The organism is Bradyrhizobium sp. 63_E2_N1_3, from assembly GCF_052076005.1.
Taxonomy (GTDB): Bacteria; Pseudomonadota; Alphaproteobacteria; order Rhizobiales; family Xanthobacteraceae; genus Bradyrhizobium; species Bradyrhizobium barranii.
This window is the reverse complement of the sequence record NZ_CP197235.1, coordinates 8,149,746-8,206,870: the sequence shown is the minus strand read 5'-3', so window position 1 is coordinate 8,206,870 and position 57,125 is coordinate 8,149,746. Positions and strand designations below refer to the sequence as shown.

Sequence of the window (57,125 nt, the reverse complement as noted above, 5' to 3'; positions counted from 1 at the left end):
CATGAAGCGCTCGGCGACCACGTCGCGCGCCTGAACGCGCGCGGTGTCACCCATATCTCCGGCACGCCATCGCACTGGCGCAAGCTCTTGATGAGCGGCTCGGCTGCACAGTTCGCGCCGGGATACGTCCGTCTGTCCGGCGAGATCGCCGACCAGGCGGTGCTCGACGGCCTGAAGGCCGCGTTCCCGAATTCCTCCGTCGGTCACGCCTATGCCTCGACCGAGGCGGGCGTCGGCTTTGCCGTCAATGACGGGCTGGAGGGCTTTCCGGCCGATTATCTCGGCAACCGCAACGGCGTCGAGATGAAGGTCGTCGACGGCTCGCTGCGCATCCGCTCGACGCGCACGGCGCATGCTTACATCGGCCGCAATGCGGCCGCGTTGACCGATGACGACGGGTTCGTCGACAGCGGCGACATCGTCGAGCTGCGCGGTGACCGCTATTATTTCGTCGGCCGCCGCGGCGGCATCATCAATATCGGCGGGTTGAAGGTTCACCCCGAGGAGATCGAGGCGGTCATCAATCGTCATTCCGACGTGCGGATGTCGCGGGCGAAATCGCGCCGCAGCCCGATCACCGGCGGCATCGTCGTCGCGGACGTGATCCTTGCCGACGGCACCGATCAGGCGCGGGTGAAGGAGATCCGGGACCAGATCCTGGATCAATGCCGCGCGCAGCTCGCGTCCCACAAGGTGCCGGCGGTGATCCGCTTCGTCGATGCACTCGACGTCACCCCGGCCGGAAAACTGGCGCGCACCGATGCATAATGTCCTCGTCACCGGCGGCAGCCGCGGCATCGGCCTTGCGATCGGCAAGCGGCTGGCTGATGCCGGTTATAATGTGATTGCGGCGGCACGGCGCGAGAGCGAAGAGCTCAGGGCGGCGATCGGCCCCTCCGAAGGGCGCCTGCATTTCCGCGCCTGCGACCTCGCCGTGATCGACGCGATCCCGGCGTTCGCAAAGCTTATCCGCGACGAGTTCGGCCCGATCTACGGCCTCGTCAACAATGCCGGCCTCGGCACCGAAGGCCTGCTCGCCACCATGCACAATTCCGAGATCGAGGCGCTGGTGCAGCTCAACGTGCTGTCGCCGATCATTCTCACCAAATATGTCGCGCGCCAGATGATGGCGGACGGTGCCGGCCGCATCATCAACATCTCCTCGATCATCGCGACCACGGGCTACAACGGCCTGTCCGTCTACGGCGCGACCAAGGCCGCCGCCACCGGCTTCACCCGCTCGCTCGCGCGCGAGGTCGGCAAGCTCGGCATCACCGTGAACGCGATCGCGCCTGGTTTCATCGACACCGAGCTGACCCACAATCTCTCCGACGAAGGACGCAAGCGCATCGCCGGCCGCAGCGCGCTACGTCGCCTGCCGGAGACCGACGATGTCGCGCGCATGGTGGAATATCTGCTCGGCGAGGGCGGCCGCAACGTCACCGGCACCGTGTTCACGATCGATGCGGGGAACACGGCGTAAGCGGAACTCCGCCGCCACGATTGAGTTGATCCGACGCAATGACATCGAGCCGGATTTGGTCGTAAGATGCCCCGCAATCGATTGGCTTACGTCAATCGATCTGCCCTAATCGAGAGGGAGCAGTCGATGGCCACTTCAAACATGACCGCTTCAAATCAAGCCCGGATCGAGGAGCCTCGCGCGAAGCCGGACGATGTCCATTGCCCCCCGATGACGCATCAGAATTCCGGCGGACACGGTCATGAAATGTATCCGCAGCAATTCGTGCGCCTGGTCGGCTGCCACGATCTCTCTCTCGACGCCCTGCGCAAGCGCGAGGACGAAAAGCTCCACTAGGCGTTCACTTCGGCAGGTCAATCCGCTCGCGTGAAAATTCCGGCGGCCCTTCGGTCAGGCGGCGTATGCGGCGTTCGCGTTCGTCCGTTGGCAATGCGGGGTCGAGCAGCCGCTCGATCTCGTGCACGGCCAGCGCCTCGATCCTGGTGGCGTCGGATGCGACCGGCTGGGCCGACGAGAATGCCGGGGGCGCGACCTTCAGGCCCAGTTCGACCAGCTTGCAGATCGCAGCCGAACGCGACAAGTGATGAGCTTCAGCCCAGGCGTCGACGGCTGCGGTCAGTGCTTCCGGCATCTTCACCGCGCTGAGCGGATCGAGCCGCGTGCGTCGGCGCACTGGAGCCGTCGAGTCCTTGTTGCCGAAGTCGGGCACTTCGATCATCCCATGTAATCTCTGGATATGCCCCGACCATAGCCGCTCTTCCGGCCGGCTCTTTGACGCCGATCAATGACGGACTGCGGCATTTGCAGCGTGCGCGATCTTGTTGTCCGGGTGCATTTCGGCCAATGATCGGGAATCGAAAGAGGGGACGCCGGGCGGCGAACCCGGATCGATCCTGCCTCGTATCTTCCTCGGACGCGCTTCCCAACCATCCGGCATCACTCGATGACATCAGGCGAATCCTTCTACGGCAGCATTCCCGTCTTTCGCGGCTTCACCAGCCTGATGGACCCCGCGCTCTATTCGCGATTGCCTGACGACTGGAGCATCGGCGTTGCCGACATCGTCGATTCCACCAAGGCGATTGCGGCGCAGCGCTACAAGGCGGTCAACATGGCCGGTGCCGCCGTGATCGCGGCGGTGACCAACGCGCTCGAGGGACGCGAATTCCCCTTCGTGTTCGGCGGCGACGGCGCGAGCTTTGCGGTCGCGCCTTCCGATGTCGAACGTGCCCGCGAGGCGCTGGCCGCGACCGCAACCTGGGTGCGGGAAGACCTCGATCTGAAGATGCGCGTCGCGCTGGTGCCGGTGGGTGCAATTCGCGCGCAGGGGCTCGACGTGCGCGTCGCACGCTTCGGTCCGTCGGCCAATTTGTCCTATGCGATGTTTTCCGGCGGAGGGCTCGCCTGGGCCGACGCCGCCATGAAGCGCGGCGAGTTCGCGGTCGCCGAGGCACCCGCCGGCACGCAGCCCGATCTTTCCGGCCTGTCCTGCCGCTTCGAGGTGATGCCGTCCGCGCGCGGCCTGATCCTGTCGGTGCTGGTGATGCCGGCGCGCGGTGTCGATCCGCACGCCTTCCGCAAGGTGATCGAGGACATCATCCATCTCGTCGAGCGCAGCCCTGATGGCGGCCGCCCGGTGCCGCCGCAGGGGCCGCCGCTGAAATGGCCGCCGCAGGGGCTGGAATTCGAAGCCCGCACCAAACGCGGCGGTCCGCTGGTCGCGCGCCGCGCCCGCGTGCTGGCCTACACGCTGTTCGTCTATCTGATCATGCGTTTCGACCTCAACGTCGGCGGTTTCGTGCCAAACGTCTACAAGCGCCAGGTGGTCGAGAATTCTGACTTCCGCAAATATGACGACGGCCTGCGCATGATCCTCGACTGCACCCCGCAGCTCGAGCGCGCGTTGAGCGACCGTCTCGCGGCTGCGGCACGCGACGGCGTCGTGCGCTACGGCCTCTACCCGCAGGACGCCGCGATGATGACCTGTTTCACGCCATCGGCCCTGCGCAGCGACCACGTCCATTTCATCGACGGCGCGCGCGGCGGCTACGCGTCGGCGGCAACGGCGTTGAAGGCGATGATGGCAGGCGCGAGCTAGCGTCCCGCGCGCGTCCAGGTCTCGCCGCCGCAGAGCGCGCCGACGCAACCTTCGACCCGCAGCGAATCCGCACCAGTCACGGAGACGTTGCTCGCATAGGTGCTGCCGTCATCGGCATTGTAGATCTGGCCCGACCATTTGTTCGGCCCTGAGGGCTCCATGCCGCTGAACAGCGGCAGCCCGATCATCGCGCGTTTGGCGAGCGCTGGATTGGGATTCTTGCTGTCGATCGCAGGCTGGCCGGTCGCGGTGTCATAGGGCTCGCGCAGCCAGACGATATGGCCGCAGATGCCGCCGCCGCACTTGCTGATCTTGACGCGCGCATCGCCGGCCTGCGTCAGCCAGGTCCCATCGGCGCTCTGCGCGTGGGCGGCGGTCGCACCAAACAGTGCAGTCAGGATGATGGAAAGGATGGCGAATCTGCCGAACATGGAAAGTGCCCCCGAAAATGGAGGCGCCTCCATAGCAGTCCGGCAGGATAGTGCAACGCTGGATGGAATCACATTCCCGCGCTTATTTGCCTGCGCTCATTTGCCCCAGCGTGCGAAGGCGACCGAGGCCGCGGTCGAAAGCCCGAACACGACCATGGCGCCGCCGACCAGTGCGAACAAGGTCCAGGCCGGCGCCTGCGCCGTCATGAGACCGACGCCGCCGATCGCGACGATCAGCAGCCGCGCCGTGGAGGCCAGCACCGGACCGCCGACGCGCGCTGCGCCTTGCGAGGAAAAATACAGCGACACGCCCATGCCGAAGAACACGAAGGCCGGACCGGCCCAGTGGAAATAGCTGTGCGCCGCCGCGGTGACGCCGGGATCCCCGGTGAAGAGCGATACCCACAACGCCGGATCAAGCGCGATGACGAGGCCGATCAGGCCGACGGTCAATCCCGAGGCCGCGGCCGCGGTCCAGGCGACACGCCGCGCGCGTTTCACATGCCCGGCGCCCATCGCCATGCCGACCATCGGCACCGAGGCGATGCCGAAGGCGAAGGTGATCGGGATCAGCAGGAATTCCAGCCGTGACCCGATGCCGTAGCCGGCCAGCATCTCGGTGCCGAAGGTCGCGAGGATTTTTGTGAAGATCAGAATCGTGAGCACGGTCTGGAGCGGCGACAGGCAGGCGACCGCGCCGACCTTGAGGATGTCCAGGAACATCGCGCGTTCGAAATGGAAGGTGCGGACCTTCAGCGGCAGCCGGCTGCGGCCGGACAGGAGATACCAGAGGAAGAAGATCGCCGCGCAGGTGAAGGCGATCAACTGGCCGGCAGCGACACCCGGCATGCCGAATTGCTTCAAGCCGAATAGGCCGAGCCCCAGCGTGCCGCCGAGCGCGATCTGGAGCGCGCTCGCCCCGATCAGAATCATCGAAGGCAGGCGCATGTCGCCGGTGCCGCGGATCACCGAGGCCAGCGTGTTGACGAGCCAGATCGCGACCGCGCCGGAGAACAGCATTTGCGAATAGCCGCTGGCTTCCTCGAGCACGCGCTCGCGTCCGCCGAGCAGCGTGAAGAAGCTGCGGCCGAAGGCGAGCATCATCACCGTGAAGAACAGTCCGCCGCAGAGGCCGATGATGGCGGCGTGCAGCGCCAGCGTCGCGGCGCGGTCACGATCGCCTGCGCCGAGCGCGCGGCTGATCGCGGACGAAACGCCGCCGCCCATCGCGCCCGCGCTCATCATCTGCGTCAGCATCGCGAACGGAAACACCAGCGCGATCGCCGCCAGCGGAATGGTGCCGAGCCGGCCGATATAGGAGGTCTCGGCAATCGCAACCAGCGTGCTGCCGACCATCGCGATCATGTTGGGGATCGCGAGCCGCAGCAGTGTCGGCAGGATCGGCGCCGTCAACAGGCTCGCAATGGGGGAAGCGACCGGTGCACGTGGCGGCGCGGCGTCTGCGGAGGCGTCGATCGTCATGTTCACCGGGCGGAATATTGGATGACGATCGACATCTTATCGGGCGCAGCATCTTCGCGCCAGTCCTCCCCTCACGCAGGGCTCACCAGGGCAGGCCGCATAGGTCGATGGTGCCCAGCGTCGGCGCGCGGACGATGTTGAAGACGTAGGGCGCCATGTAGTCGAAGCGGATCCGACCCTCCGGCTGCTCGCAATAGACCTCGCCCTTGAAGGGGAGCCAGCTGCGGGCCTCGTAGAACGCAAAATTGTTCGATTCGGAGAACAGCAGCCCGAAACGGACCGCCTCGTTGGCGCGCATGGTGTGGATGGCTGCGTCGATCGCCATGGTCGCGTAGCCGCGGCCGCGCCGGTCCTCGCGGGTGCAGACCCCGCCGATGCCGCCGATGTGAACCTTCTGTCCATTCCAGGTGACGGTACGGAAGTAGATGCCGACGTGGCAGACGAGGCCGTCCTCGGGCGTCTCGATCAGCACGCGAAGGTCGGCATTGGCCCATTTAACGTGGCTCCACGACGGCTTCTCGGCGGCGTCGCGTCCCCAGACCGCACTGAGCAGGGGCTGTGCGATCCGCCACGAAGCGTCGCCGTTCAGGATGTCGATCTCGATGCTCATTGCTTTCTCTTTTGCATCTCCGCGCCATGGTGCGTTCGTTCCGCCATAAGCGCCTCAAAGGCAATGATATTTTACGGCCTGTCGAAGCGCGCCCCACATGCGTCGATTTTATGCAATCCGGCCAATCGGCCGCATCACGCAATTTCGCAAATTGGCGGTATTTAACGGCGGTGGAACCTTCTATAAGAGTCCCCGTTAAGCCAGTTCCCCATCAGTCGCGGACAACAACCCATGACCTTTACGCTGCCCCCACTCCCTTACGCCTATGACGCCCTCGGCCAGTTCATGTCGAAGGAGACGCTGGAATTCCACCACGACAAGCATCATCAGGCCTACGTCACCAACGGCAACAACGCGCTTAAGGGCACCGAATGGGAAGGCAAGTCCCTTGAGGAGATCGTCAAGGGCTCGTTCGGCAAGAACCCGGCCGTGTTCAACAATGCCGGCCAGCACTACAACCACATCCACTTCTGGAGCTGGATGAAGCCCAATGGCGGCGGCACCAAGCTGCCGGGCAAGCTCGAGAAGAAGATCAACGAGGACCTCGGTGGCTTCGAGAAGTTCAAGACGGACTTCCAGGCGGCCGGCGTTGGCCAGTTCGGCTCCGGCTGGGCCTGGCTCCAGGTCAAGAACGGCAAGCTCGAGATCGCCAAGACCCCGAACGGCGAGAATCCGCTGGTGCACGGCGCCACCCCGATCCTCGGCGTGGACGTCTGGGAGCACTCCTACTACATCGACTATCGCAACCGCCGTCCGGACTATCTGAAGGCGTTCGTCGAGAACCTCGTGAACTGGGAATACGTCGAGTCCCTGTTCGACAAGGCCTGAGCCATCACACTTTCCGGGTGCGGCGTCGCCGCTCCGGGATGACGAACTCGAAAAGGCGGTCGCATGCGCGACCGCCTTTTTGCTGTGCGGAATTCGACTGCTGCTTCGCATGGCCCTGCGCGAGGTGCGCATCGCTTCCCGCCATCGTACTGTTTGCATCGCATGGGCGGCGCCCTTAATCAGGATGGGCATCACCCTCGAGCCCACCGAGCCCGTTGTCAGAGCCTTCCCCGAACAATCCGGCGCCTGCCGAGGACGCGGAGTCCGAGCCGCGGCCGGGGCGTGTGCGCGAGCCGATCGGCTGGTCGACCATCATCATCGCGGTGCTGGTGGCGGTGAGCGCGGGCCTGGTCTGGCGGCGTGATGGCACGGACGGTGTCCTGGAGATTCTCACGCACGACCTCTCGCTGTTCGGCGGCATCCTGCCGCGCGTGCTGGCCGGCTGCCTGCTCGGGGCCTTCATCTCCGAAATCCTGCCGCACGAAAAAGTCTCGCGCTCGCTCGGGCCGAAATCCGGCCTGATGGGCCTTTTGATCGGCACCGCCTTCGGTGCGATCCTGCCGGGCGGACCCTTCACCGCCTATCCTGTGGCGAGCGCGCTGCTCGCCGTCGGCGCCGATTTCGGCGCCACCATCGCCATGGTCGTGAGCTGGACCCTGATCGGCTACGGCCGCGCGGTGGCCTGGGAAATCCCGATCATGGGCACCGACTTCACGCTGTGGCGGATCCTGATCTCGCTGCCGCTGCCGGTGCTCGCCGGCGCGCTCGGCCGCTTCGTCTATGTTCGGATCTATCCGCAGCCGGCCGCGAAGGACGACGAGAATTGAGCGCCGCGCTTCTGATCGACATCCTGTTGTGGGGCTCGGTGTTCGGCGTCGGCCTGATCGCCTTTCGCCGCGGCCCACCGGTGTTCAAGGCCTCGCTCCGCGAAGGCTCCATGGACTTCATCAACATCGTGCCGCGCATCGCGCTCGGGGTGATCGGCTCCGGCTACATCGCCGCCATCATCCCGCAGGAGGTGATCACCGGCTGGCTCGGGCCGGACAGTGGCTGGCTCGGGGTTGCGACCGCCGTGGTCGCCGGCGCCGCCACGCCCGGCGGACCCGTGATCGGCTTCTCCATCGGCACGGTGGCGCTGAAGTCGGGCGGTGGGGTACCGCAGGTGGTTGCCTATGTCGTCGCCTGGGCCTTATTTGCCTTCCAGCGGGTGATTTTATGGGAAATCCCGTTCATGCCGGCCCGGTTCGTCTGGTTCCGCTGCGCCGTCTCGGTGCCGTTCCCGTTCGTCGCCGCAGCCATCGCGATGGTGATCGGCAAGCCTTGAGCCGGCCGTGGACAGGGGTAATGTTATAATATAACGTCGCTGGCATGGTTCCCGCCGCGTCCCACGCTCATCACCACGACCACGTTCATGGCCAGTCCCATGACCATTCTCATGGCGACGGGCATTCGCATGGACACGATCATACCCACGCCCATGTCCATGATGCGGCCTCGCCCCATCCGGCCCAGGACGCGCCCTGGTCGATCCTGCGCATGACCATGGCCGGCCGCCTCGCGGCCGCGCTTGCCGTCTGTGCCGTGCTCTGGGGCGTGGTCTTCCTGGCGATGAGGTGACCATGGCGGCCGTGCACTTCCATAATGTCACGCTCGGCTACGACCGGCATCCGGCCGTGCATCATCTCAACGGCGAGGTCGCCTCCGGTGCGCTGGTAGCCGTGATCGGCCCGAACGGCGCCGGCAAGTCGACGCTGTTGCGCGGCATCGTCGGCATCCTCCGGCCGCTCGACGGCAGCATCCATCTCGGCGGGCTCGATAGCCGCGATATCGCCTATCTGCCGCAGAGCGCGGAGATCGACCGCAGCTTCCCGATCTCGGTGTTCGACTTCGTCGGCACCGGGCTGTGGCGCGACGCGGGCCTGTTCGGGGGCATCGGCAAGGCTGCGCGGGAGAAGATCCTGCGCGCGATCGCTTCCGTCGGCCTCAACGGCTTCGAGAACCGCCCCATCGGAACGCTCTCGGGCGGGCAGATGCAGCGCATCTTGTTCGCGCGCGTGCTGCTCCAGGACGCGCGCCTGATCGTGCTCGACGAGCCCTTCAACGCGATCGACAGCAAGACCACGGCCGATCTGCTCGCGCTGGTGAAGCACTGGCACGGCGAGGGCCGCACCGTGCTCGCCGCGCTGCACGACATGGAAATGGTGCGCAACCATTTCACCGAAACACTGGTGCTGGCGCGCGGTCCCGTGGCCTGGGGGCCGACGGCGGAGGTGCTGACGCCGGAAAACCTGCTGGTCGCGATGCGGATGTGCGAGGCTTTTGACGATAGTGCCACGGCTTGCGCCGAGGACGGACGCTCGCGGGCGGCGTGATCGCAGATGATCTATGACGCGCTGATCGGCCCGTTCACCGAATTCGAGTTCATGCGGCGCGCGCTCGCCGCCGTGATCGCGCTGTCGCTGGCGGGTGCGCCGATCGGCGTGTTCCTGATGCTGCGGCGAATGAGCCTCGTCGGCGATGCCATGGCGCATGCGATCCTGCCCGGCGCTGCCGTCGGCTTCCTGCTCTCCGGCCTCAATCTGTTCGCGATGACCGCCGGCGGCCTGGTTGCAGGATTTGCGGTTGCGATCCTCGCCGGCGTGGTCGCGCGTTCGACCGGGCTCAAGGAGGACGCCTCGCTTGCGACCTTCTATCTGGCCTCGCTGGCGCTGGGTGTGACCATCGTCTCGATCAAGGGCACCAACATCGACCTCTTGCACGTGCTGTTCGGCAACATCCTCGCGATGGACGACCAGACGCTGCTGGTGGTGGCCTTCAACGCCACGGTCACGCTGCTGGTGCTCGCGGTGATCTATCGCCCGCTGGTGATCGAGAGCGTCGATCCCTTGTTCCTGCGCACCGTCAGCCGTGCCGGCGGCCCCGCGCATCTCGCCTTCCTCGCGCTCGTCGTGATCAACCTCGTCAACGGCTTTCAGGCGCTCGGCACGCTGCTCGCGGTGGGCCTGATGATCCTGCCGGCCGGCATTGCCCGGTTCTGGTCGCGCGATCTCACTGTCATGATCTGCATCGCCGTCGTCGCTGCCGCCGTCTCGGGCTATGCGGGCCTCGTGCTGTCGTTCCAGACCCGCGTGCCGTCGGGGCCTGCGATCATTCTGGTGGCGACGGTGCTCTACATCGTCTCGGTGCTGTTCGGCCGCGTCGGCGGCATCGTCCGGCAGATGTTTCCCGGCCGGCATCTGGAGGCGTGACGATGCGGCGCCTCCTGCTTTGTGTGCTCCTGCTGATCGCCTCGCCGCTGCATGCGGCTGAGCGGCTCAATGTCGTCGCGAGTTTCTCGATCCTCGGCGATTTCGTCCGGAACGTTGGCGGCGATCGGGTCGACGTCACGACGCTGGTCGGCCCCGACAGCGACGTCCACGTCTACACGCCCGCGCCAAGCGATGCGAAGCGGATTGCGGATGCAAAGCTCGTCATCGTCAACGGGCTCGGCCTCGAAGGCTGGCTGCCCCGTCTGGTGCAGTCCGCAGGAAGCAAGGCGCAGGTGGTCACCGTGAGTGCCGGCATCGCACCGCTGAAGCTCGGCTCGGCCGCGGATCCACATGCCTGGCAGTCCGTCCCCAACGCCAGGATCTACGTGAGCGACATCGCCAATGCGCTGGCTGCGGCCGACCCTGACGACGCCGAGTTCTTCCGCGCCCGGGCAAAGGCCTATCTGGACAAGCTCGAAGCGCTCGACCGCGAGGTGCGGGAGGCCGCGGCGAAAATCCCGCCGGAGCGGCGCAAGGTGATCTCCACCCACGACGCCTTCGGCTATTTCGCCGCCGAATATGGTGTCCAGTTCGTGGCCCCCTTGGGGGTCTCCACGGAGACCGAGCCCAGCGCGCGGGACATCGCCGCCATCATCGGCCAGATCAAGGCCCAAAAGATCCCGGCCGTGTTCCTGGAAAACATCAGTGATGACCGTCTGATCCGGCGGATCGCGGCCGAGACCGGGGCCAAGGTCGGCGGGACCCTGATTTCGGACGGTCTGACGGGCGAAAAGGGGCTTGCCCCCACTTACATTGACATGGTCAGGCACAATATAAAGGCCCTGACCAGCGCGCTTGACCACTAGGGCAGGGGGCCACCCCGCCTCGCGTCGCGCGGAAAAGCCCGATGTCGGAGTTCTTATGTCTGAAGCGACTTCCCCGAAAATTCCCGTGACCGTGCTGACCGGCTATCTCGGTGCCGGCAAGACCACGCTTTTGAATCGCATCCTGTCGGAAAACCACGGCAAGAAATACGCCGTCATCGTCAACGAATTCGGCGAGATCGGCATCGACAACGACCTCATCATCGGCGCCGATGAGGAAGTGTTCGAGATGAACAATGGCTGCATCTGCTGCACCGTGCGCGGCGACCTCGTGCGCATCATGGACGGCCTGATGAAGCGCAAGGGCAAGTTCGACGCCATCATCGTCGAGACCACCGGCCTTGCCGATCCCGCGCCTGTCGCCCAGACCTTCTTCGTCGACGAGGACGTGCAGAAGAACGCGCGGCTCGACGCCGTCGTCACGGTTGCCGACGCCAAATGGCTGTCGGACCGGCTCAAGGATGCGCCCGAGGCCAAGAACCAGATCGCCTTCGCCGATGTCATCGTGCTCAACAAGACCGATCTCGTCACCAAGCCGGAGCTTGCCGAGGTCGAGGCCCGCATCCGCGCCATCAATCCCTATGCGAAGCTGCACCGCACCGAGCGCTGCTCGGTGGCCTTGGCTGACGTGCTCGACCGCGGCGCGTTCGACCTCGACCGCATCCTCGACATCGAGCCGGACTTTTTAAATGCCGATGATCATGACCATGACCATGATCATCACGGCCACGACCATCACCACCATGATCACGGCCACGGCCTGAAGCACTATCACGACGAGGACATGCAGTCGCTCTCGCTCAAGACCGACAAGCCGCTTGATCCGAACATGTTCATGCCCTGGCTCCAGAACCTGGTGCAGGTGGAGGGCGGGAAGATTTTGCGCTCCAAGGGCATCCTTGCGTTCCACGACGACGATGACCGCTACGTCTTCCAGGGCGTTCACATGATGCTGGAGGGCAACCACCAGCGGAAATGGAAGGACGGCGAGCCGCGCCAGAGCCGCCTCGTCTTCATCGGTCGCGAATTGCCGGAAAAGGCCATTCGCGAGGGTTTTGAGAGCTGCATCGTCTCGTGATGAAAGAGTTTACGCCGGCCCCCGATTCCGCCTCGATCGTCTCCGTCACCGATCGCGTCAAGCCTGTTACGCTCGGGATGGGCGTGACCTCGGTGTATTTCCTTGGGCCCCGCGCCGCCTTCGTCGGCGGCGAGGAGAATGTCGCGTTCGTCGACGCCAAGGGCGAGATCACGACGGTCGCCGTGCATAGTAGCGGCATTCTGTCGACCGCCTCCGACGGCAAGCGCCTCATCATGGGCGGCGACGATGGCAAGGTCGTGTCGCTCGACGCCAAGGGTGAGGTGACGCTGCTCGCCACCGATCCGAAGCGGCGCTGGATCGACGCGGTGGCGCTGCATCCCGACGGGGCCTATGCCTGGTCGGCCGGCAAGACGGCCACCGTCAAGAGCGGCAAGACCGAGGAGAAGTCGCTCGAGGTGCCCTCGACCGTCGGCGGTCTCGCGTTCGCGCCGAAGGGCCTGCGGCTCGCGATTGCCCATTACAACGGCGCGACGCTGTGGTTTCCGAACATGGAAGGATCGGCCGAATTCCTGCCCTGGGCCGGCTCGCATCTCGGCGTCACCTTCAGCCCGGACAACAAGTTCCTGGTCACCACGATGCACGAGGCGGCGCTGCACGGCTGGCGGCTTGCCGACAACAGGCACATGCGCATGACCGGCTATCCCGGCCGCGTCCGCTCGATGTCATGGAGCGCGGGCGGCAAAGGATTGGCGACTTCGGGTGCCGACACAGTCATCATCTGGCCGTTCGGCAGCAAGGACGGCCCGATGGGCAAGGAGCCCGCGATGCTCGCGCCCCTGCAGGCGCGCGTGTCCGTGGTCGCCTGCCATCCGAAGAACGACATCCTCGCCGCCGGCTACAGCGATGGCACCGTGCTGATGGTGCGGCTCGAGGACGGCGCCGAGATCCTCGTTCGCCGCAATGGCACGCCTCCGGTCGCCGCGATTGCCTGGAACGCCAAGGGCACGCTGCTGGCCTTCGCCGACGAAAATGGGGACGGCGGTCTACTGGAGCTATGAGGCCGACTATCCACAGCCTCTCCCTGTTATGTTATTTTTGTTATCGTGTAACATAACCGACAAGCAGCCTCTGTAGGGTCGCAGATGTAGAGAGCACGGCGTGCAATTTCGAATTGCTGCCGCGCGATCGAATGTGCCTGGCGCCGGTTTGTCCGGGGCCAGTGTGCATTTCGAATCCCCGCATCAACACGCGCCACCGCAGGGAATTCAGATGCCCGTCATCCCCGATCTTCCGACCATCACCAGCATCACAGCGACCGATCCGACCCAGACCGACGCCGGAACGGTGCACTACACCGTCACGTTCTCGAAGCCTGTTCTTGGCGTCACGATTGATCAGTTCAGCCTTGCAACGAGTGGCAGCATCGGCGGCGCGGGCATCACCGACGTGACACCGGTCGCCGGCAGCAACCTTTCGAGCTATACGGTCACGGTGAATACCGGATTCGGCTCCGGCTCGGTGGCGCTCCAGTTCACGGGAAGCAACGTCCACGATACCAATGGTTACTATGTCGGACCGTACCAATCCGAATCGAAGCTGACCGTAAACAGCCCGACGTCCTTCGCGATCGGCGACGTCAACGGAGACGGGAAGCTGGACGTCGTGATGGGGACAAACTTTTTCGTCAACCCGAGCTACGTCAGCGTGGCGCTGAACGACGGCACCGGTCACTTCTCCTCAGCCTCGAACACCTCGAGCCCAGGCCTATTGCCCTTGCTGGCGCTTGCCGATCTGAATGGCGACGGCAAGCTGGACATCGCACAGGTCACCCTCGACGGTACCGTGACTGTTCGTCTCGGCAACGGTAACGGCACGTTCGGGGCCAACACGAGCTATTCCGCCGGCAGCGGCGTCTATCAAACACCTAAAGTGATCGACGTGACCGGCGATGGCGTGCTCGACATCGTCGTCGGCAGCACGGTCCTGCCAGGAAATGGCAACGGTACGTTTGGGACTGCCATCACCACGAATCTCGGCGTCGGCTCCATCGCCTATGGCGACTTCAATGGAGACGGCAAGCTCGACCTCGTGACGAGGAATTCGACCAATCTGGCAATAGCGCTGAGCTTCGGCAATGGTGACGGCACGTTCCAGGCTCCGTCGTCCCCGGTCAAGACGGCGACATCTGTCCTCACCGGCGATTTCAACGGTGACGGCAAGCTCGACATGGCGGCCGTCAGCAGCGCCACAATCTCGATCCTGCTCGGCAACGGCGACGGTACTTTCACCTCGTCCGGGACGACTCTTCAGGCGGCGGGTACGATCGGATCCGGCGCGGTCGCCGACATCAACGGCGATGGCGTGGCTGATCTCGTGGTCGTCGGAACCAACAACACGCTCTCGACCTTCTTCGGTCACGGCGACGGCACGTTCGGGCAAGTGAGGATCTCGCCGCTCGACAAGACCGCCGGGCAGATCGGCGTCGGTGACCTGAACGGCGACGGCAAGGCCGACGTTCTGGTCGGATATCAATTCGGCACCAATCCTTTCACTCAAAGTTCGGGCACCGATATCCTGCTGACCGGTTCATCCAGCGAGACGGGACCGGCGTACACGATCGCGCGGACGTCGCCGGCGCTGACCATCACCGACGGGGACGTCACGCTCGGCGCCGACGGCAACAATTACATCAACGCGGCGCATTTCCATGGTGGGGCGACGATGTTGGCCGGCACCGGCAATGCCGGCGACACCATCTCGGTCACCGACGCCATGACTCACGCAGTCGTCGGCACGGCCACGGTCGGCCAGAACGGCACGTGGAGCCTCGGCGTGTCCGGCCTGCAGGACGGCACCACTTACAGCTATGTCGCGGCTGCGACCGACTCCCACGGCAACAGCAGCGTCGGCCCGGCGTTCACCTTCACGGTCGATGCGACCGCATCGCTCGGGATCACGGGCATCAATTTGTCGGCCGACTCGTCGGTGTCAAACCCGAAGGTCACCCTGCAGGGGACGACCGACGTGCCGGCGCAGGTGACCGTCTCGATTGGAGGGACCGACGTGATCGTCTCCAGCGCGACCGGATCGTGGCAGTTCAATAGCCAGGTCGTGCCATACGGATTGACGACGATCGTGGCTAGATTCTCGGATGCCGCAGGCAATGTCGGCGCCTCGCCGACCTATACGCTCATCAGGGGCAACTATACGCTTGTCTCCAGCACGCAGCTCGCCAACGCGGTGGTTGTCGACAGTTTCTTCACCGTGGATTCCAACGCCGCGGAGACCGGCGCGATCGTTCTCTCTGGCGCGGGCGAAATCGTCCGCGGGACCTCGACCGGGGCAACGATATACAATGGTGGGAGCCAAGGGCTCGAATACGGCACGGCGACCGGGACCCTGGTGCAGGCTGGCGCCACTCAGCTCGTGAGCTTCCAGGGGACCGCCAAGGACACGGTGCTTTATGGCACGCAAACGGTCGGCAACACGGCGATCCACACCACGATCAAGTCGGGCGGACTCCAGAACATCTACGTCAACGGCAGCACCTACGGCACCGTCATCGAGGCTCTTGGCACCCAAAGCACGGCCGGCGCCGACCACGATGCGACTGTCTTCGGTACGCAATATGTGACGGGCAGCAGCGCGAATGCCACGATCGGCTCGGGTGGCAATCAATACGATTACGGCACAGCGACCGGCGCAATGGTCCAGAGCGGCGGCTCCCAACACGTCTATCAGGGCGGCAGTGCCAGCGGCACCACCGTTGCTGCGGGCGGCTATCAGGACGTCTACCAGGGGACGGCCACCAACACCGTGCTCGCCGGCAATCAGCAGGTGCTTGCCGGTGGCCAGGCTGCCGGCACCGTCATCAATGCCGGTGGCCGGCAATATGTCGGCTCCGGTGGCGCGACCACCAATACGACCATCGCGATCGGCGGCTTCCAGTATGTCGACGCCGGCGCCACCGACAGCGGTGCGACCATCGCTGGTGGCCGGCAGTACATCGTCGGGTCAACGACGAGCGCGACCGTTGGCGCAGGCGGCGTTCAGTACGACTACGGGACGTCTATCGCGGTTCTTGTCGAGAGCGGCGGCATCCAGCATGTCTATCAGGGCGGCAGTGCGGATGGCACGACCGTTGCGGCGGGCGGCTATCAGGACGTTTCCCAGGGGACAGTCACCAACACCGTGCTCGACGGTGAGCAGCAGGTGCTCACGGACGGCCATGCCACCGGCACCACCATCAATGCCGGCGGGCGGCAATATGTCGGTTCGGGCGGCGCAACCACCGCCACGACCATCGAGACCGACGGCTTCCAGTATGTGGACTCCGGCGCCACCGACGGCAGTGCGACGATCAATGGCGGCTATCAGTTCGTCGCAGGTGCTGCGACCGCCGCAGCCGTCAGCGGTGGTGGCGAGCAGGAAGTGGGGGCGGGCGGCATCGCCTCGAACTCGCATCTCGACGGCGGCAGCGAGCATGTCTACGCCGGCGGCCTGCTCCAGAACGTCGATTTCGGCGGCTCGAACGGCGCAACGCTGGTGCTCGACGCGCCGACGGGCCTGTCTGGCGCGATCGCCAATTTCGGCGCTGACGACACCATCGACTTCCGCAACACGGTGGTCAGTAGTGTCGATGTCGACAGCGCGAACAATCTGACGGTCACGACCGACGGCGGCCAGAGCTACTCCTGGGCGCTGCTGGCGCAGTACGCAGCTTCGTCCTTCGTGCTCGCGGCCGACGGCAACGGCGGAACGATGCTGAGCTATGTGCCGCCACAGCAGACCTTGCTCGCGGCCGCTCACTAAGGCAGGCAAAACCAAGACGGACGGGCATTGGCTTCCATAGCGCCGATGCCCGTTCAAATTGACCGCGGCGCAACTCTCGCATGGATCGTCTGTCGATCTTGCGAGGGACCGGTTTCTGCGAGGCACAGGCTCCCTGCGTTATGTTGTTTATCGTTAATGTGTAACATAACCGACAAGCAGTCCCTGTAGGGTCGCAGATGTAGAGAGCACGGCGTGCAATTTCGAATTGCTGCCGCGCGATCAGTTGCGCTTGGCGTCGGCCTGTCCGGAGCCGGCGTGCAATTCGAATCCTCGCATCAAGCGCCACGCCAGGGAATCCCCATGCCACTCATCCCCGTTCTTCCGACGCTCGTCAGCATCACAGGCACCGATCCGTCGTCGACCGACGCGTCCGTCGTGCACTACACCGTCACCTTTTCGAAGCCGGTGTCCGGCGTCACGGTCGATCAGTTCACCCTCGCCACGACGGGGAGCATCAATGGTGCCGGCATCACGGACATCACGCCGGTGGCTGGCAGCAACGGCGCGAGCTACACGGTCACGGTCAACACCGGCTCGGGCAGCGGTTCGCTGGGGCTGCAACTGACCGGCACCAATGTGCACGATTCCAGCGGCTATTATATCGGGCCATTCCAGTCCGAGTCGCAGATGGCCGGCCCGCGCTTCAGCATCATCAACACGGCGGCGGTCGGCGACGTCAACGGCGATGGCAAGCAGGATATGGTGTACATCCGAACCGTCAGCGCTTCCGCATATTTTCTCGATGTCAGGACCAATGACGGCACGGGCCAGTTCAAGCAAACCTCGCTGACCGGCGCCTCGGAGCTGGAATCGTCGATTCGACTCGGCGACGTCAACGGCGACGGCAAGCTGGACGTCCTGATGGGCAACATCTTCACCGGGACCCTGGACGTCAGGCTGGGCAATGGCGACGGCACGTTCGCGGCGGCGACGAAGTATGCGACGGGTGGCAGCACTGGCGGCAATATCAGGGCGTTTGCCGACTTCAACGGCGACGGCAGGGCCGACGTGATCATGTCGAACAACATCGGCACGTCGCTGCTGCTCGGTAACGGCGATGGTTCTTTCGGATCGCCCATTGCCACGAATGCCTCCAACGCCTTCGCAAGCGGAGATTTCAACGGCGATGGAAAGATCGATCTGCTTGTGCAGGACTCGTCAAGTTCGCCGGTTGCCGTGCGGCTTGGCAACGGGGATGGCACGTTCCAATCCCCGATCACGGCCGGCACCTCATCCAGAACGATCAGCGGCGACTTCAACGGCGACGGCAAGCTTGATCTTGCACTCGGAACCAACAACTCGATTGCGATCCTGCTCGGCAACGGCGACGGCACCTTCGCGTCGCCACAGACCTTCCTGACACCGGCGCCCATCTGGAACTTGGCGGCCGCGGACTTCAATGGCGACGGTAAAACGGACCTCGCCGTGGTCGCTAGCAGCAACAATACGCTTTCGACCTTCTACAGTCGCGGTGACGGCACGTTCGGCCCGGCGGTGACGTTGCCGCTCGCTTCGGGCGCCAACGGAATCACCGTCGGTGACCTCAATGGAGACGGAAAAGCCGACGTGGTGGTGGAGTGGACAACGAGCAACTCCTCGACCGGCGAGGATGTTTTCCTCACCGCGCCGAATTCGACCACCACGCAATATACGATCAGCCGCACGCCTCCGGCCCTGACGATCGTCGATGCGGACGTGACGCCGGGTGCGGACGGCAACAATTACATCAACGCGGCGCACTTCCATGGCGGGATGACGACCCTGTCCGGCTCCGGCAATGCCGGAGACACCGTCACGGTCACGAATGCCGGCGACAATTCCGTCGTTGGCGTCACCACGGTTGGCAGCGACGGCAGCTGGAGCCTCGGCGTGTCCGGCCTCCAGGACGGCTCGACCTACAGCTACGCCGCGACCGCCACGGATAGCCTGGGCAACCATAGCAACCCCGGGCCCGCATTCACCTTTACGGTCGATGCGACCGCCCCCGTCCTCGCGATCACGAGCATCGAAAATTCCGATGCAACGCCCTTTTCGATCACCGTCCGGGGCACGCTCGACCTGGCTGACGCGACCTCCGCGCTCACCTTGTCGTTTGGTCCAACGGATCACGCAGTCACCAGCGCCGCCGACGGCACCTGGCGGCTGGACAATCTGTCTCCGGCAACCGGACTTTCCTATGTGACGGCCCGTCTGCGCGACGCCGCCGGCAATACCGGCGTGTCGCAATCGATCCCTCTCGCCTTTGGCTACACGCTAGCGAGCGGCGCCTCACTTGAGAACGCGATCGTCGCGGCGGCCTCCTCGTCCTTCAACCCGAGCCTTGTTGTCCGCGGCACCTCGGTCGGGGCGACCGTCTTGCGCAACGGAATCGAAGAAGACTACGGCATCTCGACCGGATCGGTGGTCAAGAACGGCGGCCAGCAGCATGTTTTTGGCACCGGCACGACCGGCGCGATGATCGAAGCCGGCGGCTATCAGGACATCCGCGCCGGTGGGCGTGCGACAGATACCCTGTTGTACGGTTTCGGGCAGGTCTACGCTAACGGCACCTCGGCCCACACCACGATCAAGGCTGGCGGACAGCAGTCCGTTGCCGCCGGCGGCCGCGACGTCAACTCGACGATCGACGGCGGAACGCAATATCTGAGCGGAACGGCGACGGGCACGACGGTGGGCGCCGGCGGCAATCAATACGATTACGGCACGGCGAATGGCGTCCTCGTCGCGAGTGGCGGCTCCCAACACGTCTATCAGGGCGGTAGGGCCGCCGGAACGACGGTCGCGGCGGGTGGCTACCAGGATGTTTACCAAGGTACCGTCACCGACACCGTGCTCGACGGCGATCAGCAGGTGCTCGGCAATGGCCACGCTGCCGGCACCGTCATCAATGCCGGTGGGCGGCAATATGTCGGCTCCGGTGGCGCGACAACGGGCACGACGATCGCAGCCGGCGGCTTCCAGTACGTGGACGCCGGCGCTACCGACGGCAGCGCGACGATCAATGGCGGCTATCAGTTCGTCGCAGGCGCTGCGACCGCAACGACGGTCAGCGGCGGTGGCGAGCAGGATGTCGGGGCGGGCGGCAACGTCTCGAACGCGCATCTGGATGGCGGCAGCGAGCATGTCTACGCCGGCGGCCTGCTCCAGAACGTCGATTTCGGCGGCTCCGACGGCGCAGCGCTGGTGCTGGACACGCCGGCGGGTCTGACCGGCTCGATCGCCAATTTCGGCGCCGATGACACCATCGACTTCCGCAACACGGTGGTCAGCAGTGTCGATGTCGACGGCGCGAACAATTTGACGGTCACGACCGACGGCGGCCAGAGCTACTCCTGGGCCCTGCTGGCGCAATACTCGGCCTCGTCCTTCGTGCTCGCCTCCGACGGCAACGGCGGCACCGTGCTGAACTACACGCCGCCCCAGCAGATGTTGCTCGCGGCCGCTCATTAAGGCGGAGAAAGCAAGACGACCGGGCATCGGCTTCCACAGCCGGTGCCCGTTCAAATTGACCTCGTCGGCACTCTCGCATAGATCGTGTGCCAACCCGTGCGAGGGACCATGCGGTTTTTGACGACCTTCCAGATTGCTGACTTCGCCGACACGCTGGTCAGCCTGTTCACAGCCTTCGTGCTGGGCACGCTGATCGGCGCCGAGCGGCAGTACCGCCAGCGCACCGCGGGTCTGCGCACCAACGTGCTGGTCGCGGTCGGTGCTGCCGCCTTCGTCGATCTCGCCATGCACCTGACCGGCGCCGACGGTGCGGTCCGCGTGATCTCCTATGTTGTCTCGGGCATCGGCTTCCTCGGCGCCGGCGTCATCATGAAGCAGGGCATGGACGTGCGCGGGCTCAACACCGCGGCGACGCTGTGGGCCTCGGCCGCCGTCGGCTCCTGTGCCGGCGCGGACATGGTCGCGCAGGCGGCCGCGCTGACCGTGTTCGTCATCGCCGGCAACACCATGCTGCGCCCGCTGGTCAACGCCATCAACCGCATTCCGCTGAACGAGAAGACCTCGGAGGCGACCTACTATTTCAAGCTCGCCGTCGCGGCCGACGCCCTGCCCGACATGCGCGACCGTCTCGTCGACAAGTTGGAGGCCGCGAAATATCCGGTGGCCGATATCGACGTGGTTGAGACTGGGGATGACCTGATCGAGATTGTCGCAAAGCTGGTTGCGACCGCAGTCGATCCGAACGAGCTGAACGCGGTGGCGACCGATCTCCAGCACCTGCCGGGCGTCCGCCACGCCACCTGGGAAGTCAACACCTCCGACTGAGCGTGGCGTTTTGGCGCGCGAAGGCACGGTTCCCGCCTCGTCCGCCATGGAACCGCAGTCGGGCAAGTTCGTTGGTCCCGCGGACAAAGGCGGTGATCGACATGCCCGGCCCAAATGACAAGCGCAGACTGAAACGCGACCTGATGATCGCCTGCTCGCTGTTCGCAGCAGGCGTCGTGGTGTCAGGTCTATCGCTGGCGCAGATCCGGGCCGAAAGCCGGACGCAGACGGCGCAGGCGACGCAACCGCTCCAGGGCACGCCGTCCAGCGATCAGGACAAGACGCCCGCGCAGGCCAAGCCCGGTGGCGACCGGCCGACCACGCCGGCCCCCGAGCCCGCGCGCCCCGATCCGCAGACGCAGGGTGCGGCGACCAAGCCGGCACTGCCGGCGGCGCCCGCGGAGAAGATCGCGCCGCCGATCAAGGAGAAGTAGCCCGGCGGCCGGCGTATTGTGACGCGCATTTGATCTCGCCTCGGCAGACGGCCCGTTCCATAATCTGTCGCGCCAACGACAGATGGGGCCTCCCATGAAGATCGAAGACGTCCGCCGCACCGCTTATTCGATGCCGCTCACCAACCCGGCATTCCCGCCGGGGCCATATCGCTTCTTCGACCGCGAATATTTCATCATCACCTACAGGACCGATCCCGAAGCCCTCGCCGCCATCGTGCCCGAGCCGCTCGAGGTGGCGGAGCCGGTGGTGAAATACGAATTCATCCGCATGCCCGACTCGACCGGATTCGGCGACTACACCGAAACCGGGCAGGTGATTCCGGTCCGCTTCAAGGGCGAGGAGGGCGGCTACACCCACGCGATGTATCTGGACGACGAGGCCCCGATCGCCGGCGGCCGCGAGCTGTGGGGCTTTCCGAAAAAGCTCGCAAGGCCCAAGATCGAGATCGAGAGCGACGTCCTGGTCGGCTCGCTGCATTACGGCTCGGTCCTCTGCGCTTCGGCCACGATGGGCTACAAGCACCGCAAGGTCGACCACGACATGGTGCTGAAATCGATGGCGGCGCCGAACTTCATCCTGAAGATCATCCCGCATGTCGACGGCAGCCCGCGGATCTGCGAGCTGGTGCGGTTTCATCTCGATGACGTCGTGCTGAAGGAAGCATGGACCGGCCCTGCCGCGCTCGGCCTGTTTCCTCACGCACTCTGCGACGTCGCCCGCCTGCCGGTGCGCGAGGTGGTCTCGGCGCTGCATTTCAAAGCGGACCTGACGCTCGGGCTCGGCAGCGTGGCGTTCGATTACTTGGCGAAATAGGTCGGCAAAAAGAAATGCCCGGCACAAGGCCGGGCATCGCTATCAACCGGAAGCGCTGAGAGGTCAGCGCACCAGGACATTCCGGAACTGCCAGGGATCGCTCGTGTCGATGTCTTCCGGGAACAGTCCCGGACGATCCGTCAGCGGCGTCCAGTCGGTGTAGTAACCCTTCACCGGGCCGAGATACGGCAGCTGGATCTCCAGCAGACGATCGAAATCCATCTCGTCGGCTTCGACGATGCCTTCGTTCGGGTTTTCCAGCGCCCACACCATGCCGCCGAGCACGGCGGAGGTCACCTGCAGGCCGGTGGCGTTCTGATAGGGCGCGAGTTGGCGGGTCTCTTCGATGGAGAGCTGCGAGCCGTACCAATAGGCATTGTTGTCGTGGCCGAACAGCAGCACGCCCAGTTCGTCGATGCCGTCGACGATTTCGTTCTCATCGAGGATGTGGTGCTTTTCCTGCATCTTCGCGGCACGGCCGAACATTTCGTGCAGCGACAGCACGGCATCGTCGGCCGGATGGTAGGCGTAGTGGCAGGTCGGCCGGTAGACCGCTGTGCCCGATGCGTCGCGCACCGTGAAGTAATCGGAGATCGAGATCGACTCGTTGTGGGTGACGAGAAAGCCATACTGCGCGCCGCGGGTCGGGCACCAGGTGCGCACGCGCGTGTTGGCGCCGGGCTGCATCAGATAGATGGCGGCGCCGCAGCCGGCTTCGTGGGTCCGCGCATTCTCGGGCATCCATTTTTCATGGGTGCCCCAGCCGAGTTCGGACGGCTGCACGCCTTCCGACAGGAAGCCTTCGACCGACCAGGTGTTGACGAAGACATCAGGCTCTTTCGGCGACTTGGAGCGCTGGGTGTCACGCTCGGCGATGTGGATGCCCTTGATGCCGGCCTGCCGCATCAAATCGGCCCACTCGGCCTTGGTCTTCGGCTTGGGGGCATTGAGCTTCAGGTCGGCGGCGACGTTGAGCAGCGCCTGCTTGACGAAAAAGGAGACCATGCCGGGATTGGCGCCACAGCAGGAGACGGCCGTCGTCGAGCCCGCCGGGCGCGCCTTCTTGGCGGCCAGCGTCACTTCGCGAAGCGCGTAGTTGGAACGCGCTTCCGGGCCCTTCGAGGAATCGAAATAGAAACCGAGCCAGGGCTCGTTGACGGTATCGATGTAGAGCGCGCCGAGCTCATTGCAGAGCTCCATGATGTCGGTGGAGCCGGTATCGACCGAGAGATTGACGCAAAAACCCTGGCCGCCGCCTTCGGTGAGCAGCGGGGTCAGCAACTCCCGGTAATTGTCCCGGGTCACGGCCTTCTGGATGAAGCGGACGTTCTGCTTCTCGCAATGCGCCTTGCGGCCCTCGTCCTTGGGATCGATCACGGTGACGCGCGACTTGTCGTAGTCGAGATGCCGCTCGATCATCGGCAGCGTTCCTTTGCCGATGGAGCCGAAGCCGACCATGACGATGGGACCAGTGATCTTCGCGTAGATCTGCGAGGGGTGGCTCATGGGATGGTTTCTCCGGAACGTGCTGGCAGACAAAGGGTGGGGGGTGGATCAGGCGCTGCGGCGCTTGTCAGACGCTGCGGCGCTTGGCGGTGACTTCGATCTCGACCTTCATCTCGGGCTTGGCGAGGGCGCTGACGACCAGCAATGTCGCAGCCGGCCTGATATCGCCGAGAACCTCGCCGCAGACGGCGAAGTGGGCATCGATGTAGCTGGCGTCGGTGACGTAGTAGGTCGCACGGACGATATCGGCCATCTCGAATCCGCCCTCCTTCAGGGCGGCTTCGATGGTCTTGAAGCAGTTGCGTGACTGGCTCGTGACATCTGATGGCATCGTCATCGTCGTGTAGTCATAGCCGGTGGTTCCGGCGACGAAGGCGAACTCGCCGTCGATCACGGCGCGGCTGTAGCCGACAGTCTTCTCGAGGGGAGAGCCGGTGGAGATCAGGCGACGGGACATGGTCGTGGGCCTCGACTGAACGGGGTGTTGGCGGGTTAAAGGGCGTTTCTCAGGCCCGCGCAACCCCAAAGGAACGGGCACGCGCGAGCATCGCCGCGGAACGCGGCTTAAGTCGTCGCCATCATGGCAATCCCTTAGGCCGCGTGCGCCTGGAGGGCGCGAACTACCCTCCGTTTGGGCAGGGCCGTGCCGGTCGGCACGATCATCCCCTCAACGCCATCCAGCGCACCGGCCTGGAATTCGATCGCCAGCAGGCGATCGCGCTCGAACGGGCCGGGCAGCATCAATGCGCCGGTCTTCTCGGGCGAGAAGCCGAAGCGGGCGTAATAGGGGGCATCGCCGAGAAGGATCACGGCGGCATGCCCGCGCGCCCGGGCGGCGGCCAGCGCTTGATGCATCAGCGCGGCGCCGATCCCGAGCTCGCGGAAGGCAGGGTCCACCGCCAGCGGTCCGAGGACCAAAGCGGGCCTGCCTCCGGCGCTGACGTGCCACAGCCGCACGGTTCCCACGAGTGTCCCCTCGCGCACAGCCGACAGGGCAAGGCCTGCGGCAGGTGCACGTCCGTCGCGCAGGCGCTGGCAGGTGCGGCCGTGGCGGTTCTCGCCAAAGCTTGTATCCAGCAGCGCTTCACGGGCGGCGACGTCGGCAGCACGTTCCGCACGGATCGCGAACGGAGCGGCTTTCGAAGTGAGGGCGACTTGTGGCTTCCGAAAAGCAGTCATGGCGCGTCAGTCCCCGCTTGAACCCGCGTGCGAGAAGCACGCCGGCTCAAGACGTCGTCAGAATGGCAATGTCAGGAAGGGAGCCGGCGGACCGGCTCCCGGGTTCGTCAGGCCTCAAAACGAGAGGCGGATCAGATGTGGCAAATCAGATGTGGTACGTCTTCAGCGGCGGGATGCCGTTGAACGCCACCGCCGAGTAGGTCGACGTATAGGCCCCGGTGCCTTCGATCAGCAGCTTGTCGCCGATCTCGAGCGTGACGGGGAGCGGATACGGGCTCTTCTCGTACAGCACGTCGGCGCTGTCGCAGGTCGGGCCTGCGAGCACGCACGGCGTCATGTCCGCACCGTCATGCGGGGTGCGGATGGCGTAACGGATCGACTCGTCCATGGTCTCGGCGAGACCGCCGAACTTGCCGATGTCCAAATACACCCAGCGCACCTCGTCCTCGTCGCTCTTCTTCGAGATGAGCACGACTTCGGATTCGATGATGCCGGCATTGCCCACCATGCCGCGACCCGGCTCGATGATGGTCTCCGGAATCTGGTTGCCGAAGTGCTTGCGCAGCGCGCGGAAGATCGAGCGGCCGTAGGTGACCACCGGCGGCACGTCCTTCAGGTACTTGGTCGGGAAGCCGCCGCCCATGTTGACCATAGAGAGGTTGATGCCGCGCTCGGCGCAGTCGCGGAACACCTGCGAGGCCATCGCCAGCGCACGGTCCCACGCCTTCACCTTGCGCTGCTGCGAGCCGACATGGAAGGAGATGCCGCACGGCTCCAGGCCCAGGCGCTTGGCAACGTCGAGCACGTCGACAGCCATTTCCGGGTCGCAGCCGAACTTGCGCGACAGCGGCCATTCGGCGCCGGCGCAGTCATAGAGGATGCGGCAGAACACCTTCGCGCCGGGAGCGGCACGGGCGACCTTCTCGACCTCAGGAACGCAGTCGACCGCGAACAGCCGGATGCCGAGCGCGAAGGCGCGCGCGATGTCGCGCTCCTTCTTGATCGTGTTGCCGAAGGAGATGCGGTCGGGCGTAGCTCCTGCGGCCAGCGCCATTTCGATCTCGGCGACTGTCGCGGTGTCGAAGCAGGAGCCCATGGATGCTAGCAGGGACAACACTTCCGGCGCCGGGTTCGCCTTGACGGCATAGAACACGCGGCTGTCGGGCAGCGCCTTGGCAAAGGTCTGGTAATTGTCGCGCACGACCTCGAGGTCGACGACGAGGCAAGGCTCGGTGTCCCGGCCCTCGCTGCGGCGGTTGCGCAGGAATTCCTGAATACGTTCGGTCATAGCACTCTCCCAAACGGCCCAGCGACGGGGATCCGTTCAAAAAATGTCGTCGGATAAGAGCGCTCCGGCCAGATCGCGCGATGGAGGCGCGACGAGCCAAAGACTCAAACCAGACTGTGCTGCCGTGGATTGGTTGGGATTGTTCCCGCCCGCACACCTGGCAATGAAGGACAAGCCTTTTCAGTAGCCCGCGCCGGCGTTGGACTGCCGGTAGAGACCAAAAAAGCCCGATCCGTCGTTGCTTTAAGTCGCGTCCCCCGTTGAGAGCGGGGTGCGCCGGTTCGCCTCCGGCTGCCAGTCACGGTTGCAAAAAGTGAAGTCACCTTCGACTAGGCATCTCTTTGAGAGAGATGCTGGACGCTCCGGGTTTGCTTCCTCGTCCGACCTTTCGGTCTCGCGACTTCCGCACTTCCGAAGAGCCCCTCGGCTTCTTCACCCCTTGGCGGCTGTCCGGCCTCTTGTCCGGATACCTACCGACTGACACACGACCACAGGCACGTGCGAAATTGGGCAAGAGCGCACATAAGCGTTTTGACTCAGCTTCGCAAGAATTTTTTTAGGCTGAGGACAGAATTGCCTAACATCTGCTTGCGCAGTGTTGCACGAGCGGCGCGGAAGATGAACGCGCGTTAAGTTTTCTCAGCCGTGCGCGCGTCTTGCGCGCGCGAGGAAGCGTCAGCGGCGCTTCGTGAACGGCTCGACGCGCTGAGCCGCGCGGATGAACGCGGTCATCACGAGCACGCCGAGCGCGAACAGCACAGCCTGCAGGATGTGCGTGCCCTGCTCGCCGAGCCCGAACAGGATCGCGAGCGCCCAGCCGCCGGCGAACGCGGCGCCGAACACCTCGGCGCCGATCAGGATGGCGGCGCTGACGACAGTGATGACGCTCGGCCAGACGATCTGACGGGAAGAGGAGACAGGCGCGTTCATGAGCTCTGGGGTCCGTGGCTTCGAGGGCCGCAATCTCCCCGAAAAGGCGGCCGGGAGCAAGGGCAAATGGCCCAAAAAAGCCCCATCGCGTGCTATAGCTGACCCCAACAATCGAACCACAAAAACCGGGACTAGCGATGTCAGACCCCCGCCAAACCACGGACCCCGAGACCAACCCGCTGCTGAAGGCCTGGGTGACGCCGTTTGCGACCCCGCCCTTCGACGAGGTCAAGCCCGAGCACTTTCTGCCCGCCTTCGAGCAGGCCTTCGCCGATCACTCCGCGGAGATCGCGGCGATCACCAACGATCCGGCGGCCGCCGACTTCGCCAACACCATCACGGCGCTGGAGCGCTCCGGCAAGCTCCTCACCAAGGTCGCGGCGGTCTTCTACGACCTCGTCTCGGCGCATTCCAACCCGGCCATCCTGGAGATCGACAAGGAGGTCTCCTTGCGGATGGCGCGGCACTGGAATCCGATCATGATGAACGCCGTGCTGTTTGGTCGCATCGCCCATCTGCACGAGAACCGCGCCGGTCTTGGTCTTTCGCCGGAGCAGCTCCGCCTGCTGGAGCGCACCTACACCCGTTTCCACCGTTCCGGCGCCGGCCTCTCCGAAGAGGCGAAGGCGCGGATGGCGGAGATCAACGAGAAGCTCGCCCAACTCGGCACCGGCTTCAGCCACCACCTGCTTGGCGACGAGCAGGAGTGGTTCATGGAGTTGGGGGAGGCCGACCGCGAGGGCCTGCCGGAGAGCTTTGTCGCCGCCGCCAAGGCTGCGGCGGAAGAGCGCGGCATGCACGGCAAGGCCATCGTCACGCTGTCGCGCTCCTCGACCGAGCCGTTCCTGAAGAGCTCGGCCCGCCGCGACCTGCGCGAGAAGGTCTACAAGGCCTTCACGGCGCGCGGCGACAACGGCAATGCCAACGACAACAACGGCACCATCGTCGAGATCCTGCAACTGCGCGAGGAGAGCGCCAAGCTTCTGGGCTATCCGACCTTCGCCGCCTACCGGCTCGAGGATTCCATGGCCAAGACGCCGGATGCGGTGCGCGGCCTGCTGGAGCGGGTCTGGAAGCCGGCGCGTGCGCGTGCGCTCTCCGACCGCGACGAGATGCAGGCGCTGATCACGGAAGAGGGCGGCAATTTCAAGCTCGCGCCCTGGGACTGGCGCTTCTATGCCGAAAAACTCCGCCTCCAGCGCGCCAATTTCGACGACGCCGCGATCAAGCCGTATCTTACGCTCGATCACATGATCGCCGCCGCCTTCGACTGCGCCACCCGCCTGTTCGGCATCACCTTCGAGGAGCGCAAGGACGTGCCGGCCTGGCACCCGGATGTAAGGGTCTGGGAGGTAAAGGGGCCGGACGGCAAGCACAAGGCGCTGTTCTACGGCGACTACTATGCCCGGCCGTCGAAGCGCTCCGGCGCCTGGATGACCTCGCTGCGCGACCAGCAGAAGCTCGACGGCGAGATCGCGCCGCTCGTCATCAATGTCTGCAACTTCGCCAAGGGCGCGAACGGCGAGCCCTCGCTGCTGTCGCCCGACGATGCCCGGACCCTGTTCCATGAGTTCGGCCACGGCCTGCACGGCATGCTCTCCAATGTGACCTATCCGTCACTCTCGGGCACCGCGGTGTTCACCGACTTCGTCGAGCTGCCGTCCCAGCTCTACGAGCACTGGCAGGAGCGGCCCGAGGTGCTGCAGCAGTTCGCCCGCCACTACCAGACCGGCGAGCCGCTGCCGGACGATCTGCTCCAGCGCTTCCTCGCCGCACGAAAGTTCAACCAGGGCTTTGCCACGGTCGAGTTCGTCTCCTCGGCGCTGGTCGATCTCGAATTCCACACCCAGCCGGCTTCCGCCGCGCAGGATGTCCGCGCCTTCGAGAAGAAGGAGCTGGAGAAGATCGGCATGCCCGAGGAGATCTCGCTGCGCCACCGCCCCACCCAGTTCGGCCACATCTTCTCCGGCGACCATTATGCCTCCGGTTACTACAGCTACATGTGGTCGGAGGTGATGGACGCCGACGCCTTCGGCGCCTTCGAGGAGGCCGGCGACATCTTCGATCCTGCAGTGGCAAAGCGCCTGCACGACGACATCTACTCCTCGGGTGGATCGGTCGATCCCGAGGCCGCCTATGAAGCCTTCCGCGGCCGCCCGCCGGAGCCCGACGCGCTGCTCCGCCGGCGCGGCCTGCTCGATGGCGCAAGGGCAGCCTGATGGGCATGCGTGCCCTGTTCGGCCTGTTGCTCGCCGCTGCGATGACGTTCGCAGCCGGCGCGGCGCGGGCGCATCCGCATGTCTGGATCACCGCGACCAGCGAGCTGCTCTACGCCGCCGACGGCTCGATCACCGGCGTCCGCCACGCCTGGACCTTTGATGACATGTTCTCGGCCTATGCCCTGCAGGGGCTCGAGAGCAAGACCAAGGGCGCCTATACGCGCGAGGAGCTGGGGCCGCTGGCGCAGACCAATGTCGAGTCGCTGAAGGAATACGCCTACTTCACCTTCGCGCGAGGCGACGGCAAGAAGGAGCGTTTTAACGAGCCGGTCGACTACTTCCTCGACTACAAGGATACCGTGCTGACCCTGCACTTCACGCTGCCGCTGAAGAACCCGGTCAAGCCCAAGCAGCTGGTGCTCGAAGTGTTCGACCGCTCCTACTTCATCGACTTCCAGATGGCCAAGGACAATCCGGTCAAGCTGGTCGGCGCGCCCGCCGGCTGCCAGATGAAGCTCGATCGTCCCAACGACGGCTCCGCCGCCGCGCAGAAGCTCAACGAGCAGACCTTCCTGAACGGTGAGAACTCGAATTTCGGCATGATGTTCGCCAACAAGATCACGGTGGATTGCCCTTGAAGCCGCAACTCTCCCCGTTCGCACGCGGGCTGCTTGCCTGCGCTGCGGCTGTCGTCGTGCTCGGTGTGGCGGACGCCGCGCTTCACGATCTCCTCGCGCAAAATCCGTTCGGTGCACCACGCCCGGCGCAGGCCGCGGAGCCCGAGGCCAGCGGCGTCATTGGCTGGCTGTTGGCAAAGCAGTCGGAATTCTATCGCCAGATGTCGGCGACCATTCGCGCCGCGAAGTCCGACGGCTCGGCGGTGTGGACGCTGCTCTTCATCTCCTTTGCCTATGGCATCTTCCACGCCGCCGGCCCCGGCCACGGCAAGGCGGTGATCGCCTCCTATCTCGTCGCCAACCGCGAGACCGCGCGGCGCGGCATCGCGCTGTCGTTTGCCTCGGCGCTGATGCAGTCGCTGGTGGCGATCCTGATCGTCGGCATCTCGGCCTGGGTGCTGAACGCCACCGCCAAGACCATGTGCAAGGCGGAAGGCGCGATCGAGATCGCGAGCTACGGCCTGATCGCGCTGTTCGGCCTGCGGCTGGTCTGGGTCAAGGGCCGCACCTTCATCCGCGCGCTGCAGGCGGTCCAGCCGGTGCCGGCGATCGCCGGCGTGCCGCATGACCATCACGATCACGGCCATCACCATGATGTCCATGATCATCACGACCACGATCACGGTCATGATCACCATCATCACGACCAAGGTCACGCCAACGCCCATCACCACCACGGGCACGACCACGTCCATGACGAGCATTGCGGCCATTCCCACGGCCCCACGCCGAGCGAGCTCGCCGGTCCCGGCGGCTGGCGGCGCGGGTTCGCTGCGATCCTGACCGTCGGCATCCGGCCCTGCTCGGGCGCGATCCTGGTGCTGGTGTTCGCGCTCGCGCAGGGCCTGTTCTGGGCCGGCATCGCCGCGACCTTGCTGATGGGACTCGGTACCGCAATTACGGTCGCGGCTATCGCCGTCGTCGCCGTCTCCGCCAAGGACATCGCCGCCCGCCTCAGCGCCGGGCGCGACGGCGGCGGTGCGCTGTTCATGCGCGGCATCGAATTCGGCGCCGCCGCTCTCGTGCTGCTGTTCGGCGCGGGCCTGCTGTTCGGCTACATCGCCGCCGAACGGACGACGTGTTTTTAAGGTTGCTCTTTCCCTCCCCCCTTGTGGGTGAGGGTGGCTCGCCGCGTAGCGGCGAGACGGGTGAGGGGTATCTCTCCGCGAGCAAACCTCTCACGATTGAATCGTGCGGAGAGATACCCCTCATCCGTCGCGCTACGCGCGCCACCTTCTCCCACAAGGGGAGAAGGAAGAAAGATCACACCGGCAAAAACCGCTTCAACGCCGGCATGAAGAAGATCCCGAGATTGATCGCAAAACCGATGCTCCAGAGGATCGAGCGCAGTGTCGGGCGGTTGCCGAGATAGGTCAGCACGTAGGCGATCCGCACGATCAGGAACAGCACGGCGAGCTCGTCAATCAGCCGCTGCGGCGAATCCCGGAATTCGGCAAGCAGCACCGCGAAGGCGAAGAACGGAAAGGTCTCGATGCCGTTCTGGTGGGCACCAAGCGCGCGCTGCGCCAGCGCATCCTCGAAGAAGGCGGGGTCGCGCGGCCGGGAATTGTCGAAGATGCGAAACCGCGTCCATTTGATCGAGACGATCGTCGCCAGATAAAGCAGCAGCGCTCCCAATACGCAGAATTCCGCGAGTGTCATCAGCCCCTCCCCGCTTGGGCGCGACCCTAGCGAAATCGACCTCATCTTGACAAGTTCGGAGCAACGCGCGACGCAACTGATCATGACGACAATTGCCCCCATCGCAGCGCAAAAGCCCGCCGTCCGGTCCAGCCTGCGGCGCGTCGGCGTGCTCCTGGTCAATCTCGGCACGCCCGATACGGCCGATGCGCCCGGCGTGCGGGTCTATCTCAAGGAGTTCCTCTCGGACGCCCGCGTCATCGAGGACCAGGGGCTGGTCTGGCAGTTCGTGCTCAACGGCATCATCCTGCGCAGCCGTCCCCGCACCAAGGCGCTGGACTATCAGAAGATCTGGAACAATGAGCGGAACGAGTCGCCGCTGAAGACCATCACGCGCTCGCAGAGCGACAAGCTTGCGGCCGCACTGTCTGACAGCGACCACGTCGTCGTGGACTGGGCGATGCGCTACGGCAATCCCTCGATCAAGTCGGGCATCGATGCGCTGATCGCGAAGGGGTGCGACCGCATCCTCGCCGTGCCGCTCTATCCGCAATATTCCGCCTCGACCTCGGCGACGGTCTGCGACGAAGTGTTTCGCGTGCTCGCCCGCTTGCGGAATCAGCCGACGCTGCGGGTGACGCCGCCTTATTACGAGGACGAGGCCTATATCGAGGCGCTCGCGATCTCGATCGAGACGCATCTAGCGACGCTGCCGTTCGCGCCGGAGCTGATCGTGGCATCCTTCCACGGCATGCCGAAATCCTATGTCGACAAGGGCGATCCCTATCAGTCCCACTGCGTCGCCACGACCGATGCGCTGCGCCGCCGACTCGGCATGGACGAGACGAAACTGCTGCTGACCTTCCAGTCCCGCTTCGGCAATGACGAGTGGCTCCAGCCCTACACCGACAAGACCATGGAGCGGCTGGCCAAGGAAGGCGTGCGCCGCATCGCGGTGGTGACGCCGGGCTTTTCCGCCGACTGCCTGGAGACGCTGGAGGAGATCGCGCAGGAGAATGCCGAGATCTTCAAGCATAATGGCGGCGAGCAGTTTTCCGCGATCCCCTGTCTCAACGACAGCGATCCCGGTATGGACGTGATCCGCACCCTGGTGCTGCGCGAGCTTCAGGGCTGGATCTGATGGCGTGTCCCATGAACCGCCGCGAGACTTTGGCGCTTCTTGGGACGATCGCCGCGCTGCCGGCCTCGGTGCTGGCGCAGCAGCCGAACGCGACGCGGCGGCTCGGCGTGCTCTCGGTCACGGCCGCGGATGACGCGATCGGGCAGGCCCGCAGCACGATCCTGGTCGAGACGCTCGCCGCCCATGGCTGGAAGGAGCACGACAACCTCAGGATCGATTGGCGCAGCGGCGCCGGCGACCGGGCACGCATCGCGCGCCTCGCCGACGAACTCGTGGCGCTCAAGCCGGACATCCTGCTCGCGGTCGGCACGCCGTCGGTCGAGGAGCTGCGCCAGCGCACCACGACGATTCCGATCGTCTTCGCCGTCGTCACCGATCCCGTCAGCCAGGGCTTTGTCAAAAACCTCGCTCATCCCGGCGGCAACATCACCGGCTTCACCGATTACGACGGCCCGCTCGCCGGCAAATGGCTGGAGATGCTGACGCAGGTCACGCCAAAAGTGTCCCGCGTCTTCGTCGTCTACAATCCTGCCACCGCGCCGTTCGCGCCCCTGATGCTGCGCACGATCGAGGACGCCGCACGGACGCTTCACGTGTCGGTCGAGGCAGCGCCGGTTCACGACGCTGGCTCGATCGCCGCGCTGGCTTCGCGGAAGGACGGCGGCCTGCTGGTGCTGCCTGACTTCTTCACCATGGCCAATCGTGCCCAGCTCCTGGCTGCAATCGGTGAAGCCCGCGTGCCGGCGGTGTTCTGGAGCCGCACCTTCGTCGACGAGGGCGGGCTGATGTCCTACAGCACCGACAGCGCCGAGCAGCTCCGCCGCGCCGCCAACTACATCGATCGCATCCTGAAAGGCGCGCAGGCAGCCGACCTGCCGGTCCAGAACCCCACCAAGTTCGAGCTGGCGATCAACCTGAAGACGGCGAGGGCGCTGGGGCTGACCATGTCGCCCTCGCTGCTTGCGCTCGCCAACACCGTGGTTGAATAGGGGCGCCGAAGCTACCTTCGACTGGTGATTCCGGAATTCCTGGGGCAAAATGACGGTGGGGATGTTGCCGCGAGCGATGCGGCTCGAACGGGGCGGGCGCGATTACATGCGGGGATTGTTGCTTGTAGCTGTCGTGGCCTGCGGACTCGCTGGCTGCAACACGACCGGGGACGTAGCGTCGACCATGTATCCGGAAGCGGTGCGGGCCGGCGGTGCCGTCAAGAGCGATACGGCCATTGTCCTGGTCGCGAACGGCGGCAGCGAGACGATCAACTATCTTCAGTTCGTTCACAACGGTTTTCCCGCGATCAATGCGCGAGGGATCAGCGTTGCTCCGGACGGCTTTGTTGCGATTCCAGTCGCGGTCGGAACGACGGGGCTTGAGCTGCAAAACTATACGACGACGGGGCGCCCGGGCACCTATCTCCCGAATGGCGCGTCGATGGGATTCGTGCCGGTGCATACGCCCAAGATCGATCTTCCCGCCCCCGGACTGTATTACGTTGCGACCGTCTTTCCGGGGCAGCAACGCAGTTTCGAGACAAGGCCGACGGCCGTCCAACTGGCGAAGCTGCGAAAGGAGCGGCCCGAGCTCGCCGCGCTGAAGCCGGTGAATTTTACATGGTCCAACTAGGACACCGGCCGTTGCTAGGTTGCCTCCGTGCCCTTTCAAGGGCTTTCTCACAATACTTATCGGCGATCGTTCCGCCTCCGTACTTCTTGTGGAAATGTCGCTCCGCGCCGACGTGAATGGTGACCGCTGAACCGGTAAGGTCGCGTTCCCGACCAATGACAGCGCGGGAAAGGGCTTTCCCGCCTTGGAGGAAATATGAGCGGTTTCGATGTTTTCGCGATTGTTCTGGTGTTGCTCGTCATCGTCACGCTGGTCGCCGGCGTGAAGACGGTGCCGCAGGGCTATGACTGGACCATCGAGCGGTTCGGCAAATACACCCAGACGCTGAGCCCCGGGCTCAACCTGATCGTGCCCTATTTCGATCGCGTCGGACGCAAGATCAACATGATGGAGCAGGTGATCGACATTCCCGAGCAGGAGGTCATCACCAAGGACAACGCCACCGTGACGGTGGACGGCGTCGCCTTCTACCAGGTGTTCGATGCCGCCAAGGCGAGCTACGAGGTCTCCAACCTGACCCAGGCCATCACCGTCCTGACCATGACCAACATCCGCTCGGTGATGGGCGCGATGGATCTCGACCAGGTGCTGTCGCATCGCGACGAGATCAACGAGCGCCTGCTTCGCGTCGTCGACGCCGCGGTCTCGCCCTGGGGCCTCAAGGTCAACCGCATCGAGATCAAGGACATCGTGCCGCCCGCCGACCTCGTCGAAGCCATGGGCCGGCAGATGAAGGCCGAGCGCGTCAAGCGCGCCGACATTCTGGCCGCCGAAGGCCAGCGCCAGTCCGAGATCCTGCGCGCCGAGGGCGCCAAGCAGGGCCAGATCCTCCAGGCCGAGGGCCGCAAGGAAGCTGCGTTCCGCGACGCCGAGGCTCGCGAACGTTCCGCGGAGGCCGAGGCCAAGGCGACGCAGATGGTCAGCGAAGCGATTTCCAAGGGTGATGTCGCCGCGCTGAACTATTTCATCGCCGACAAGTATATCAAAGCGTTCGGGCAACTGGCCGACTCGCCGAACCAGAAGGTCATCATGCTTCCGGTCGAAGCGATGAGTATGCTGGGCTCGCTCGCCGGCATCGGCGAGATCGCCAAGGCAACGTTCGGCGAAAGCGCGGCGTCCGCGGCCGCTGCCGCCCGCCGCGGCGGCTCGGTGCCGACGACCGGCCCCACGCCGCCGGCGGTGCCGCCGCGACAGGGGTAATCAAAGCGCATGCATTTTCGAAAAGTGCATGCGGCAATTTAAAGCGCATGCCCCGGAAAAGTGGGGACCGGTTTTCCGATCAGGGCATACGCCAGCATAAAGAGGTCGTGTCATGACCGACATGTTCGTATCGCTCGGCACCTGGAATTGGCTGATCTTCGGTTTCATCGTGATGGCGCTGGAGGTGCTGGCGCCGGGCGTATTCCTGTTCTGGCTCGGGCTCGCCGCGCTGCTGGTCGGCCTGATCTCCTTTGCTGTGGCCGTGTCGTGGCAGATCCAGCTGGTGATGTTCGCAATCTTCGCAGCCGCCGCCGTGCCGGTGTGGCGCCGGCTCGCGCGGCCGAAGCTGGACGCAAGCACGAGCCCCTTCCTGAACAAGCGAAGCGAGGCATTGCTCGGCCGCGAGTTCACGCTGGAGAAGCCGATCATCGACGGCAACGGCACCGTGCGCCTCGGCGACACGGTGTGGCGCGTGGCCGGCCCCGATACGCCGGCCGGGACGCGGGTGAAGGTGGTGCAGGTTGACGGTGCAAATTTGACGGTGGCCGCGGCGTAGTTCTCTCTTCCCCTCTCCCCTTGTGGGAGAGGGTGGCTCGCCGCGTAGCGGCGAGACGGGTGAGGGGTCTCTTTCCTCCAACGCTGCGCTATGTTTGCGGAGGCAACCCCTCATCCGGCGCTTCGCGCCACCTTCTCCCACAAGGGGAGAAGGAAGATCGGAGCGTGTGGCTGCGTCCAGATTTTACCTCTTCCACCTCTCCGCAAACCGGTGCAGCGGCATGAACGTCTCGCACAGCTCGCGCCCAAGCGCTGTCAGCCCGTAACCTCCACCGTCGCCCAGCTCCACGAATCCCGCATCGCGCAGCTCCGTCAGCCGCGCTTGCAGCACCGTCGGCGAGGCCTCGTCGCAGGCGGTGCGCAACGCGCGGGAGGTGAGGGCTTGGTCGCGCAATTCCCACAGGATCCGCAGGCTCCAGCGTCGGCCGAGCAGGTCGAGCAGCGCCATGATCGGCCGGCCGGTGCGTGAGCCGCGCACGGTCCGGCTCCCTGATGCTGCCTGTTTCGCCATCCCGGCCCTCTTGCGCGGTGCTACAAATAATGTAGCGTGTTGCTACGATAATTGTAGCAACGGAGACAGCTGATGTCCCAGGCCGCGCCGCGTATCGCCCCGCTCGTCCCGCCTTATCCCCCGGAGATCCAGGCGCAGTTCGACCGCATCATGCGCGGCGCCCCGCCGCTGGCGCTGTTCCGGGTGATGGCGGGCCATACGCGCGCCTGGGACAAGTTCCGCGCCGGCGGCCTGCTCGATCCCGGTCCGCTGTCATTGCGCCAGCGCGAGATCGTGATCGACCGCACCTGCGCGCTGACCGGATGCGAGTATGAATGGGGCGTGCATGTCGCGATCTTCGCCGGGCCGGCGAAGCTCACCGAAGATGAGGTGCATGCGACCGCGCGGGGCGATGCGACGTCACCGTGCTGGTCGCCGGCGGAGCAGGCGCTGATCGCGGCGGTCGATGCGCTGCATCACCGCGCGACGTTGGATGACGCCAAATTCGCCGCGCTGTCGGCGCATTACGACGAGGCCCAGATCCTGGAGATCATGCTGCTGTGCGGCTTCTACCGCACAGTGTCGTACCTGGCGAACGGGCTGAAGCTGCCGCTGGAGGAGAAGGCTGCGCGGTTTCCGGTGTAGCCCCAACCGCCGTCATTGCGAGGAGCGTCTCACCCCCGCCGTCATTCCGGGGCGCGACGAAGTCGCGAGCCCGGAATCCATCGGGCCGCAACCTCGGAGATGAATGGATTCCGGGCTCGCGCCAAGTGGCGCGCCCCGGAATGACGGGTGGAAAGAGCGCGCCCTAAGCCACGCCCGCCCGCAGCAGATCGTGCAGGTGCACGATGCCCACCACCTTGTCCGCTTCGGTCACCACCAGCGTCGTGATCTTGCTTGTGTTCAGCACCTCGATCATCTCGGTGGCGAGCATCGAGGGCGGCACGGTCTTCGGCTGCCTGGTCATGATGTCGTCGACGGATGCCGTCAGGAGATCCGGCCGCATGTGGCGGCGCAGATCGCCGTCGGTGATGATGCCCGCGATCCCGCCGGCATCGTCGACGATGCAGACGCACCCCAGGCCCTTGGCGGACATCTCCATCACCGCGTCCGACATCTTGGTGCCGAGCGGCTTGAGCGGGATCTCCGCGCCCGTGCGCATGTAGTCGCGGACGAATTTCAGCATCGCGCCGAGCTTGCCGCCGGGGTGGAAATGCGCGAACTCCAGCGCGGTGAAGCCGCGGCCTTCGAGCAGCGCGATCGCGATCGCATCGCCGATCGCGACCTGCATCATCGTCGAGGTGGTCGGCGCCAGATTGTGCGGGCAGGCCTCGCGCGCCTTCGGCAGCTCGATCACGATGTCGGCGGCCTGACCCAGCGAGGACGCCGCGTTCGACGTCACCGCGATCATCGGGATCGCGAAGCGCGCCGAATAGTTCACCAGCGTCTTCATCTCCGGCTGCTCGCCGGACCAGGACAGCGCCATGATGACGTCGTCGGCGGTGATCATGCCGAGGTCGCCATGGGCGGCTTCGGCGGTGTGGACGAAGAAGGCCGGCGTGCCGGTCGAGGCCAGCGTCGCCGCGATCTTGCGCGCCATGTGGCCGGACTTGCCGAGGCCGGTGACGATGACGCGGCCCTTGGCGTTGCGGATCAGGTCGACCGCCTTGGCGAAGGTCGCGCCCAGCGGACCGCGCAGGGCGGCGGCGAGCGCGTTGATGCCGCCGCTCTCCGTCTCCAGCGTGCGGAGCGCGGATTCGACGCTGTCGGGAGTAGGGCCGGATGATGGGGTCATCAGCGGTTTCGAGCTCGACATGTTCAGGTCCAGGGAGGAGGGGCGCGCGCCCGTTGGCCCTGCTTAGCATGCCGAGACCGGCGAGGCGACGAGAGCGCCAGGGCCCGAAACGGGTCATTAACCATAATTGTTTTAACTCCATTAACGATGGTTCCCGCTCGCTGGCGGAGGTCGTCGTGAAAGTCTTTGATTTCGTTGGAGTTCTTACATCGTGGGGGCGCCTCCAGGCACGAGCCGGAGCAAACGCGGGCATTTCCTGCGCGCGGCTTTGCCGTGCCTTGCGCTGACCGCCCTCGGAAGCGCGCCGGCGGCCGCCCAGAGCCTCACGCCCGACCTGTTCAATCCCAACCGCGGCGGCTTTGCCGCGCCCGACACGCTGCCGACGCGCCGCACGGCGGGCGTGCCGCAGGCGCCGTTGGATGCGCTCCCGGCGCTGCCCGATCCCAATGCCGATCCGCGCAAGCGCCAGCAGGCGCCGGCGACCTCGCGCGTCGGCCAGGTGCCGACGTACGGCCTGCCGGCCGCCAACGGCGCCAGCGGCTCCGGCTACGACTCGCTCAACCGCAAGCGGCAGCAGCCAAAGCTCTATCCCGGGCAGCCGAGGCCGAAGCGCCCGGTCGGACCCGGCTCGCCGGTGCCGCCGGCAACGCCGGACCGGACGCTAGGGCCGCCGCGCATCGCGCCGCCGCCGTCGGAAACCGCAAACAAGGCGCCGGTGCCGCGGGCGATGGCGGGCACCGTGCCCGGCCAGCCGCTGCGCCGCCGCCTCAAGGCCGACGACGATGCGTTCGGAGCGGTCGGCGACTATGCCGGCAGCTTCCTGATCAAGGGGGGGCTCGAGCTCTCGGCCGGCTACGACACCAATCCGGCGCGCCTGAACAAGCCGGTCGGCTCGCCGGCCTATGTCGTCGCGCCCGATCTTCTCGTGATGTCCGACTGGGAGCGCCACGCGCTGGTCGCCGATCTGCGCGGCTCGTTCTCCGGCTACACCAACAACATGCCGGCGACGATCGACGGCTTCGCCTCGCCGTCGCCGGTCGAGATCGACCGCCCCGACTTCACCGGTCATGTCGACGGTCGTTTTGACGTCAGTCGCGACCTCAAGCTCACCTCGCAGTTCCGGCTGCGGGTCGCGACCGACAATCCCGGCAGCCCGAACGTGCAGGCGGGCCTGCAGAAATATCCGATCTACGCCGCTTACGGCACCACGCTCGGCTTCGACCAGACTTTCAATCGCTTCCAGGTGGCTGCCGGCGCCACCGTCGATCGCACCGCCTACACCGATTCCAAGCTGACCGACGGCTCGACCTTCAGCAACGACGACCGCGACTTCAACCAGTATGGCGGCATCGGTCGTTTCTCCTACGACCTCAAGCCGGGGCTGAAGCCGTTCGTCGAGATCGAAGGCGACAGTCGCGTGCACGACCAGCCCGCCGACCGCAACGGCTATTTCCGCGATTCATCGGGTGGCTACGCCAAGGTCGGCTCGAGCTTCGAGTTCTCGCGCATCCTGATCGGTGAGATCTCGGTCGGCTATACCGCGCGTAACTATGTCGACCCGCGCCTCAGCCAGCTCGCGGGCTTCCTCACCGCGGGCTCGCTGATCTGGAACGCGAGCGGCCTGACCACGGTGAAATTCGCCACCGACACGCAGATCGCGGAGTCCACGGTCCCCGGCTCCTCCGGCGTGCTGGTGCGCACCTACGGGATCGAGGTCGATCACGACTTCCGCCGCTGGCTCACCGCGGTCGGCAAGTTCACCTACGGCACCTACGACTACCAAAACCAGAATCGCAACGACAAAACCTACTCACTCGAAGGCAATCTGATCTACAAGCTCAACCGCAACATCTGGATCAAGGGCACGCTGCGCCACGACATCCTGAACTCGAACCAGCCGGGGTCGAGCTCGCAGGGGACGGTGATGTTGGTGGGGGTGAGGTTGCAGAATTGAGGGCGGCGGTGCGTCGCGTTTGAGCGTATGCGGCCTAGTTCGGCTCCGCTCTCGCCACCTACTCCGCTGTCATGCCCCGGCTTGACCGGGGCATCCAGTACGCCGCGGCCTATCGTTTCGATTACAACTGTCTTTGGAATGCTGGATCGCCCGGTCAAGCCGGGCGATGACACCGTTTGCTAATCTGGCAGCAGAACCAGCCGCGGTTACCGCGGCAGATCTGTCTTCCCCATCAGGAACGTGTCGATCGACCGCGCACACAGCCGGCCCTCGCGGATCGCCCACACCACCAGCGACTGGCCGCGGCGCATGTCGCCGGCGGTGAACACGTTCGGGCGCGAGGTCTGGTAGTCGAGCGTGTTGGCCTTGACGTTGCCGCGCGGGTCGAGATCGACCGAGAGCAGCTTGAGCAGGCCCTCGTGCACGGGATGCACGAAACCCATCGCGAGCAGGATGAGCTCGGCATCGAGCTCGAACTCGGTGCCGGCAATCGGCTTGAACTTGTCGTCGACGCGCACGCAGTGCAGCTTCTTGACTTGGCCGTTCTCGCCGGAAAACTTCTGCGTCAGCACGGCGTATTCGCGGACCGCGCCTTCGGCCTGGCTGGAGGAGGTGCGCATCTTGAGCGGCCAGTTCGGCCAGGTCAGGCCCTTGTTCTCGCGCTCGGGCGGGGCGGGCATGATCTCGAGCTGGGTGACCGAGAGCGCACCCTGGCGCAGCGAGGTGCCGATGCAGTCCGAGCCGGTGTCGCCGCCGCCGATGACGACGACATGCTTGCCGCCGGCCAGGATCTCCTGGACGCCGCCGAGCGGCTCCTCGGAGACGCGGCGGTTCTGCTGCGGCAGGAAGTCCATGGCGTAGTGGATGCCTTGGAGGTCGCGGCCGGGGATCGGCAGGTCGCGCGGGGCTTCTGCGCCGCCGGTCAGCGCGACGGCATCGTAATCGTTGAGCATCTCGCGCGGGTCGACATTGCCGTCAGCGCCGACATGGCTGTTGTAGTGGAAGGTGACGCCTTCGCCTTCCATCTGCTTGACGCGGCGGTCGATGACGCCCTTCTCCATCTTGAAGTCGGGGATGCCGTAGCGCAGCAGGCCGCCGGCCTTGGCGAACTTCTCGAACAGATGCACGTCGTGGCCGGCGCGCGCGAGCTGCTGCGCGCAGGCCATCCCGGCCGGACCCGAGCCGATCACCGCGACCTTCTTGCCGGTCTTGACGGTCGCCACTTCCGGCTTCAGCCAGCCATTGTCCCAGGCGCGGTCGACGATCGCGCATTCGATGGTCTTGATGGTGACGGGGTTGTCGTCGATGTTGAGCGTGCAGGACGCTTCGCACGGCGCCGGGCAGATGCGCCCCGTGAACTCCGGGAAATTGTTGGTCGAGTGCAGGTTGCGCGAGGCCTCTTCCCAATTGCCCTGATAGACGAGGTCGTTGAAGTCGGGGATCTGGTTGTTGACCGGGCAGCCGGGCGTGCCGGGCGCCACCGAGCCCGTGCCGTGGCAATAGGGGATGCCGCAATTCATGCAGCGCGCGGCCTGATCGCGCGTTTCCTTCTCGGTCAAGGGAACGACGAACTCGTTGAAATGCTTCACGCGCTCGGCGACCGGGGTGTACTTGCGGTCATGCCGTTCGATTTCGAGAAAACCCGTGATCTTGCCCATTAAACCCGAAGTCCCTGCCGCTTAAATTCGTCTTCTCTCTAGCCAGACCCTCATCCTGAGGAGCGGCGCACTGGCGCCGCGTCGCGAAGGATGAAAGGCCCCGCTGGTGACCTCATGGTTCGAGACGCAGCTATCGCGCTCCTCACCATGAGGGCTTATCGCTCTACGCGCCGATCGCGATTTTCGGCTCGGCGTCCGCGTTGGCGGCCATTTCGCGCAGCGCGCGCCGGTATTCGACCGGCATCACCTTGCGGAATTTGGGCAGCCAGTCCTTCCAGTTGGCAAGGATGTCGGCGGCGCGCTTGGAGCCGGTCGCTTTGGCATGGCGCGAGATCAGGACGTGCAGGCGCTCGACGTCGGAGTCGAGCAGGTTCTTGAACACGTCGACCCGGCCGTGCGCCTCGAGGTCACCCGAGTGGTTATAGGTGCCGGCGTTGATCAGCTCTTCCGACAGCACCGGCTCGAGCTCGACCATCGACATGTTGCAAAGCTTGTCGAAGTCGCCGGTCTCGTCGAGCACATAGGCGATGCCGCCGGACATGCCGGCCGCGAAGTTGCGCCCGGTCTTGCCGAGCACGACCACGATGCCGCCGGTCATGTATTCACAGCAATGATCGCCGGCGCCTTCGACGACCGCCACCGCACCCGAGTTGCGCACGGCGAAACGCTCGCCGGCGACGCCGCGGAAGTAGCACTCGCCCTGGATGGCGCCATACATCACCGTGTTGCCGACGATGATGCTCTCTTCCGGCACGATGCCGCTGTTGGCGGGGGGCTTGACGATGATCTTGCCACCCGAGAGGCCCTTGCCGACATAGTCGTTGGCTTCGCCTTCGAGCTCGAAGGTGACGCCTTGCGCCAGCCACGCGCCGAATGCCTGGCCGGCGGTGCCCTTGAGCCCGACATGGATCGTGTCGTGCGGCAGGCCGGCATGACCGTAGATCTTGGCGACCGCGCCCGACAGCATCGCACCCGCCGAGCGGTTGGTGCTGTTGATCCTGGCCTCGATCTTCACCGGCGCGCCGCGGTCGAGCGCAGGCGTCGCCTTCTCGATCAGCGTGCGGTCGAGCACCGCCTCCAGATGATGGTTCTGGCGCTCGGAATGATAGATCTTCTGGCCCTTCTCTTCCTTCTGCTTGACGAAGAGCTTCGAGAAATCGAGGCCCTTGGCCTTCCAGTGCGCGACCAGCCTGGTCTGGTCGAGCAGCTGAACCTGGCCGATCATCTCGTTGAAGGTGCGGAAGCCGAGCGATGCCATGATCTCGCGGACTTCCTCGGCGACGAAGAAGAAGTAGTTGATCACGTGCTCGGGCTGGCCGGTGAAGCGCTTGCGCAGGACGGGGTCCTGGGTCGCGACGCCGACCGGGCAGGTGTTGAGGTGGCACTTGCGCATCATGATGCAGCCGGCCGCGATCAGCGGCGCGGTGGCGAAGCCGAACTCGTCGGCGCCGAGGAGCGCGCCGATCACGACGTCACGGCCGGTGCGGAACCCGCCGTCGACCTGGACCACGATGCGGCTGCGCAGCCGCTCGCGCACCAAGGTCTGGTGGGTCTCGGCAAGGCCGATCTCCCAGGGCGAGCCGGCATGCTTGATCGAGGTCAGCGGCGAAGCGCCGGTGCCGCCCTCGAAGCCCGCGATGGTGACATGGTCGGCGCGCGCCTTGGCAACGCCGGCGGCGACCGTGCCGACGCCGATCTCGGAGACCAGTTTGACCGAGACGTCGCCCGTCGGGTTGACGTTCTTGAGGTCGTAGATGAGCTGCGCCAGATCCTCGATCGAGTAGATGTCGTGATGCGGCGGCGGCGAGATCAGGCCGACGCCCGGCGTCGAGTGACGGACCTTGGCGATGGTCGCGTCGACCTTGTGGCCGGGCAGCTGGCCGCCTTCGCCGGGCTTGGCACCCTGCGCCATCTTGATCTGCATCATGTCGGAGTTGACGAGATACTCCGTGGTGACGCCGAAGCGGCCCGAGGCGACCTGCTTGATCGCCGAACGCATGGAATCGCCGTTCGGCATCGGCTTGAAGCGGTCGGCTTCCTCGCCGCCTTCGCCGGTGTTCGACTTGCCGCCGATCCGGTTCATGGCGATCGCGAGCGTGGTGTGCGCCTCGCGCGAGATCGAGCCGAAGCTCATCGCACCGGTGGCGAAGCGCTTGACGATGTCCTTGGCCGGCTCGACCTGGTCGATCGGGATCGGCTTGCGCTTCTCCTCGTCCGCGTTCTTGATCCGGAACAGGCCGCGCAGCGTCAACAGCCGCTCCGACTGCTCGTTCAGGATCCTGGCGAAGGCGCGGTAGCGTTCCAGCGAATTGCCGCGGGCGGCGTGCTGGAGCAGCCCGACCGACTCCGCGGTCCAGGCATGGTCCTCGCCGCGGCTGCGATAGGCATATTCGCCGCCGACGTCGAGCGCGGTCTTGTAGACCTGCGCCTCGCCGAACGCGTCGGCATGACGGCGCACCGCTTCTTCCGCGATCTCGGCAAGGCCGACGCCCTCGACACGGGTGTGGGTGCCGGCGAAGAACTTGCCGACGAAGTCCGCCTTGAGGCCGACGGCGTCGAAGATCTGCGCGCCGCAATAGGATTGGTAGGTCGAGATGCCCATCTTGGACATCACCTTGAGCAGGCCCTTGCCGATCGACTTGATGTAGCGCTTGACGATCTCGTAGTCGTCGAGCGAGCCGGGCAGGCGGTCCTTCATCGCGATGATGGTTTCGAACGCCAGATAGGGATTGATCGCTTCGGCGCCGTAGCCGGCCAGGCAGGCGAAGTGATGCACTTCGCGCGGCTCGCCGGATTCGACGACGAGGCCGACCGAGGTGCGCAGTCCGACGCGGATCAGATGATGATGCACGGCGGCGCAGGCCAGCAGTGCCGGGATCGGCACCCGGTCGCTGCCGACCATGCGGTCGGACAGGATGATGATGTTGACGCCCTCGCGGACGGCGGCTTCCGCACGCGCGCAAAGCTCGTCGAGCACCTGGTCCATGCCGGCAGCACCGAGACCGGCGTGGAAGGTGGTGTCGAGCGTGCGCGACTTGAAGTGCGACTCGGCGACGTCGGAGATCGAGCGGATCTTCTCGAGATCCGCATCGGTCAGGATCGGCTGGCGCGCTTCGAGGCGCTTGGTGGTGGCGAGGCCTTGCAGGTCGAACAGGTTGGGCCGCGGTCCGATGATGGAGACGAGGCTCATCACCAGCTCCTCGCGGATCGGGTCGATCGGCGGGTTGGTGACCTGCGCGAAGTTCTGCTTGAAGTAGGTGAACAGCGGCTTGGCCTTGTCCGACAGCGCCGAGATCGGCGTGTCGTTGCCCATCGAGCCCGCGGCTTCCTCGCCGGTGGAGGCCATCGGCGTCATCAGGATGGAGATGTCTTCCTGGCTGTAGCCGAACGCCTGCTGGCGATCGAGCAGCGACAGGTTGGAGCGCACGCCGGTGGTCGGCACCTTCGGCAGCTCTTCCAGCACGATCTGGGTCCGCTCCAGCCACTCCTTGTAGGGATGGCTCCGGGCGAGCTCGGCCTTGATCTCGTCGTCCGGGATCAGGCGGCCCTGCTCGAGGTCGACCAGCAGCATCTTGCCGGGCTGCAGCCGCCACTTGGTGATGATCTGGTCCTCGGGGATCGTCAGCACGCCCATCTCGGACGCCATCACGATGCGGTCGTCTTTGGTCACGAGATAGCGCGCCGGCCGCAATCCGTTGCGGTCGAGCGTCGCGCCGATCTGGCGGCCGTCGGTGAAGGCGATTGCGGCGGGGCCGTCCCACGGCTCCATCAGCGCAGCATGATATTCGTAGAAGGCGCGGCGCTTCTCATCCATCAGGGGATTGCCCGCCCACGCCTCCGGAATCATCATCATGACGGCGTGCGGCAGCGAGTAGCCGCCCTGCACCAGGAATTCGAGCGCGTTGTCGAAGCAGGCGGTGTCCGACTGGCCTTCATAGGAGATCGGCCAGAGCCGGTTGATGTCCTTGCCGTAGAGCTCGGAGCTCACGGAAGCCTGGCGCGCCGCCATCCAGTTGGTGTTGCCGCGCAGCGTGTTGATCTCGCCGTTATGCGCGATCATGCGATAGGGATGCGCCAGCGACCACGCCGGGAAGGTGTTGGTCGAGAAGCGCTGATGCACCAGCGCCAGCGCGCTCTCGAAGTCCGCCTCGTGCAGATCGGGATAGTACTTGCCGAGCTGGTCGGCGAGGAACATGCCCTTGTAGATCACGGTGCGGCACGACATCGAGCAGGGGTAATAGCCCGCGAGGCCGCGGTCGCGGCGCTGGTAGATCGCCTGCGAGATCGACTTGCGCAGGATGTACAGCCGGCGCTCGAAATCGTCCTCGGTCTTGGCGGTGCCGTTGCGGCCGATGAACACCTGCATGCAGGCGGGCTCGGTCGGCTTCACGGTGACGCCGAGCGAGGAATTGTCGGTCGGCACGTCGCGCCAGCCGAGCAGGGTCAGGCCCTCTTCCTTGATCTGGTCGGCGATGATGCTCTTGATGACGTTGCGCCAGGCGGTGTCGCGCGGCATGAACAGCGCGCCGATGGCGTATTCGCCCGGAGCCGGCAACGTGAAGCCGAGCTCCCCGGCCTTGCGGCTGAAGAAGGCGTGCGGGATCTGCACCAGGATGCCGGCGCCGTCACCGGCGCGCGGGTCGGCGCCGACGGCGCCGCGATGCTCGAGGTTGCAGAGGATGCTGAGCGCGTCCGCGACGATCTCGTGGGACTTCTTGCCCTCGATGTTGGCGATGAAGCCGACGCCGCAGGAATCCTTCTCCAGGCTCGGATCGTACAGACCTACAGCCGGCGGGCGCGAATTGTGTTCCTGAATCGGATCAGTCGTTTTCGAGGCGACCGTCGCCGACAGTTCTTCTGCCACGATGTTTGCGCGCTCGAATTGCGACCCGGTCATTGTTCCAATCCTCTCCATGCGGCAAGCTGCCTCACCGCTATCTTCGGCGCACCTTGGGCGTTCCGCGGCACCCGCCTCTGGGTCACCGCTCGTCCGCTGCGAGCCGCATTTTCTTAAATTCAGGCCAAGGCGTTCTTCGTCCCCGAGAACGGCTTTGCCTGTTGCCTTCCTGGCGCTCGAAAGCACCGACTTTCGTTGCAATCCGTATGCCGGAACTGCAAGCAAAATTGAGACAGTCTTCCTGTCCTAACCATCACCTTGCCAAATTTTTGTCTATCACACAAGCGCGCGGAAGTCCCGATTCCCAGAGTGTCAATCAGCGCTTTCCGCATGGCACGCGGCCCCGGTTTTGAAGCAAACGCGCCCTGATCCGGCCCTGTAGACGCCGAAATCCCGAATGAAGCTTCGGATCAGCCCTTCGAAAGGCGCGCCACGCCGCAAGAAGCGAAAGAGCGCGAGGTATTCGGGGGCCTGACAGGAGCGTGTCGACCATGAAGTTTTTCACAGGATGTGTGGCCGCTGCCACGCTGGCGCTGGTGGCGACGGCCGCCGAGGCACAAGTTCCGGCCAACGGCGCTGCGCGGGCCGCCTATATCGCGGTCTCGGATTTCGACGGACCCTATGGGCCGCCGGAAGCCGCGCCGCCGCCGCCCCGTTACGGTTACGGCTATGGCTACGAGGAGCGCGGTCCGGCGCCGGCGCTGCTGCCGTCGACCGAGGTCTACGCTGTGCTGCGCGACAACGGCTTCTCGCCGCTCGGCATCCCGCGCCTGCGCGGCGGCGTCTACACCATCGCGGTGATCGACCGCCGCGGCGACGACGGCCGGCTGGCGATCGATGCCCGCGACGGGCGAATTCTGCGCTTCATGCCGGCCGCCGACGCCTTCGGCATGGCGCCCAGCGATGAGGTGCCGACGGTTGCACCTTACCGTCCACAAAGCGCGCTGCCGCCGCCGACCATGGTCCGCAGCGGCCCGCCGCGTCCGCCGGCCTCCATCCCGCATGTCGCCAGCCGCACCGTGCCGCTGCCGAAGGCCGCACCGCGCCGCGGCGAGGCGCCTGTCGCCGCCGCCAAGCCGGCCGCGGCAGCTCCGCAGCAGGCACAAGCGCCGCAGGCACAGCTCACCCAGCAGACCGCCGCCGTGCAAGCAAAGCCCGCCGAAGCCGCACCGCAAACCGCCGCGCCAACCGTCGGTCAGGCCAAGCCGGCTCCGACGATCATGCCGACGCAGGAGATGCCGGCGGCGCAGGGGCTGGACTAGCGCGCTCGCTTGACGCGACTGCGCGCCACGCGCTGGACGGAGACCTGAGCAAAACAAAAGCGCCCGAAGAGCTCGGGCGCTTTTTCATTGCGGCGATCGCGCGCTCAGCTGCGCGGATACCCCGCCGCTTCCAGGATCAGATTCGCCACGTCCTTCGGATGCGACACCAGCGAGAGGTGGCCGGCATCGAGCTCGATCGTGGTTGCGTTCATGCGCTTGGCGAGGAAGCGTTCGAAATCGGGATTGATGGTGCCGTCGTTCTTCGACACCGCGTACCAGCTTGGCTTCGTGTGCCATGCAGCTTCCGTGGTGCGGCCGGCGAAGATCGAGGCGGCCGTCGGCCATTGCACGGCGTAGAGCTCCCTGGCCTGCTCCGGCTTCACGCCATTGGCAAAATACTTCAGGAAGGCGTCTTCCGAGAGCTTTGTGTAGCCGTCGCGTTCGACGATGCCGGCGCGGGCCGGGCCTGCCGGAAACTGCTTCGACAGCGCGACGAAGTCTTCGTTCGCATCGGGCGCGCGTGCGGCGACGTAGACGAGGCCGGTGACCTTCGGGTCGTTGCCGACCTGGCTGATCACGGTGCCGCCCCAGGAATGCGCGACCAGCACGGTCGGGCCATCCTGTTCGGCCAGCGCGCGCTTGGTCGCCTCGACGGAGTCCGCAAGCGACGACAGCGGATTTTGCACGGCGGTGACGTGCAGGCCCGCGGCCTGGAGGATCGGGATCACCTCCGACCAGCTCGATCCGTCGGCCCAGGCGCCGTGCACCAGAACGACGTTCTTGGCTTTCACCGTCTGCGGCGTCTGCGCGTGAGCCAGGCTGATGGGGGCCGCCAGCAAGCTCGCGGCGACGAAAAGGCTGCGCCAAAGTGACATGATCGTGCTCCGTATTGTTTTTGCTGCGATGCCCAAAGGACGGAGCGTGTGGTCGCGGCGTTACATGTCCTCACCGTTCTGTGATGCAATGCAAAACAAAAAAACGCCCCGGGGCACCGGGGCGTTTTCGCAACTTGGCGGCTGTCGGCGTGCTTAGGCGGCGACCGAGCTCTCGATCACCTGCGCCTTCGGCGCGCCCGCGTTGATGGCGATCTGGCGCGGCTTCTTGGCTTCGGGAATCTCGCGCACGAGGTCGACGTGAAGCAGCCCGTTCTCGAGCGAGGCGTCCTTCACCTGCACGAAGTCGGCAAGCTGGAAGGCGCGCTCGAAGGCACGCGCGGCGATGCCGCGGTAGAGCACTTCGGACTTCGAGTTCTCGTTGGCGACTTTCTCGCCCTTGATCGTCAGCGTGTTTTCCTTCGCGACGAGGGAGAGCTCGTCCTTGGCGAAGCCGGACACCGCAACCGTGATGCGGTAGGTGTTCTCGCCGGTACGCTCGATGTTGTAGGGGGGATAACCGGGGCTGCCGTCCGAACCGGCCTGGTCGAGCAGGCTGAAGAGGCGGTCGAAGCCGACGGTGGAACGGTAAAACGGAGTCAGGTCGTAGGTACGCATGGTCTAGTCCTCCATTGAGCGACTGTTGGTAACCCGCCCGCCAATCGGGCCGGGCCTTAGTCTGTGTGCAGCCTAATGTTCCGGTTCCGAAACACTGGTAGCGGCCTGCACCATGGTGATATGGGTTCAGGGGAACGGCGTTCAAGAGGGCGGCAAGTTGCGCCTTTTCGGCGCTCCAGCCCCTTGATTTGCAGCATTTCTCGCCCAATGACGCTGATCTCGATTCCGTCCAATCCCGTTCCCGAAGACGTCGTCAGCGGCACCATCAAGACACCCGATGGCGCCGAGCTGCGCTTTGCGCGCTGGGCGCCGCCGGCGAACCGCAAGGGCACGGTCTGCGTCTTCACCGGACGCAGCGAGCAGATCGAGAAATATTTCGAGACCGTGCGCGACCTGCGCGACCGCGGTTTCGCGGTGGCGATGATCGACTGGCGCGGGCAGGGCCACTCCTCGCGCCGCCTGCGCGATCCGCGCAAGGGCTATGTGCGCGACTTCTCCGATTTCGAGATCGACGTCGAGACCTTCGTGCAGCAGGTGGTGCTGCCGGATTGCCCGCCGCCCTTCTTCGCGCTCGCCCATTCCATGGGCGGCACGGTGATGCTGCGGGTGGCGCACGCGGGCAAGCGCTGGTTCGACCGCATGGTGCTGTCGGCGCCGATGATCGACCTGCCCGGCCGCGCCACCTCGTTTCCGGCGCGGGCGCTGCTGAAGACGATGCGCCTGATGGGGATGGGCGGTCGCTATGTCCCGGGCGGCAGCGACCACATCACCGGGCTCAATCCCTTCATCAACAATCCGCTGACCAGCGATCCCGTGCGCTATGCGCGCAATGCCGCGATCCTGGAGGAGGATCCGACGCTCGGGCTCGCGTCACCGACGGTCGCCTGGGCCGATACCGCCTTCCACGCCATGAACACCTTCAAGGGCAAGAACTACCCTTCCCAGATCCGCCAGCCGATCCTGATGCTGGCGGCCTCCAGCGACACCGTGGTCTCGACCGCGGCGATCGAGGAGTTCGCCTACCACCTGCGCGCCGGCTCCCATCTCGTGATCGCCGGCGCCAAGCACGAGATCCTCCAGGAGCAGGACCGCTACCGCTCCCAGTTCTGGGCCGCCTTCGACGCCTTCGTGCCGGGCACGCCGCTGTTCAAGTGAGGAAGCAGCGGCGGGGCGAGGTAAGAAGACCAGCTCACAGCGTCTTCAGGTACTCGATCAGGTCGTAGCGCTCTTGCTCCTTGAGCACGCGGCCGATGGTGCCGTCCTTGCCGGGGCCCGGCGTGCCATCGAACGAATGGCCGGCATTGCTGTTGCCGAAGGTCTCGGTGCCATCAGACGCTCGCGTCGAGAAGTGCGACTGGCCGGTCTTGCAGCTCTCGCCGTCGACGACCGCGAAGCCGACCTGCTTCGGATCGTAGTCGCGACCACCACCCATGCAGAACGATTTGGGGCGCTCGGCCGCGGGGCTCAGCATCCAGTAGAGCGAGGGCACCGATCCGTTGTGCAGGTAAGGCGCGGTGGCCCAGACGCCGTTGAGCGGGCGCGCGCGATACCAGGGCGGCGGCTCCTTCGCCTCGGCCGGCTGCGGACCGGGATTCGGGCAGTTCTTGCGCTCACCCCACCAGGCCTGCTGAACCTTCGGGTCGATCTTCGCATCGTCCATCGCTTTGCGGCTGACGATGTCGACGAGCACCATCAGCCCGACCGAGTACGGCATGTCGGTCGAGGAAATAGCCGGCAGATTGCAGCTCCACCAGGCATTGAGCTTCTGCGTGGGATCGAGCTCGAGAAAGCCCGGGACCTGAACCGTCCGCGTCTGCAGCACGCTCGCCTGAGCGGGATCGGTCCCCATGCCTTTGACGCTCTTCTGGACCTCGTTCAGGAATTTGTCTTTGCCGATGGTCTCCCAGCGCGACGAGGACCAGATGCTCTGGTCCGGAAACTCGGTGTCGAACACGGGATCGTTGACCGGCCCGAGATGGCATTCGACGCAGATCTGCGCGTAGAGCTTGCGGCCGTTCTTGACGCGCTCACCATCGATCTTCCAGGCATTGTCGCCGAAGATGTCCGACGGCCATTTCGGCGATGTCAGTCCGGAGAGCTGCTTTTTCGGATAGGGCGCCGACCCCTTCAGCAGATCCTCGATCCAGTTCAGATTCTTGATATCCATCGACGAGCGGAACAGCGTGTCCTTGGGGGTATTGTCGGACAGATTGAGCAGCGCCGTCACGCCCAGCGCTTCGCCGGCGTTGCGGATCAGCGGTTGTTCGATGGACGCGTCATATTGCGCGAATTTGAGCCAGGGCACGGTCCAGATCGGCGGGAAGCTGACCGGCGCGTCCTTGGCATGCAGATTCTTTTCGAAGCCGCTGAGGCCGCTGAGCGTCATGTCCTGGGCGAAGACCTGATTGCCGATGCGGTTGAGCGCGTCGAGACGGCCGTATCCTTCCTCGGTGTCCTGCTGCTTCTCTTCCCGCTTCGTCTTCTCGTTGAATCTCGTCTTGCCGTCGATGGTTTTCGCGTAGGTCTTCTCCCAGTCGATCAGGAACGTGCTGATCGTGCGCAGCTTCTGCTTCAGCGCATCGCGATCCGCACCGCTGGCGGAGGGGCCGAGCACACGGTCGGCGAAGCGGGTAAAGCGACCCGGCACGAGGAGCGTGTAGGCGATCGACAGACCCGTCGTGACCTCGAGCTTCCTCAGGTCGGTCATCGCCGGGCCGCCGTCGAAACGGATGTCGATGCCTTTGTAGTGAATCTGGCCGGTGTGGCAGGCGGCGCAGGTCAGGCCGATCCGGTCGTCGCCGACCTGGCCGGTCGCAGGATCGGGTACGCCGGTCATGCGCGCAAAGCCGACGGGCAGGCCGTCGACGTTTTCGGCCTGGGTGCCCCAGTTAACCGGCGGATCCCAAAGTCGCGCCGGCACCGGCTTGGTCTTGTCGTAGACATTGGCGTAGCCGAACCGGCGCAGCGTGGCGTCGTCGGTGTTGATCGTCTGCGGGCTCGGGATGAAGCCGAAGCGCTGGAGATGGTCGCTGTCATGCAGCATCCCGGGCTTTGCGAAGAAATGAAGCCGCGGCTGCTCGAGCGCCATGAACCAGCTGTAGGGCACCGGGAAGGTCGCGGTGCCCTGGCTGGCGTGATGAAACCAGTGCCGGTCCTCCAGCGCCCAGTTTTGCTCGAGCCAGTACGCGGCCTGGGGTTCGACAAGCTTCGGCAATGGCGGCGCCACGAGGTCACCGAGGATGCCGGGCAGCATTGGCTGGAATTGATCCGGAAAGCGCAGCGCCACGACGCCAAAGACGAGCAGCGCGGCGACTAACCCGCCGGCAACGCGCAATATGAGCGAGGGCGGTTTGACCGGCTGGCTGACGACCCGCTGCGTGATCCTCTCAGGGAGTTTGCGCTCGTTGAACAGCGTACGCACGTCGGCGATGGCGAGATAGCGGTTCTCGCCTTCACCCTTGCCCATGATCTTCAGCAGGATGGGCCATTCGAACTGCATCAAGATCCGGTAATACCAGCGCGCAGCGCTCCCGGCGCGCTTGAAGTTGTCGCGCATGTAGGTCTGTATTTCCGACGCGTTGATGCCGGGCTCGGTGCCGCCGCCGTTCGGATCGGTATAGTCCCTGCCGAAGCTGGCCAGGCGGGCGATCTGATCCTCGTTGACCTTGCCGTCGACGCCGAGGATGCGCGAACCGGCGCCGCGCTTGTCCAGGGGGCCGCCGCGCAGCGCATCGAGCTGTGCGCCCGAAAAGATGCTCTTCAGGATGTGACCGAAGCCGTTGGCGATCAGTGCGATGCCGCGGGTCTCGACACGGGCCACCGTCTTCATCAGCCCCTTGTCGCCGCTCGCATTCGCGATCGTCTGCGATAGCTTGCCGATCGGGACGGTCCCGCCGTCGACGAAACCTTCGCCAACGAGGCCGCGCAGGAAAGGGCAGGGATTGTCTGGCGAGACCTGGATCGAGGGATCGAAGGGAGGCTTCGAGGCGGGGTCGTTCATGGCCCAAAATCCTGAAAACAGCGAATCGTGAAATGAAGACGCGCCGATAGAGCGCGGAAAGTCCTAACAAACCGACAGCAACTTATACTACTTCAGCGTGTAAAGAAGTGTGGCTGAATTCACGGTCCTGTCAATAAAAGCCGGCCCGAGGTTGCGAGGGGACGGGGGCGGGACCGAGAAGGCCTGCCTGTCAGGACTCGGCCGCGCGTTTGACGTCGCTTTGCACCAGGGTCAGCTTGCTGAGCGGCACGCCCGCGTTCAGAAGCCCCTCACGGTAATGGGCGAGGTCCTCGGGCCGCTTCCAGTGGAAATTGCGCAAGTGACGATCGACATTCAGCGTCGGGTAGTTGCGCATCAGCACGCCGACGGCCTCGCCCGCCTCATCGTCCCGACCCAACTGTGCCAGCGCCGCGGCACGGATCGCCAGCGCCTGCATGTGGTTCGGGTTGATGTAGAGCTGCTCGCGGGCCCAGGACAGGGTCGCGTCGTATTGCCCCAGCAGATAATGGCTGAAGGCGTTCAGCGCGGCCCATTGGTAGCGCGGGTCGCTGTTGTCGCGCTGCGCGGCCATCGAGAACAGCTCGATCGCCTCGCGGTGCTCGCCGATGACGAAATGGCAGATGCCGAGCACGCCGCGTGCGCCGTTGTCGTAGGGGTTGAGCGCGACCGCGCGCTTGGCGGCGTCCATCGCGGCCTCGTAATGCGCCTCCATGGCATGCGCCCAGGACAAGATCGAGAAGGCGAAGGAGGAGCGCGGGTCGAGCCGGACGCTGGTCTCGGCGAGGGCCATCGCCTCGGCCCACATCTCGCGTGTGCCCTTGACCCACCCGAACTGGATGCTCTGGATCTGGATCGTGGCGAGATAGGCGTGCGCGATCGACAGTTTGGGGTCGAGGCTGATGGCTTCGCGGAACAGGTCGACGGCGGTGGCCAGGTCCTCCTTGGTCTGCCGGTAGTAGTGCGACAGCCCCTTGAGGAAGCGGTCCCAGGCGGTCACGTCGGTGGAGAGCCGCGCCGGCGCCGAGGCCTCCGCCCGGACGATCTCGGTGGCGATGGCGGCGGACAGATTGGTGGTGATCTCGTCCTGCATCGCGAACAGTTCGCCGATGTCGCGGTCGTAGCGGCCGGTCCAGAGCTGCTCGCCGGTCTCCGGCGCGACCAGCTCGGCGGTGACGCGGATCTTGGCTCCGGCGCGCCGCACCGAGCCCTGGATCAGATAGGTGGCATCGATCTCGCGCGCGATCAGGCGGGTGCTGGTGTTCTTGCCCTTGAACGCGAAGGTCGAGTTGCGGCTCAGCACGCGATAGAAGGATTGCAGCGACAGCGCGTGGATCAGATCCTCGGTGAGGCCGTCGGAGAAATATTCGTCCTGGGCGTCGCTGAGATTGGCGAAGGGCAGCACACCGACGATCGCTGTGCGGTACTGCTGCGACAGCACCGACGCCTCCCGGAGCTCGGGCGCGAGCGCTGGCGCACCCTCGGGCATCCAGGTCCAGACCCCGATCGGGTCCTTGATGTTCTTGAAGCGATGGTTGCCGGCATCGACCAGCAGCGCGGTCAGGTGCTTGCTCGCCTCCCGGTAGGCCTTGGCCGAGATGGCGAAGCCGCCGGGGCTCGCCACCGCTTCGAGGCGGACGGCAATGTTGACGTCGTCACCGAATACCTCGTCCTCGTCGGCGATGACGTCGCCCATGTGGATGCCGAGGCGAAACTGCATGGCGCGCTCGGCAGGCAGGTGATGGTTGCGCTCCGCCATCAGCGTCTGCATCGCGATCGCGGCCTCGACGGCGCCGACGATGCTCGGGAACTCCAGCAGGAAGCCGTCGCCGGTGTTTTTGACGACGCGGCCGCCATGGTTGAGGATGATGGGATGGATCGCGCTGCGATGGGCCTTAAAGGCGGCATGGGTGCCGGCCTCGTCGCTGCCCATCATGCGCGAATAGCCGGCGACATCGGCGCAGACGATGGCGGCCAGACGTCTTTCCATAGCCCGGAGCTCCAAGGGATCGATGACCGGCCCCCGCGTGGCAGTCGCCTCGAATCCCGCATTTCCAAGAACACTGCCTTTATAGAGCAGATAAGGCCGAGCGAAAGCATGATCCGCATTGCAAATTTGAGGTAAATTCTCCGCAATCCTGGCGGTGGACGGCGGCGGCCGAACCGAATAAGCCCGCCTTTCAAGGCTGACGGGGGCACCTCACATGCTGGGCATTCACGAGATCTGGCTCTTCATCCTGTCGGGCATATTGCTCAACATCACGCCTGGCCCGGACTCGGTCTACGTGATCGGCCGCAGCATGCAGATGGGCTGGCGGGGCGGCGCCGCGGCCGCGCTCGGCATCAGTTTCGGCTGCTTTTTCCACGTTGCGGGCGCGGCAATCGGCCTTTCGGCCCTGCTGATGGCCTCATCGACCGCCTTCTCGATCCTGAAGCTGGTCGGCGCGGCCTATCTCGTCGTGACGGGACTTCAGATGCTGTGGTCGCGCCCGGCGCTGGCCGCAGCCATCGACGAGCCGGAGCGGAGCCCGCTGCGGCGGGTCTTCCTCCAGGGCGTCTTCACCAACGCGCTCAATCCCAAGGTCGCGCTGTTCTTCCTGGCCTTCCTGCCGCAATTCGTCGCAGCCGATTCTCCGCACAAGCCGCTCGCCTTCCTGACGCTCGGCCTGATCTTCATCTTTACGGGGACGCTGTGGTGCCTGGTGCTGGCGGCGTTCGCGGCAAGGGCGGCCCACCGGCTGCGCAAGTCTGAGGGCGCGATCGCCTGGGTCAACCGCGCGCTCGGCAGCCTCTTCATCTATCTCGGCATCCGCGTCGCCATGCTGGAGACGCGATAACTCATTCGGACGGATGACTGGTCCGGCATGCAGTCGGCCCGATAGAGGCCGCGCGGGGAGGTTTCGATGGTTGGTGGAAGCTGCCTATGCGGCGCCGTGCGTTTCGAGATCGATCAGGTGCGTGCGCTGACGCATTGCCATTGCGCCAATTGCCGCAAGCTGACCGGTGCCGCCTTCGCCACCTACGCCCATGTCGATGCCGACAAGTTTCGCTTTGTTGCCGGCGAGGACATGACGGTGGCTTACGAATCCGCGCCGGGGAGCTTCCGCCATCGCTGCAAGACCTGCGGCTGCCTGACGCCGGGC

General features: G+C 65.2%; 50 protein-coding genes (2 of these 50 cut by a window edge). 32 read left to right on the top strand and 18 right to left on the bottom strand.

What is annotated here, in order from left to right:
* From AB7531_RS38995 to AB7531_RS38985, 3 genes are all read left to right on the top strand, one after another.
* Nucleotides 1–768, top strand: partial view of a class I adenylate-forming enzyme family protein gene (locus AB7531_RS38995; protein ID WP_063985738.1) — the 3' portion only. 615 nt of this gene lie to the left of the window's left edge; the window shows 768 of its 1,383 coding nt (coding positions 616–1,383); its start codon lies off the left edge, out of view; it ends in the stop codon at nt 766–768.
* Nucleotides 761–1,483: an SDR family NAD(P)-dependent oxidoreductase gene (locus tag AB7531_RS38990; protein WP_063985737.1), complete on the top strand. Its 723-nt coding sequence runs from the start codon at nt 761–763 to the stop codon at nt 1,481–1,483. The genes AB7531_RS38995 and AB7531_RS38990 overlap by 8 nt, the downstream gene beginning before the upstream one ends.
* Nucleotides 1,484–1,609: 126 nt before the next feature.
* A complete protein-coding gene (locus tag AB7531_RS38985) occupies nt 1,610–1,819 on the top strand; it encodes a hypothetical protein (RefSeq protein WP_155794867.1) in 210 nt (69 codons plus the stop codon).
* A 4-nt stretch (nt 1,820–1,823) separates the two neighbouring features.
* Here the strand turns inward: AB7531_RS38985 and AB7531_RS38980 are convergent, their stop codons facing one another.
* Nucleotides 1,824–2,201 (bottom strand): hypothetical protein, encoded by a 378-nt coding sequence (locus tag AB7531_RS38980; RefSeq protein ID WP_231143659.1) that lies wholly within the window; start codon nt 2,199–2,201, stop codon nt 1,824–1,826.
* 225 nt (nt 2,202–2,426) lie between these two features.
* Between AB7531_RS38980 and AB7531_RS38975 the strand changes: the two genes are divergently transcribed.
* Nucleotides 2,427–3,581 (top strand): DUF3095 domain-containing protein, encoded by a 1,155-nt coding sequence (locus AB7531_RS38975; protein ID WP_063985734.1) that lies wholly within the window; start codon nt 2,427–2,429, stop codon nt 3,579–3,581.
* On the opposite strand, the gene AB7531_RS38970 is transcribed toward AB7531_RS38975, so the two are convergent.
* From AB7531_RS38970 to AB7531_RS38960, 3 genes are all read right to left on the bottom strand, one after another.
* Nucleotides 3,578–4,012, bottom strand: a complete 435-nt coding sequence (locus AB7531_RS38970; RefSeq protein WP_063985733.1) for a DUF2147 domain-containing protein — start codon at nt 4,010–4,012, stop codon at nt 3,578–3,580. The genes AB7531_RS38975 and AB7531_RS38970 overlap by 4 nt on opposite strands.
* Nucleotides 4,013–4,108: 96 nt before the next feature.
* On the bottom strand, nt 4,109–5,494 hold the full coding sequence (locus AB7531_RS38965; RefSeq protein ID WP_063985732.1) for an MATE family efflux transporter: 1,386 nt from the start codon (nt 5,492–5,494) through the stop codon (nt 4,109–4,111).
* An 82-nt stretch (nt 5,495–5,576) separates the two neighbouring features.
* A complete protein-coding gene (locus tag AB7531_RS38960; RefSeq protein WP_063985731.1) occupies nt 5,577–6,104 on the bottom strand; it encodes a GNAT family N-acetyltransferase in 528 nt (175 codons plus the stop codon).
* Nucleotides 6,105–6,335: 231 nt separating this feature from the next.
* Between AB7531_RS38960 and AB7531_RS38955 the strand changes: the two genes are divergently transcribed.
* From AB7531_RS38955 to AB7531_RS38890, 14 genes are all read left to right on the top strand, one after another.
* The gene (locus AB7531_RS38955) at nt 6,336–6,932 is read left to right on the top strand and encodes a superoxide dismutase (protein WP_063985730.1); all 597 of its coding nucleotides are present in this window, start codon (nt 6,336–6,338) and stop codon (nt 6,930–6,932) included.
* 215 nt (nt 6,933–7,147) lie between these two features.
* Nucleotides 7,148–7,759: a permease gene (locus AB7531_RS38950; RefSeq protein ID WP_063985729.1), complete on the top strand. Its 612-nt coding sequence runs from the start codon at nt 7,148–7,150 to the stop codon at nt 7,757–7,759.
* Nucleotides 7,756–8,256, top strand: coding sequence for a hypothetical protein (locus AB7531_RS38945; RefSeq protein ID WP_008138982.1), 501 nt, complete (start codon nt 7,756–7,758; stop codon nt 8,254–8,256). The genes AB7531_RS38950 and AB7531_RS38945 overlap by 4 nt, the downstream gene beginning before the upstream one ends.
* A 44-nt stretch (nt 8,257–8,300) precedes the next feature.
* Entirely contained in the window at nt 8,301–8,549 is a 249-nt protein-coding gene (locus tag AB7531_RS38940; RefSeq protein ID WP_063985728.1) for a hypothetical protein, read from the top strand.
* A 2-nt stretch (nt 8,550–8,551) separates the two neighbouring features.
* On the top strand, nt 8,552–9,304 hold the full coding sequence (locus AB7531_RS38935) for a metal ABC transporter ATP-binding protein (protein ID WP_063985727.1): 753 nt from the start codon (nt 8,552–8,554) through the stop codon (nt 9,302–9,304).
* A gap of 6 nt (nt 9,305–9,310) precedes the next feature.
* Nucleotides 9,311–10,180 (top strand): metal ABC transporter permease, encoded by an 870-nt coding sequence (locus tag AB7531_RS38930; RefSeq protein ID WP_063985726.1) that lies wholly within the window; start codon nt 9,311–9,313, stop codon nt 10,178–10,180.
* 2 nt (nt 10,181–10,182) lie between these two features.
* Nucleotides 10,183–11,046 carry a metal ABC transporter solute-binding protein, Zn/Mn family gene (locus AB7531_RS38925; protein ID WP_063985725.1) on the top strand — a complete coding sequence of 288 codons (864 nt, stop codon included), beginning with the start codon at nt 10,183–10,185 and terminating at the stop codon, nt 11,044–11,046.
* 55 nt (nt 11,047–11,101) lie between these two features.
* Complete coding sequence (locus AB7531_RS38920; protein ID WP_063985724.1) at nt 11,102–12,142, top strand: CobW family GTP-binding protein; 1,041 nt, start codon at nt 11,102–11,104, stop codon at nt 12,140–12,142.
* Complete coding sequence (locus AB7531_RS38915) at nt 12,142–13,161, top strand: WD40 repeat domain-containing protein (protein WP_063985723.1); 1,020 nt, start codon at nt 12,142–12,144, stop codon at nt 13,159–13,161. Before AB7531_RS38920 ends, AB7531_RS38915 begins: the two co-directional genes overlap by 1 nt.
* A gap of 211 nt (nt 13,162–13,372) precedes the next feature.
* The gene (locus AB7531_RS38910; RefSeq protein WP_063985722.1) at nt 13,373–16,915 is read left to right on the top strand and encodes an FG-GAP-like repeat-containing protein; all 3,543 of its coding nucleotides are present in this window, start codon (nt 13,373–13,375) and stop codon (nt 16,913–16,915) included.
* A gap of 321 nt (nt 16,916–17,236) precedes the next feature.
* Nucleotides 17,237–20,386 (top strand): beta strand repeat-containing protein, encoded by a 3,150-nt coding sequence (locus AB7531_RS38905; protein WP_063985721.1) that lies wholly within the window; start codon nt 17,237–17,239, stop codon nt 20,384–20,386.
* Between the two features lie 108 nt (nt 20,387–20,494).
* Nucleotides 20,495–21,211 carry an MgtC/SapB family protein gene (locus AB7531_RS38900; protein ID WP_063985720.1) on the top strand — a complete coding sequence of 239 codons (717 nt, stop codon included), beginning with the start codon at nt 20,495–20,497 and terminating at the stop codon, nt 21,209–21,211.
* A 101-nt stretch (nt 21,212–21,312) separates the two neighbouring features.
* Entirely contained in the window at nt 21,313–21,645 is a 333-nt protein-coding gene (locus AB7531_RS38895; RefSeq protein ID WP_063986723.1) for a hypothetical protein, read from the top strand.
* 94 nt (nt 21,646–21,739) lie between these two features.
* Nucleotides 21,740–22,480 (top strand): acetoacetate decarboxylase, encoded by a 741-nt coding sequence (locus tag AB7531_RS38890; protein ID WP_063985719.1) that lies wholly within the window; start codon nt 21,740–21,742, stop codon nt 22,478–22,480.
* A 63-nt stretch (nt 22,481–22,543) separates the two neighbouring features.
* Here the strand turns inward: AB7531_RS38890 and AB7531_RS38885 are convergent, their stop codons facing one another.
* The 5 genes from AB7531_RS38885 to AB7531_RS38865 form a co-directional block, all read right to left on the bottom strand.
* Nucleotides 22,544–23,986 carry a homospermidine synthase gene (locus tag AB7531_RS38885; RefSeq protein ID WP_063985718.1) on the bottom strand — a complete coding sequence of 481 codons (1,443 nt, stop codon included), beginning with the start codon at nt 23,984–23,986 and terminating at the stop codon, nt 22,544–22,546.
* Between the two features lie 67 nt (nt 23,987–24,053).
* A complete protein-coding gene (locus tag AB7531_RS38880) occupies nt 24,054–24,443 on the bottom strand; it encodes a RidA family protein (protein ID WP_063985717.1) in 390 nt (129 codons plus the stop codon).
* 134 nt (nt 24,444–24,577) lie between these two features.
* The gene (locus tag AB7531_RS38875; protein WP_063985716.1) at nt 24,578–25,165 is read right to left on the bottom strand and encodes a GNAT family N-acetyltransferase; all 588 of its coding nucleotides are present in this window, start codon (nt 25,163–25,165) and stop codon (nt 24,578–24,580) included.
* Between the two features lie 145 nt (nt 25,166–25,310).
* Complete coding sequence (locus AB7531_RS38870; RefSeq protein ID WP_063985715.1) at nt 25,311–26,453, bottom strand: type III PLP-dependent enzyme; 1,143 nt, start codon at nt 26,451–26,453, stop codon at nt 25,311–25,313.
* A gap of 675 nt (nt 26,454–27,128) precedes the next feature.
* Entirely contained in the window at nt 27,129–27,383 is a 255-nt protein-coding gene (locus AB7531_RS38865) for a hypothetical protein (protein WP_063985714.1), read from the bottom strand.
* A gap of 137 nt (nt 27,384–27,520) precedes the next feature.
* Between AB7531_RS38865 and AB7531_RS38860 the strand changes: the two genes are divergently transcribed.
* The 3 genes from AB7531_RS38860 to AB7531_RS38850 are packed head-to-tail and all read left to right on the top strand — an operon-like array spanning nt 27,521 to nt 31,367.
* Nucleotides 27,521–29,602: a M3 family metallopeptidase gene (locus AB7531_RS38860; RefSeq protein WP_063985713.1), complete on the top strand. Its 2,082-nt coding sequence runs from the start codon at nt 27,521–27,523 to the stop codon at nt 29,600–29,602.
* Nucleotides 29,602–30,240 carry a DUF1007 family protein gene (locus AB7531_RS38855; RefSeq protein ID WP_063985712.1) on the top strand — a complete coding sequence of 213 codons (639 nt, stop codon included), beginning with the start codon at nt 29,602–29,604 and terminating at the stop codon, nt 30,238–30,240. Before AB7531_RS38860 ends, AB7531_RS38855 begins: the two co-directional genes overlap by 1 nt.
* Nucleotides 30,237–31,367 (top strand): nickel/cobalt transporter, encoded by a 1,131-nt coding sequence (locus AB7531_RS38850; RefSeq protein ID WP_187387826.1) that lies wholly within the window; start codon nt 30,237–30,239, stop codon nt 31,365–31,367. Before AB7531_RS38855 ends, AB7531_RS38850 begins: the two co-directional genes overlap by 4 nt.
* A 175-nt stretch (nt 31,368–31,542) precedes the next feature.
* Here AB7531_RS38850 and AB7531_RS38845 read toward each other — a convergent pair whose 3' ends face one another.
* Nucleotides 31,543–31,941 (bottom strand): MAPEG family protein, encoded by a 399-nt coding sequence (locus AB7531_RS38845; RefSeq protein ID WP_063985710.1) that lies wholly within the window; start codon nt 31,939–31,941, stop codon nt 31,543–31,545.
* Nucleotides 31,942–32,023: 82 nt separating this feature from the next.
* On the opposite strand from AB7531_RS38845, the gene hemH reads away from it, so the two are divergent.
* From hemH to AB7531_RS38820, 5 genes are all read left to right on the top strand, one after another.
* Nucleotides 32,024–33,061, top strand: a complete 1,038-nt coding sequence (hemH, locus tag AB7531_RS38840) for a ferrochelatase (protein WP_063985709.1) — start codon at nt 32,024–32,026, stop codon at nt 33,059–33,061.
* 11 nt (nt 33,062–33,072) lie between these two features.
* Nucleotides 33,073–34,050, top strand: coding sequence for an ABC transporter substrate-binding protein (locus AB7531_RS38835; RefSeq protein ID WP_063985708.1), 978 nt, complete (start codon nt 33,073–33,075; stop codon nt 34,048–34,050).
* A 76-nt stretch (nt 34,051–34,126) separates the two neighbouring features.
* Nucleotides 34,127–34,684 carry a hypothetical protein gene (locus AB7531_RS38830; RefSeq protein ID WP_225004714.1) on the top strand — a complete coding sequence of 186 codons (558 nt, stop codon included), beginning with the start codon at nt 34,127–34,129 and terminating at the stop codon, nt 34,682–34,684.
* 195 nt (nt 34,685–34,879) lie between these two features.
* Nucleotides 34,880–35,884 (top strand): SPFH domain-containing protein, encoded by a 1,005-nt coding sequence (locus AB7531_RS38825; RefSeq protein WP_071909416.1) that lies wholly within the window; start codon nt 34,880–34,882, stop codon nt 35,882–35,884.
* A gap of 112 nt (nt 35,885–35,996) precedes the next feature.
* Nucleotides 35,997–36,440, top strand: coding sequence for an NfeD family protein (locus AB7531_RS38820; protein ID WP_063985705.1), 444 nt, complete (start codon nt 35,997–35,999; stop codon nt 36,438–36,440).
* Between the two features lie 183 nt (nt 36,441–36,623).
* Here the strand turns inward: AB7531_RS38820 and AB7531_RS38815 are convergent, their stop codons facing one another.
* Nucleotides 36,624–36,950 (bottom strand): winged helix-turn-helix transcriptional regulator, encoded by a 327-nt coding sequence (locus tag AB7531_RS38815; RefSeq protein ID WP_063985704.1) that lies wholly within the window; start codon nt 36,948–36,950, stop codon nt 36,624–36,626.
* Nucleotides 36,951–37,022: 72 nt separating this feature from the next.
* On the opposite strand from AB7531_RS38815, the gene AB7531_RS38810 reads away from it, so the two are divergent.
* Complete coding sequence (locus AB7531_RS38810) at nt 37,023–37,574, top strand: carboxymuconolactone decarboxylase family protein (RefSeq protein ID WP_063985703.1); 552 nt, start codon at nt 37,023–37,025, stop codon at nt 37,572–37,574.
* Between the two features lie 163 nt (nt 37,575–37,737).
* On the opposite strand, the gene AB7531_RS38805 is transcribed toward AB7531_RS38810, so the two are convergent.
* Complete coding sequence (locus AB7531_RS38805; RefSeq protein WP_063985702.1) at nt 37,738–38,745, bottom strand: KpsF/GutQ family sugar-phosphate isomerase; 1,008 nt, start codon at nt 38,743–38,745, stop codon at nt 37,738–37,740.
* A 190-nt stretch (nt 38,746–38,935) separates the two neighbouring features.
* Between AB7531_RS38805 and AB7531_RS38800 the strand changes: the two genes are divergently transcribed.
* A complete protein-coding gene (locus AB7531_RS38800) occupies nt 38,936–40,678 on the top strand; it encodes an outer membrane beta-barrel protein (protein WP_231143655.1) in 1,743 nt (580 codons plus the stop codon).
* 206 nt (nt 40,679–40,884) lie between these two features.
* On the opposite strand, the gene AB7531_RS38795 is transcribed toward AB7531_RS38800, so the two are convergent.
* The gene (locus AB7531_RS38795) at nt 40,885–42,336 is read right to left on the bottom strand and encodes a glutamate synthase subunit beta (protein WP_063985701.1); all 1,452 of its coding nucleotides are present in this window, start codon (nt 42,334–42,336) and stop codon (nt 40,885–40,887) included.
* 163 nt (nt 42,337–42,499) lie between these two features.
* Complete coding sequence (gene gltB, locus AB7531_RS38790) at nt 42,500–47,233, bottom strand: glutamate synthase large subunit (RefSeq protein WP_441280259.1); 4,734 nt, start codon at nt 47,231–47,233, stop codon at nt 42,500–42,502.
* A gap of 491 nt (nt 47,234–47,724) precedes the next feature.
* Here gltB and AB7531_RS38785 point away from each other — a divergent pair, with 491 nt between their 5' ends.
* Entirely contained in the window at nt 47,725–48,495 is a 771-nt protein-coding gene (locus AB7531_RS38785; RefSeq protein ID WP_231143654.1) for a hypothetical protein, read from the top strand.
* Nucleotides 48,496–48,599: 104 nt separating this feature from the next.
* On the opposite strand, the gene AB7531_RS38780 is transcribed toward AB7531_RS38785, so the two are convergent.
* Both AB7531_RS38780 and AB7531_RS38775 read right to left on the bottom strand, forming a co-directional pair.
* A complete protein-coding gene (locus tag AB7531_RS38780) occupies nt 48,600–49,370 on the bottom strand; it encodes an alpha/beta fold hydrolase (RefSeq protein ID WP_063985699.1) in 771 nt (256 codons plus the stop codon).
* A 153-nt stretch (nt 49,371–49,523) separates the two neighbouring features.
* Nucleotides 49,524–49,985: an Hsp20 family protein gene (locus tag AB7531_RS38775; protein ID WP_063985698.1), complete on the bottom strand. Its 462-nt coding sequence runs from the start codon at nt 49,983–49,985 to the stop codon at nt 49,524–49,526.
* A 207-nt stretch (nt 49,986–50,192) separates the two neighbouring features.
* Here AB7531_RS38775 and AB7531_RS38770 point away from each other — a divergent pair, with 207 nt between their 5' ends.
* A complete protein-coding gene (locus AB7531_RS38770) occupies nt 50,193–51,140 on the top strand; it encodes an alpha/beta fold hydrolase (protein ID WP_028148092.1) in 948 nt (315 codons plus the stop codon).
* 34 nt (nt 51,141–51,174) lie between these two features.
* Here the strand turns inward: AB7531_RS38770 and AB7531_RS38765 are convergent, their stop codons facing one another.
* Nucleotides 51,175–53,985, bottom strand: a complete 2,811-nt coding sequence (locus AB7531_RS38765; protein ID WP_063985697.1) for a di-heme-cytochrome C peroxidase — start codon at nt 53,983–53,985, stop codon at nt 51,175–51,177.
* Nucleotides 53,986–54,175: 190 nt separating this feature from the next.
* A complete protein-coding gene (locus AB7531_RS38760) occupies nt 54,176–55,972 on the bottom strand; it encodes an adenylate/guanylate cyclase domain-containing protein (protein ID WP_063985696.1) in 1,797 nt (598 codons plus the stop codon).
* A 214-nt stretch (nt 55,973–56,186) separates the two neighbouring features.
* Between AB7531_RS38760 and AB7531_RS38755 the strand changes: the two genes are divergently transcribed.
* Both AB7531_RS38755 and AB7531_RS38750 read left to right on the top strand, forming a co-directional pair.
* Entirely contained in the window at nt 56,187–56,819 is a 633-nt protein-coding gene (locus tag AB7531_RS38755) for a LysE family translocator (RefSeq protein ID WP_063985695.1), read from the top strand.
* 66 nt (nt 56,820–56,885) lie between these two features.
* Nucleotides 56,886–57,125: the 5' portion of a GFA family protein gene (locus AB7531_RS38750; protein WP_038935626.1), read on the top strand. It continues 171 nt past the right edge of the window; only the first 240 of its 411 coding nucleotides appear in the window; the start codon lies at nt 56,886–56,888; its stop codon lies off the right edge, out of view.

Excerpts from the sequence above, each read along its gene's own strand:
- AB7531_RS38990 (WP_063985737.1), top strand. The coding sequence starts at position 761 with ATGCATAATGTCCTCGTCACCGGCGGCAGCCGCGGCATCGGCCTTGCG.
- AB7531_RS38985 (WP_155794867.1), top strand. The coding sequence starts at position 1,610 with ATGGCCACTTCAAACATGACCGCTTCAAATCAAGCCCGGATCGAGGAG.
- AB7531_RS38980 (WP_231143659.1), bottom strand. The coding sequence starts at position 2,201 with ATGATCGAAGTGCCCGACTTCGGCAACAAGGACTCGACGGCTCCAGTG.
- AB7531_RS38975 (WP_063985734.1), top strand. The coding sequence starts at position 2,427 with ATGACATCAGGCGAATCCTTCTACGGCAGCATTCCCGTCTTTCGCGGC.
- AB7531_RS38970 (WP_063985733.1), bottom strand. The coding sequence starts at position 4,012 with ATGTTCGGCAGATTCGCCATCCTTTCCATCATCCTGACTGCACTGTTT.
- AB7531_RS38965 (WP_063985732.1), bottom strand. The coding sequence starts at position 5,494 with ATGACGATCGACGCCTCCGCAGACGCCGCGCCGCCACGTGCACCGGTC.
- AB7531_RS38960 (WP_063985731.1), bottom strand. The coding sequence starts at position 6,104 with ATGAGCATCGAGATCGACATCCTGAACGGCGACGCTTCGTGGCGGATC.
- AB7531_RS38955 (WP_063985730.1), top strand. The coding sequence starts at position 6,336 with ATGACCTTTACGCTGCCCCCACTCCCTTACGCCTATGACGCCCTCGGC.
- AB7531_RS38940 (WP_063985728.1), top strand. The coding sequence starts at position 8,301 with ATGGTTCCCGCCGCGTCCCACGCTCATCACCACGACCACGTTCATGGC.
- AB7531_RS38935 (WP_063985727.1), top strand. The coding sequence starts at position 8,552 with ATGGCGGCCGTGCACTTCCATAATGTCACGCTCGGCTACGACCGGCAT.
- AB7531_RS38930 (WP_063985726.1), top strand. The coding sequence starts at position 9,311 with ATGATCTATGACGCGCTGATCGGCCCGTTCACCGAATTCGAGTTCATG.
- AB7531_RS38925 (WP_063985725.1), top strand. The coding sequence starts at position 10,183 with ATGCGGCGCCTCCTGCTTTGTGTGCTCCTGCTGATCGCCTCGCCGCTG.
- AB7531_RS38920 (WP_063985724.1), top strand. The coding sequence starts at position 11,102 with ATGTCTGAAGCGACTTCCCCGAAAATTCCCGTGACCGTGCTGACCGGC.
- AB7531_RS38915 (WP_063985723.1), top strand. The coding sequence starts at position 12,142 with ATGAAAGAGTTTACGCCGGCCCCCGATTCCGCCTCGATCGTCTCCGTC.
- AB7531_RS38910 (WP_063985722.1), top strand. The coding sequence starts at position 13,373 with ATGCCCGTCATCCCCGATCTTCCGACCATCACCAGCATCACAGCGACC.
- AB7531_RS38905 (WP_063985721.1), top strand. The coding sequence starts at position 17,237 with ATGCCACTCATCCCCGTTCTTCCGACGCTCGTCAGCATCACAGGCACC.
- AB7531_RS38900 (WP_063985720.1), top strand. The coding sequence starts at position 20,495 with ATGCGGTTTTTGACGACCTTCCAGATTGCTGACTTCGCCGACACGCTG.
- AB7531_RS38895 (WP_063986723.1), top strand. The coding sequence starts at position 21,313 with ATGCCCGGCCCAAATGACAAGCGCAGACTGAAACGCGACCTGATGATC.
- AB7531_RS38890 (WP_063985719.1), top strand. The coding sequence starts at position 21,740 with ATGAAGATCGAAGACGTCCGCCGCACCGCTTATTCGATGCCGCTCACC.
- AB7531_RS38885 (WP_063985718.1), bottom strand. The coding sequence starts at position 23,986 with ATGAGCCACCCCTCGCAGATCTACGCGAAGATCACTGGTCCCATCGTC.
- AB7531_RS38880 (WP_063985717.1), bottom strand. The coding sequence starts at position 24,443 with ATGTCCCGTCGCCTGATCTCCACCGGCTCTCCCCTCGAGAAGACTGTC.
- AB7531_RS38875 (WP_063985716.1), bottom strand. The coding sequence starts at position 25,165 with ATGACTGCTTTTCGGAAGCCACAAGTCGCCCTCACTTCGAAAGCCGCT.
- AB7531_RS38870 (WP_063985715.1), bottom strand. The coding sequence starts at position 26,453 with ATGACCGAACGTATTCAGGAATTCCTGCGCAACCGCCGCAGCGAGGGC.
- AB7531_RS38865 (WP_063985714.1), bottom strand. The coding sequence starts at position 27,383 with ATGAACGCGCCTGTCTCCTCTTCCCGTCAGATCGTCTGGCCGAGCGTC.
- AB7531_RS38860 (WP_063985713.1), top strand. The coding sequence starts at position 27,521 with ATGTCAGACCCCCGCCAAACCACGGACCCCGAGACCAACCCGCTGCTG.
- AB7531_RS38855 (WP_063985712.1), top strand. The coding sequence starts at position 29,602 with ATGGGCATGCGTGCCCTGTTCGGCCTGTTGCTCGCCGCTGCGATGACG.
- AB7531_RS38845 (WP_063985710.1), bottom strand. The coding sequence starts at position 31,941 with ATGACACTCGCGGAATTCTGCGTATTGGGAGCGCTGCTGCTTTATCTG.
- hemH (WP_063985709.1), top strand. The coding sequence starts at position 32,024 with ATGACGACAATTGCCCCCATCGCAGCGCAAAAGCCCGCCGTCCGGTCC.
- AB7531_RS38835 (WP_063985708.1), top strand. The coding sequence starts at position 33,073 with ATGAACCGCCGCGAGACTTTGGCGCTTCTTGGGACGATCGCCGCGCTG.
- AB7531_RS38830 (WP_225004714.1), top strand. The coding sequence starts at position 34,127 with ATGCGGCTCGAACGGGGCGGGCGCGATTACATGCGGGGATTGTTGCTT.
- AB7531_RS38825 (WP_071909416.1), top strand. The coding sequence starts at position 34,880 with ATGAGCGGTTTCGATGTTTTCGCGATTGTTCTGGTGTTGCTCGTCATC.
- AB7531_RS38820 (WP_063985705.1), top strand. The coding sequence starts at position 35,997 with ATGACCGACATGTTCGTATCGCTCGGCACCTGGAATTGGCTGATCTTC.
- AB7531_RS38815 (WP_063985704.1), bottom strand. The coding sequence starts at position 36,950 with ATGGCGAAACAGGCAGCATCAGGGAGCCGGACCGTGCGCGGCTCACGC.
- AB7531_RS38810 (WP_063985703.1), top strand. The coding sequence starts at position 37,023 with ATGTCCCAGGCCGCGCCGCGTATCGCCCCGCTCGTCCCGCCTTATCCC.
- AB7531_RS38805 (WP_063985702.1), bottom strand. The coding sequence starts at position 38,745 with ATGTCGAGCTCGAAACCGCTGATGACCCCATCATCCGGCCCTACTCCC.
- AB7531_RS38795 (WP_063985701.1), bottom strand. The coding sequence starts at position 42,336 with ATGGGCAAGATCACGGGTTTTCTCGAAATCGAACGGCATGACCGCAAG.
- gltB (WP_441280259.1), bottom strand. The coding sequence starts at position 47,233 with ATGACCGGGTCGCAATTCGAGCGCGCAAACATCGTGGCAGAAGAACTG.
- AB7531_RS38785 (WP_231143654.1), top strand. The coding sequence starts at position 47,725 with ATGAAGTTTTTCACAGGATGTGTGGCCGCTGCCACGCTGGCGCTGGTG.
- AB7531_RS38780 (WP_063985699.1), bottom strand. The coding sequence starts at position 49,370 with ATGTCACTTTGGCGCAGCCTTTTCGTCGCCGCGAGCTTGCTGGCGGCC.
- AB7531_RS38775 (WP_063985698.1), bottom strand. The coding sequence starts at position 49,985 with ATGCGTACCTACGACCTGACTCCGTTTTACCGTTCCACCGTCGGCTTC.
- AB7531_RS38770 (WP_028148092.1), top strand. The coding sequence starts at position 50,193 with ATGACGCTGATCTCGATTCCGTCCAATCCCGTTCCCGAAGACGTCGTC.
- AB7531_RS38765 (WP_063985697.1), bottom strand. The coding sequence starts at position 53,985 with ATGAACGACCCCGCCTCGAAGCCTCCCTTCGATCCCTCGATCCAGGTC.
- AB7531_RS38760 (WP_063985696.1), bottom strand. The coding sequence starts at position 55,972 with ATGGAAAGACGTCTGGCCGCCATCGTCTGCGCCGATGTCGCCGGCTAT.
- AB7531_RS38755 (WP_063985695.1), top strand. The coding sequence starts at position 56,187 with ATGCTGGGCATTCACGAGATCTGGCTCTTCATCCTGTCGGGCATATTG.